The following is a 57,671-nucleotide window of genomic DNA, read 5'->3' as shown; positions in this document are numbered from 1 at the left end:
GACCGCGGCCTGTGCGAAGGCTCGCGCCACGTCCGCCTCAGAGGACGCTGGCAACGTCCCAACGATGCCGTCATCGAACGGACTACGGACCACGATGTCGCCGGCTTCGCCACTCGACGTCACGAGAGCTGCGAGATTGTTCATGGCAGAGGTTAGCGACAGGGTGCTCATGCTTCAATACTCACCCATCGGCCAACGAATTGCCGAGAACCCGCTGATGACGCGGTGTTAGCTGATGCCGGGACGCCCGCCGGCCATCGACTCGAGACGTGCAATGCGGTCCGCCATAGGCGGGTGGGACGCGAATAGTTTGGCGAGACCCGCGCCCGCAAATGGGTTCGCGATCATCATGTGGGACACATTCTCAAGTTGCGGGGTCTGCTGAAGCGGACGCGCGGCCGCACCGGACTCGAGCTTGCGCAGTGCCGAGGCCAGGGCCATCGGGTCGCCAGTGAGCTTCGCGCCGTCCTCGTCCGCGTCGTACTCGCGGGTGCGGGAGATTGCGGTGCGGATCAGCATGGCCGCGAACGGCGCCAGGATCAGCATGGACAGCAACGCAAGCGGGTTCGAGTTGCGGTCACTGCCTCCACCAAAGAACAACATCATCTGCGCGAAGGCGGTGATCATTCCGGCGAAAGCCGCCGCGACGGAGGCGATGAGAATGTCGCGGTTGTAGACGTGCATGAGTTCGTGTCCGAGCACACCGCGTAATTCGCGGTCATCGAGCAGGCTGAGAATCCCCTCGGTGCAGCACACCGCGGAGTTCGACGGATTACGACCCGTCGCGAACGCGTTCGGCGCGGCGGTAGGAGACACGTACAGGCGCGGCATCGGCTGACGAGCCTCGCGGGACAGCTCGCTGACAATGCGGTACATCGCGGGCTGCTCGACCTCGGTCACGGGGCGTGCGTGCATCGCCTTGATGGCGAGCTTGTCTGAGTTCCAGTAGCCGTAAATGGTGCCGCCAAGCGACATCAGCACAAAGACCCACAGGAACTTGCCTCCGGCCACAAACGAGCCGATGCCAAGCAGCACCACCCACATCACCACAAAGAGGCCCATGGTCTTGACCCCGTTGAAATACTTCTTGCCGCCCACTCAAACTCCTGATTCGAAACTTCGTTAACGCGAAAGCGTTCACGTACAAAACGCGCCGCCGATGCCTCCGGTTCCAGTGTCCGTCATGGCCCCGACGAATAGCTGGATTAGCACGCTGAATAGACTCTCGACAACGCCGGGGGTAGACGCAGAAGGGCCCCGACGCCACGGGGGAGTCGGGGCCCTTCTGCGTCGAACGGTTGCTAGTTGCGCTTGAGCGCGACGTCGGTCATCTCGTCACGCGGAACCACCTTGACACGCAGACGGCCATCAGCCTCGCCCAGTGCGAGCTCGTGGTTGTCCAGCACCTCCCAGTCGTGCCACTGGATCACCGGCACGCCGCGCTCCTTGAGCAGTCGCAGGATGTTGTCGGGGCTGCGCTGTTCGGCGCCAGCCTTGGACTCGGCATACAAGCGCTCCGCGTCTTCGACAATGTTGGCGATGGTCTCGGCAGCGTCCGACTTGGTGTGCCCAATGAGGCCCACGGGTCCGCGCTTGATCCAGCCAGTAGTGTAGATACCAGGAACGACGTCGCCATTGTTGACCACGCGGCCAGCCTCGTTCGCGATGACCCCCTTGGCGTCATCGAATGGCACTCCATCGATCTCAGTGCCGTAATAACCCACGGCGCGGTACGCAGCCTGCACGGGGTAGTCGATGAACTCACCGGTTCCCTTGACGGTGCCGTCGCCCTGAAGGGCGGTGCGCTCGACGCGCACGCCGGTCACCTTGCCGTCCTCGCCAAGAATCTCGTGCGGGCTCTGGAGGAAATGCAAGTGGATACGCCGCGAAGCACCCGTCGGCTCCTTGAGGGTCCAGTCGGTCAGCGTCTTGACGACCTGCTTGGCCTGACGGTTCTCCTCGAGCAACTGCATCGAGCCCTCGTCAAAGTCGTAGTCCTCGGGATAGACCAGGACGTCAACATCCGGAACATGACCTAGTTCGCGTAGCTCGAGCGGGCTGAACTTCACCTGCGCGGGGCCACGGCGACCAAATACGTGCACGTCCGTGACGGGCGAAGATTCGAGGATCTCCATGACGTTTGTGGGGATCTCCGTGGGCGCCAGATCCTTGGGGTGCTTTGCGAGGATGCGGGCCACGTCGAGGGCCACGTTTCCGACGCCAAAGACCGCCACTTCCTTGGCCTCGAGCGGCCAGGTGCGAGGCACGTCGGGGTGGCCGTCGAACCAGCTCACAAAGTCGGCGGCACCAAACGACCCTTCTAGGTCAATACCAGGAATGTTGAGGTCTGCGTCCTTGAACGACCCGGTGGCATAAATAACCGCGTCGTAGTGGTCTTCGAGGTCCTGCAACGTGAGATCCGTGCCAATATTTACGTTGGCGAGCAGGCGGATGTCGTCGCGCCCCAGAACGTTCGCCAGCGCGACGATGATCTGCTTGATCCGCGGGTGGTCAGGAGCCACTCCATATCGCACCAGACCGAACGGCGCAGGCAGGCGCTCGATGATGTCAATCGACACCGGGAGTTCGGTCTTGGAAAGAATGTCGGCAGCGTAAGTACCGGCAGGGCCGGCGCCGATGATGGCGACGCGCAGTGGGCGTTCGGGAGTCACGAGTCTCACAATCCTTGGGGGGCGTATACAACCGGGGGCGCTCCCGGCCGTGCTAGCCCCAGAGTATAGACACCTCAGTTTGGCGATTGTCCAACCAAGATGATGTATGGGTTTTGGCACATCGGCGTCGGGTGTGCCAGAATCACGGCATGGCTCACACGACAAACCCTTGCGCATCCATGATGCCTTGTGTTTGCTGCGCCATGTGTCCCTCGGCCTAACCGCCCACGGATACACCAACCTGTACCCCTGGGCGCTCGGCCTCACGAGCGCAACTCATCGCGCTCAAACGGCCAAGCTCCCACGAAATCTTTCGAGGAGTCTCCGTGACACCCACTGGAGCCACTGCAGCCGATGCTGCTGCGCCCAATTCCGCTACAAACGCGGAAGCCGAGGAGCGCCGCCGCCACCGCGAGGAGGCGCGCCTCATCCGCACCCGCGAGGCTTCTGCGCGCAAGAACAGCGCTAGCCGTGACGGTCAGTGGGCGGCCGGCGACAAGACTCCGCTGAACCCCAACGAAGAGATGAAGTCCGTCGGAGACCCACTCGAGGTACGCGAGCGCATCGAGAACCTGTACTCCAAGTGGGGCTTCTGGTCCATCCCTCCCGGAGACCTACGCGGCCGCTTCCGGTGGTGGGGGCTCTACACGCAGCGTCGCCAGGGAATTGATGGCGGCAAGACCGCAATCCTGGACGCTCACCAGCTCGACGACGAGTACTTCATGCTTCGCATCCGCTCGGATGGCGGCCAGCTGTCCGTGGCGCAGGCGCGCGAGATCGGCAAGATCTCCGAGGAATTCGGCCGTGACACCGCCGACGTCTCGGACCGCCAGAACATCCAGCTCCACTGGATCCGCATCGAGGACGTGCCGGAGATCTTCCGTCGCGTCGAGGCCGTGGGTCTGTTCTGCACCGAGGCGTGCGGCGACGTGCCGCGCGTGATCCTCGGCTCTCCCGTCGCGGGCATCGCCAAGGACGAGTTGATCGACCCCACGCCCAACATCAACGAGATCACCGACAAGTACATTGGCGACCCGCAGTTCACCAACCTTCCCCGCAAGTTCAAGACCGCGATCACCGGAACCCCGGTCCCCGACATCCTTCACGAGGTGCAGGACGTGGCGTTCTGCGCCGTCGAGCACCCCGAGTTCGGTGTGGGCTACGACCTGTGGGTGGGTGGCGGACTGTCCATCAACCCCCACCTCGGCATTCGCCTGGGCGTGTTCGTCAAGCCCGAGCAGGTGTCCGAGGTTTGGGCGGGCGTGGTGGGAATCTTCCGCGACCACGGCTACCGGCGCCTGCGCACGCGGGCACGCCTCAAGTTCCTCGTGAAGGCCTGGGGCGGAGAGAAGTTCCTCCAAGTGCTGCAGGACGACTACCTGGGCTACACCCTCCCGGAGGGCCCCGCCCCCAAGGTGGGCAAGCCCGGTGCGCGAGGCGACCACGTGGGAATCAACGAGCAGCGCGACGGCAACTACTTTGTGGGAGTCGCCCCCGTCGCCGGCCGCATCTCCGGCACCAAGCTCCAGGAGATCGCCAACATCACGGAGGCCGTGGGGTCGGACCGCATCCGGCTCACGCCGCTACAGAAGATCCTGGTGCTCGACATCCCCGAGCCCAGCGTCAACGACGTGGTGAACGGCCTGCGTGCTCTCGAGCTGGACTCCAACCCCCGCGAGTTCCACCGCAACGTGATCGCGTGCACCGGCATCGAGTACTGCAAGCTCGCGATCGTGGAGACCAAGGCCACCGCCCGCGAGGTCGTCAAGAAGCTCGACGACATCTTCCCCACACTCGACACTCCTATTACTGTGCACGTCAACGGCTGCCCCAACTCCTGCGCACGCGTCCAGACCGCGGACATCGGGTTTAAGGGTCAGCTGGTCCTAGACGAGGAATCCGGAGAACAGGTCCCCGGCTATCAGGTTCACCTGGGTGGGCGCTTGGGTCGCGGCGACGACAACGACTTTGGGCGCAAGATCCGTGCCCACAAGGTCACCCAAGACGGCATGCCTGACTACGTCGAGCGCGTCACCAAAAACTTCCTCGCCGACCGCGTTGGCGAAGAGACGTTCGCCGACTGGGCCTTCCGGGCGGAAGAGGAGCTCATCAAATGAGTACCGACACCACCGTGTGGAACGCTGAGGCGTGCGCCGAGGTCAACGAACGCCTGGCCGGAGCATCGGCGTCGGAAATTGCCGACTGGGCCATCGAGACCTTCGGCCAGAAGCTCATCGTCGCCGCCTCCATGCAGGACACGATCCTGCCGCACATGTTTGGCACGCGTCTGCCTGGAGCGCATGTGTTGTTCCTGGAGACCGGCTACCACTTCAAGGAGACCATCGAGACCCGTGACGAGGCAGCCCGGCGCTTCCCCATCACGATCGTCAACGCGCTGCCGGCAAAGACCGTAGAAGAGCAGGATGCCGAGTTCGGCAAGGACCTCTTCGCGCGCGACCCCAATTTGTGCTGCTTCATGCGCAAGGTTGATCCGCTCGCGCGCTCGCTCGCGGGTTACGACGCCTGGGTGACCGGCGCCCGCCGCGTCGATGCCGTGACCCGTGCCGAAATGCCGATCGTCACGTGGGATGAGGGGCACGGCTTGGTCAAGATCAATCCCATTGCCGCCTGGTCGGACATGGACGTCGAGGTTTACCAGGTAGCCAACCAGCTGCCGCGCAACCCCTTGGTCGCGCAGGGCTATCCCAGCATCGGCTGCGAGCCGTGCACCAACAAGGTGGCACCCGGCGAGGACCCTCGGTCCGGCCGGTGGTCGGGGCAAGAGAAGACAGAGTGCGGAATCCACGAATGAGCGAGGCAGTTGTGACCACAGATCCAGCGTCCACCCACGTACCGGCGCGCATGAGCACGCTCGATGCGCTCGAGGCCGAGGGCATCCACATCATCCGCGAGGCCGTGGGCACCGCGCGCAAGCCCGTGCTCCTGTTCAGCGGCGGCAAGGACTCCGTGGTGGTGCTGCACCTGGCCACCAAGGCGTTCTGGCCCGGCAAGGTGCCGTTCGAACTGATGCATGTCGATACCGGCCACAACTTTGACGAGGTCATCGAGTTCCGCGACCGCACGGTCGAGCGCCTCGGCCTGCGCCTGCAGGTCATGAAGGTGCAGGACTACATCGACGACGAACGCCTGCGCGAGCGTCCCGACGGCACCCGCAACCAGCTGCAGACCGTACCGCTGCTCGACGGCATCACGCAGCACAAGTACGACGTGGTGTTTGGCGGAGCACGGCGCGACGAAGAGAAGGCCCGCGCCAAGGAGCGCGTCGTGTCTCTTCGCGACGAGTTTGGCGCGTGGGACCCACGCAACCAGCGTCCCGAGCTCTGGAATTTGTACAACCCGCGCCACCTGCCGGGTCAGCACGTGCGCGTGTTCCCCATCAGCAACTGGACCGAGCTGGACGTGTGGCGCTACATCGAGCGCGATGACATTGACGTGCCTTCGCTGTATTACTCGCACGACCGCGAGGTCTTCAAGCGCGACGGCATGTGGCTCTCTCCGCACCCCGCCGTGAAGATGCGTGACGACGAGCAGACTGAGACCCGTTCCGTCCGGTATCGCACCGTGGGAGACGCGTCGTGCACGGGCGCCGTCGAGTCCCCCGCCACATCAATTTCAGACGTCATCGCCGAGGTCGCCTCGACTCGCATCACGGAACGTGGCGCCACGCGCGCCGACGACCGCGTGAGCGAAGCAGCGATGGAAGACCGCAAGAAAGAGGGCTACTTCTAATGAGCACCGATATCGCATACGAGGCCGCCGACTCGCGCGTCACCTCACTACTGCGCTTCGCCACCGCGGGATCCGTCGACGATGGCAAGTCCACCCTGGTGGGACGCCTGTTGCACGACACCAAGTCGATCCTCGCGGACGCCTACGAGGCCGTGGAGCGCGTCTCGCGTGACCGCGGGCTCGAGGCCCCCGACCTTGCGCTGCTCACCGATGGTCTGCGTGCCGAGCGCGAGCAGGGCATCACCATCGACGTCGCGTACCGCTACTTCTCCACCCCCAAGCGCACGTTCATCCTGGCCGACTGCCCGGGACACGTGCAGTACACGCGCAATGCCGTCACTGGAGCCTCCACGGCCGATGCCCTGGTGGTCCTGATCGACGCCCGCTTCGGTGTGGTCGAGCAGACCAAGCGCCACCTCGCCGTGGCGGCACTTTTGCGCGTCCCCCACGTGATCGTGGCGGTCAACAAGATTGACCTGCTCGACTACGCGCAGGGGCCGTTCCGGCACATCGAGCGTCACGTGCAGTCGCACGCCGAGTCGCTGGGCCTGACCAACGTCATCAGCATCCCGGTGAGCGCGCTGGAGGGCGACAACGTCGCCGTCGCCTCCACCCGCACCTCCTGGTATGAGGGCCCAACCGTGCTTGACGTGCTCGAAACCGTGCCGTCCATCGACGATGGCGCCGACCTCTACGGCGCCGCCCACAAGCGCGGCGTCAAGCACCCCACGGCCCAGGATGCAGCCGATGCTGAGACTGGCTGGCGCTTCCCCGTCCAGTTGGTGCTTCGTCCTCAGGATGCCGCGATCAGCCCCGAGTACCGCGAATACCGCGGCTACGGCGGCCAGGTTGCCGAAGGCACGGTGCGCGTAGGCGACCCGGTCACCGTGCTGCCCTCGGGGCGCACATCGACCATCGCGGGGATTGACACCGCGACGGGCCCGCTCGACGAGGCGTTTACCGGTCAGTCGGTTGCACTTCGCCTGACGGACGAGATCGATATCGCGCGAGGCGACCTGCTCGCCTTCGGTACCGACGCCCCCAAGGCGGAGCGCCAGTTCCACGCTCACGTCGCGTGGTTGACGGATCGTCCGCTCCGGGTGCGCGACCGCGTGCTGGTGCAGCACGGAACCGCGATGGTTCAGGCGATGGTCACCAGCATCGAGGGTATTCTCGACATCTCGCTGCCCGGCGGCACGCTGGACAACTCGATCGCTAAGGGTCACGAGCTGCTGCTCAATGACATTGGTGTGGTCTCGTTCCAACTCGCGCAGCCGCTCGCTGTCGAGGACTATGGTCGCCACCGCCGCACCGGCGCGTTCTGCCTGATCGACCCCCAGGATGGCAACACCCTCGGTGCCGGCACGGCTCGCGCGCAGGTGCCCGGTAGCGGCGAGGATTCGTACATCAGCATCTAATGAGCTCACCTGTCCTCCTCACCGACGTTGCCCAGCAGTTCGCCGGGCGCGGCCCCGCGCGCCTGGCGTTGGATGGCGTCACGTTGTCTATCGCTGCCGGCGAGTTCATCTGCGTCGTCGGGCCATCTGGCTGCGGCAAGTCCACCCTGCTCGACCTCGTGGCAGGTCACACGCGCCCCGTGCGCGGGTCGGTGGTCGTGGACGGTGCGAAAGTTACTGGACCCGGGCTCGATCGGGTCATGGTGTTTCAGGAGCATGCACTGTTTCCCTGGCTGTCGGTACGGGACAATGTGGGCTTTGGGCTGAAGAACGCCGGGATCGCCGATGCCGAGCGCGAGGCCACCGTCACCGAGTGGCTCGCCAAGGTGGGACTGAGCGATGCCGCCGACCTGCACCCCCACCAACTGTCCGGCGGGATGCGCCAGCGTGCGGCCCTGGCTCGCGCGTTCGCGATGCGGCCCCAGGTGCTGCTCATGGACGAGCCCTTCTCCGCGCTCGATGCACCGTCACGCGACCGCCTCCATGTTGAACTCCAGGATCTCTGGCAGGAGACCGGCACCACGATCATCTTCGTGACCCACAACGTGCGCGAGGCCGTTGCCCTTGGCTCGCGAGTGGTGGTGCTGTCGTCCGGACCCGGCCACATCATCGGCGAAGTAGCGGTGGGATTGCAGCGTCCACGGGTAGTCGAGTCCGACCGTGTCGTGGCACTCGCGCGCGAGGTGCGCGGACTGCTCGATGCCGCCGACCAACTCGGCATCTCCGCCCCCCGTGGCGGATCGGAGGACGGCCATGTCAGCATCTGAGGTCACCGCCGGTGCTCAGCCGGCCGACGCATCGGCCGGCGTCGTACGCGAGCGCGCCCAGCGCGGACGCAAGGCACTACCCATCCTTGTGACCGGGGTCGTGATCCTGGCCCTGTGGGCGTTGACCTCCGCCTTTGTCGACACGCTACCCAGCCCTGCCGACACCGGCGGCGAGCTGGTGCGCATGGCCAAGGACGGCCAGTTGTTCTCGATTTTTGGGCGCGTCACCGCGTTCATGGGAATCTGCTTCGCGATCGCCGCAGTGGGTGGTGTGGCGCTGGGACTGCTGATCGGCGCTCACCCGGCATTGGACCGCGGACTATCCCCGTATCTGGCTGCGCTGCAGGGCATGCCTACCTCGATGTGGATTCCCGTCGCGGCGGTGGTACTCGGTACGTCCGTCTTCTCGCTAGGGGCCGTGGTCAGCATCGGCGCGATGCCGGCGGTTATGCTCGCCACACGCAGCGCCGTGAAATCCGTTCCTCCCCTCCTTATCCGGGCAGGCCGGACGTACGGCGCGGACCGCGGCACGCTCATGCGTCACGTGGTGTTGCCCGCGGCGCTACCCGGCATCACTACCGGTCTCGAGCTGGGCTGGTCGATCGCGTTCCGCTGCCTCGTGGCCGGCGAGATCTTCTCAGGCGCGTTGTCCGGCTCCGTGTCGGGTACTGGCATCGGCTCGGTTATTGCCCGCTCGCGCGAGACCGGCGACCTCACCGAGATGATGGCCACCATCATGATCGTGCTCGCCTTCACGATGCTCGTGGACCGACTGGTGTTCGCTCGTGTGCACCACCGCCTGCGCGTCTCGCGGGGACTCGTGGACGCCGGGCTGCCTCACTAGGGAGCCACCACACCGAGTAACTCGAGTGAGGGACGATGCCGCTCGCCTGTCCCATCGGTGAGGTTTGCGTCACGCACTATTTACCTTGTGGACCCTACGTGGTTCACCCTCGTGCCGTAGGTTCGTTCGTAGCAGTACCGTTCGCGGGAGCACTGTTCCCGCCGCATGAGGCAGCGCCGCCATCTCGGATCATTCACACGGAGCGCCTGATACTACATGGTGCCTCCGAGACCTAGACGGAGTACCCATGTCTCCTCAGATGCACACTTCCCCTACTCCCGCTCATTCGCTTCATCAGCAGGAGTCCCACACCACGCCCAGCCCCATCCTGTTCCTGATGGTGGGTGCGGCGACGTTGGGCACGCTCCTTTACGCGGGCTTTCTCCTCGATCCCGCGCACCGAGGGGATCTCCTGCCGTACTCCATGGTGCTCCTCGCCGAGAGCGTGTTGGTAGCTCAGGCGTTTTTTGGAATGTGGACCATCCTTTCCGGGGGTCACAACCCCCGCGACTTTGCTTACTTTCATAGCCGCGACGCGCTCTTCGGTGTCAATGCGAAGCGCCGCGGGCTACCCCCGCCGCTGTGGCCAGTCGAGCTCAACGGGAGGCCCGCGAGCGTGGACGTCTTCATCACCACGTGCGGAGAAGCGCCGTCGGTCATTCGCCGAACTGTGCAAGCCGCGATTGAGATTCACGGCGTGCACCGGACGTGGATTCTCGACGACGGCCGGTCGGACGAGGTCCGCGCGATTGCCTCCGATGAGGGCGCCAGGTACGTGCGTCGGCTCAGTTCTGGAGGGGCCAAGGCCGGCAACATCAACCACGCGCTCACGCTCGCCAAGGGTGACTTCTTCGCTGTGTTCGACGCGGACTTTGTGCCGCGTCCGGGCTTCATCGAGGAGACGCTGCCTTTCTTTCACGACTCCAAGCTCGCCTTTGTGCAGACCCCGCAGAGCTACGGGAATCTCCACACCACCATCGCGCGCGGTGCGGCCTACATGCAGGCGGTGTTCTACCGCTTCATCCAGCCGGGGCGCAATCGGTTCAACGCAGCCTTTTGCGTGGGCACCAACGTCATGTTCCGCCGGGCCGCCATCGACGACGTGGGCGGCATCTACACCGACTCGAAGTCCGAGGATGTGTGGACATCGTTGATGCTGCACGAAGCCGGATGGAACTCGATCTTCATCCCGGACGTGCTCGCCGTGGGCGACGCACCCGAGACCATCGAGGCGTACTCCAAGCAACAACTTAGGTGGGCGACCGGCGGCTTTGAGATTCTGCTCACCCACAACCCCCTGAGCCGTCACCGCAGGCTGTCACTCGAGCAGCGCATCCAGTACCTGGTGACGTCCACGTTCTACCTGACTGGCATCTGTCCCTTGATCCTGCTGATGCTGCCACCGCTCGAGATCTTCTTTGACCTGAAGCCGATGACGGTTGACACCACCGTGCTCACGTGGTTCCTCTACTACGCGGGCTTCTACCTGCTGCAGATCATCTTTGCCTGGTACACCCTGGGGTCCTTCCGGTGGGAAACACTGACACTCGCGGCGGTCTCGTTCCCCATCTACGTCAAGGCGCTCACCAACGCGATCAAGCGCAAGGACGTCGGATGGCAGGCTACGGGCACAGCCAAGGGTTCGTCGCCGTTCAACTTCATCGTGCCGCAGGTACTGTTCTTCATCTTCCTGGCACTGACGAGCGTGGTGGGCATCTTCCGGGATATCGACAATGGATCGGTGGCATTGGCCACAGCGTGGAACGTCACCAACACCGTGATCCTCGGCGCATTCGTGCTGGCCGCGCTCCGCGAAAGCCGCGGCAGAGACGTGCCGCGTTCCGCCGCTTCCGATCACCGCCAAGAGCGGCCGATGCGCACTGTCGTGGCGCGGCCTGCTTCTACCTCTGTTGCTGCGCCGGCTCCGGCGAGCGCCGCGGTCCCTGTCGCCGCCAAGCAAGAACCAGCCGTTGAACCGGCGCGGTGGAGCACGCCGTTGCCCCGCCGGGTGAAGGGAGGTGTGTCATGACCTGGGCCACACGCTTCAAGCTTGCGTTCGGCACGCTTGCCGTCCTTGTCGTCGTCGCGGCGGCGACTTACGTCTACACCGAGCGGGAGTCCACGGCGGTGTCGCAGACCGCCACCATCAGCGCGCACCAGTTGCCCGTGGGCACTGACTACGGCGGAAAGGTAGTCCGACAGTTCGTGGAGGAGGGTGACGCCGTTGTCGAGGGCGACGTGCTCTTCACCATCGAGAGTCTGCAGCGCAAGCGAGATCTCGAGGCCGATGCGAAGTCCGCAATCGACGAGGACGACGAGGATGCGAAGGACTTTGAAGCCAGTCCGTTGTGGTCCGTCACCGCCAGCGCGGACGGAACCGTCGCAGTGCTGCACGTGGGCCCCGGTGGCTACGTGCCGTCCGGAGGAATCGTCGCGGAGGTCGTTCAAGACGGCTCGCTCGAGGTCACCGCAGAGTTAGTGCTGAACCCTCGCGACCTCGACCGCCTCGAGGGCGGTGCCAGCGTCGAGCTGCGGTTGCCTGACCGCAGCATTGTGCCGGGAACCGTGGGGGACGTTCAGGTGGCCACCGAGGGGGGAAACGCTCGGGCATACGTCACTGTCGACAGTGGCGAGATTGCAGGCAGCGAGCCCACGGGACTGACAGCTCCAGGCACTCCGGTCCAAGTCACAGTGGACTTGAGAGACGATGGGCCATTGGCTGGCATGCGAGACTCGGCGCGCGACTTCCTGCACCGCATCGGCATCTGACATGAGGCCCCCCGTCCTTTCTAGGCTTGTGGCGATGAGCGCCGTCTTGTGCGCGTTCACTCTTGGTCTGACAGGTTGTGATTTTGGACAGCCCGAGCCTCAACCCGTCCCGTCTAGCGCCGTCATGACACCCACGAACATTGAGCAGTTGGTGGCAACTGTGCCGCACGAGTCCGTGGCAAGCCCCCCGCCGATGTCCCTTGCCGATGGTGTCATTCCGCCAACCAACCGGTGGTATTCGGCCCTGGCATTCAACGACCAGGCGAATCCGGTTTTTGCTACTCCCCTGTCCTTCTCGCCAACGGGCGACGGCTTTGCGTTTGGGCTTCCCCGTGTGGCAGTCACCCCCGACGTCATCGCCGGGCCTGCGAACCTGGAGTTCGGCGTGGGGATTCACGGAGCGACGGCCCGCCCTCTCGTATCCCGCGCCGACCCCGTGAGCGTCGAGCTCGCGTACGTTGATCAGGGCGGAAAGAGTATCGCGAGGGTGACACTCGCGGCCGGGTGGCCGGTCGTGGGAGTGACGGCCGATGCTGCGACCAGCCTGATCATCCCCGGGGGCTTCGCCGAGCAGTCGCCGGCGGCTGGCGGCACCAGTGTGCCCCCGGAGCCGGCCCTCATCACGGGAGACATCAACGGCATCGAGTACGGGGCACTCGTCACGGGCGGCGTGTTTACCGGCGGCACGATCGACCTCCAACCCGGCGGCACCGCTCAGTTCTTCGCGACTCCGGACGGAAGTTCGGCCCAGAAGTTCGCGGCTGAACTCGGCGAGCCCGTGACGTCGGTCAACCTTGAGGTCGCGTCGAATGATGAGACGGCCACCACGCAGCTCACCTACAACAACCCAGGCGAGGGCACCGTGCTCGCGGTGCCGGCGTCGCGATCCGAGGACATGGAGTGCTCCTTGGGCTCGTACGCCACCATCAATGGCGTTGTCGAGGTCTGCGCGGGCCACCAGTCCACCTGGGAGGTGGCGGCGGTTGCTCCCGCAACGGAGCTCGATCTGTCGGACGTCTCGGAGGCGCAACGCGAGGCCATCACGACCGCCCTCAAGGAGGACCTCGCGGAGACCGGCACTCTTCCGGCGGATTCGTACTTTGGCGGCAAGGCGCTCTATCGGGTCGCGATGCTCGCCATGGTTGCCGACGCCCTCGACGAGCCGGATCTCCGCGCCTCGTTCCTCGACATTGTCATGCCCGCGCTCACCACGTGGACCGACCCTGAGGGCTGCGCAGAGCGCGACGTGCGCTGCTTTGTGTACGACGACGCGATGCGGGGAGTCGTGGGCAAGGAGGCATCGTTTGGCGCCGATCAGTTCAACGATCACCATTTTCACTACGGCTATTTCCTCAATGCCGCGGCGGTGGCGGTAGGCCTCCAGCCCTCGCTGGAGGAGGACATCGCGCCCGTGATGGACTTGCTCGCCGCAGACCTGGGCTCCGGGGCTGGAAGCGATTCGTTCCCTGAGTTGCGCACATTTGACCCCTTCGCGGGGCACTCCTGGGCGTCCGGTACCTCACCCTTCGCGGACGGCAACAACCAGGAGTCCAGCTCAGAGGCTGTGCTCGCCTGGAACGGGCTCGCGTCCTGGGCACGGGTGCGCGACGACGATGCCCTCGAGGCGACCGCGACGTGGATGCTATCCGCCGAGGCGGATGCCGCGGTACGCGGCTGGGTGCGTCCCGACCTCAGCGACTTTCCCGAATACTCGCATCCCGTGGTCGCACTCGAGTGGGGCGGCAAACGCGAGTACTCCACGTGGTTCAGCGCTGAGCCCTCCGCGATGCTCGGGATTCAACTGATCCCCATGGCGCCCATGGCGACCTATCTCACACCGCCGGACGACAAGGCACGTGACATCGCGCTGGCTTCACTGGACGAGGCGGCTGCCGGGGGATACTCCGTGGGTTTCGGTGACTACTTACTGATGTACCTGGCGCTCGCAGGGCCCGAGGACGCGGCGACGGCCTGGGACACCGCTGTTGCCTTGGACTCGGAGTTGATCGATGACGGTAACTCGCGGGCGTACATGCTGGCCTGGATTGCGAGCACCTGACCCTTCCTGCCTTGGCGGTACATGGATGCTGACACCGGCTTCAGAACCGCACTCATGTACCGCAAAGGTGCGATTCGCCTCGAGTCGCAGGCTCGGGATGGCGGGCGCGACCGCATTGAGGCACCAGCCTCCCGGCACTGGCACCTTGTTTTGGGGTCCGGTTGGCTAGCAGGGGTGGGAGACTGACAAGGTGAACGAACGCCTCGACAAGCCCGGACTGCTCTACGGCGCCGGCGCGTACCTCATGTGGGGTCTATTCCCACTTCTCATGGCGGCGCTCAAGCCCGCGAGCGCGCTCGAGATCACTGCGAACCGCGCGGTCTGGTCACTCGTGGTCTGCCTCATTTTTGTGGCCTTCATGCGCTCCTGGAGGCAACTGCGCGTTGCGCTGAGCAACCGTAGGGTAGTTCTCACCCTCGCCGCTGCCGGCGGGTTCGTCGCCGTCAACTGGTTGCTCTACGTTTACGCGATCGTGAGTGACCACGTGAACTCGGCATCACTCGGCTACTACATCAACCCACTGTTCACCGTGGCACTCGGCGTGATCGTGCTGGGCGAGAGGCTGCGCCGCCTGCAGATGGTCGCCATCGCGATCGGCCTGCTCGCGGTGATCGTGATCGGCGTGGGCCTGGGCGAGTTCCCCTGGATCTCACTAGCGCTCGCGACCTCGTTCGGCATCTACGGGCTGATCAAGAAGCGCGTGGGAGCGGAGGTCGACGCAGTCACCGGCCTGACAGTCGAGACGATGGTGCTGTTCCCCGTCGCCGTCATTGGCCTGTGGATCATGGCGGCCAACGATGGACTCACCTTTGGCCAGCGCGGCGCCGAGGGACTTGGCCTCAGCCACGACCTGCTGATGGTTTCCACGGGACTCTTCACCGCCGGAGCGCTCATTCTGTTCGCGGCTGGCGCACGTCGGCAGCCCCTCTACGTGACGGGGTTGCTGCAGTACATCGCGCCCACCATGATGTTCATCCTGGCCGTGTGGCACTTCAACGAGCCGATGCCGCCCAGCCGCTGGGCCGGTTTCGCCCTGATCTGGGTCGCACTGATCGTGCTGACCGTGGACGGCTTCCGCTCGCAGTCACGCAGGAAGATCCCCAAGACCGCCCCCGTGGGCGCGGTCGCCGAGCCGCTTTAGCCGCCTGCGCCAACTAGTCGGTGGATGAGCTGATGCCTGGGTCCGGCGATGAGCCAGAACCCGGCGTCGGTACCTGCGACGGGTCGGCATCGCCCACCGCGTCTCCGGGCTGGTCGGGAGCCATCGAAGGCGGCACTCCACCCCACAGCGATGCGGTCGGCTCGGGGATCGACGTCGGATCGGCCGCTCCTGGCAGGCACGTCGGCTCCGGGATGTCGTTCGGGTCGAAGGTGGACACGATCGAGAACGTCTCGCCGCCAGGGAGCCCGCTTACCCTCATCTCCACACGCGTGGCTCCGACCACTTCCTCGAGCGACGGACCCGGGTCGCCTTCGTGAAGCCGAGTGGTCTCGACCCCACCTTCAGACGTCACCATCACATCAGTGACAGCCCCTTCCGGAACCGCACCCTCCCAATAGCCTGTGCCGCCCCCGTTGATGGTGATGTCGAATGTCGATGACAGTGCGTCGACGTCGATACCGTCAGGCACTGGATCCGTCACGACAGTGGTCCAGCCGTAGCCGACTAGGTATGGATTGACTCCATCCCAGATATCACCGCCGGCAGTCCCGTCTGACTGCCAATCCATCACCATCGCGTAGTCAAATTCATTGGAGAACCGGGGGGCCTGGTTCGCCACCTCGTATTCTCGACCGTCGTAGTCGAGGATGTACGCACCATCGTCATTTGCGGGGACGTCCAGGTACTTGCCATCGGGATAGACCACGACGACCTTCTTGTCCTGGATCTCGGGGCGCAGGTCGACGTAGACCCTAAAGAGGCCGTACGGACTAGCAATCGAGTCCAGGTTCGGTGGCAGATACGGATTGATCTCGCAGGCATCGGCACCAGCCGGCGCGACGGGAGCGTTCCGTCCACCCGGGACCGCCCACACCGCGGCCCCTACAGCACCAATCGCCAGCGCCGAGCCGGCCCCGGTACCCACCGCCCGCGTGGTGCGACGGCGGCGGATGGACTTCACGGCCCCTCGCTCGAAATCCCTTCCCAGGCCACCGGATCTCGCCACGGCATCGGCGTGGCTCCGGAAGCCCTCGTTAAACATGTCCTGTATCTGCGTCATGACTTCTTCCCTCCGTGCACGGCGACCACGTCGGCCCGCTCGCGCGAGTCGTCCCAGTCCTCGGTAATGTCGAGTTCTTGCGCCAGGTGAACCCTGGCGTTGGCGAGGTAGCGCTTGACAGTGCCGTCAGCGAGTCCCAACTGCGCGGCGACCTGCGTGACCGTGAGGTCGTCGAAGTACCTGAGCACCACGCACACCTGCTCGCGCGGGGCGAGGGTCCTGAGCGCCCGACGCAGGTCCACGCCCGCGTCTAGGTCCGAGATCTCTTGCGGGCGCTCGTAGGAACGGTTCATTGCCCGGCGACGCGCGGCGGCGGACCTGGTGCGGTCGATCACGATGCTCGGCATCGCCTTGCGCACGTAGGCGTGCGCCTCGTTCAACGAGCCGATGCTGCGGCGCTTGGAGAACGTCTTGACGATGGCGTCGTGGACTAGGTCCTCGGCGTCGCCGTCGCGGCCCACTAGCATCGCGCCGTACGCGACGAGCTGCGGTCCGCGGTCGCGGATCAACTCGTCCACCAGTGGCTGCCAGTTCGCCATGTCTCCCCTTGTGTCGCACGGGTGACATTCGGCACGTGTGCCGGCAGCTCCCGCTGTGGTGTTCTTACTCTTCCAAACGGAGTCGGCCACCAAAGGGTTGTGGTGCCATTCTTAGCGGGTGGTCCAGCGCTCGATCAGGAAGGACTCCTCGCCACGAGTGAGACCCGCCTCGCGGTCGCGGTCGAAGCCGCGGACCCGCTCATCCTCGAGGCAGTCCTCTAAGGTCTCGCGCAACCGGCGACGGGTCATGCCCGCGTCGATCGCTCCCTGTCCGGAGAGGTGCGTGCGGCCGGTGGACGACTGCTTGGCTGCACCCAGGCCCTCTTCGGGCAGCCACCAGGGCAGCGATCGCGGGCCGCTGTTCGGCTGCACGCCTTGGTGAATGAGCCACTGTGAAGTCGCCGCGACCACGTCGCCTGTGTGCCCGCCCACGCTGCGAGCGAGAGCGATGAAGTCCTCAAACGAGATGTCCTCCCCGACCGCATTGATTGGTCCGGTGGTGCCAGCAACGATTGAGTCCAGAATCCAGTGGCTGAGGTCGCGCACGTCCAGCGCTCGGACGTTCACGTCTGGGGTGTCGGGGACCAGCACCGGTTCTGCGCCCGCGGTGTGGAAACGCGCGGGCCAGTAGCTGACGCGATCCGTCGGGTCGCCGGGTCCAGCGAGGATGCCCGGACGAGGGGCAAAGAGCTTGTCGCCCACGATGTCGCGGGTCACCCGCTCGCTGCTCACCTTTGCCTCGCCGTACACCTTCATGTCCGCATGCGAGCCACTGGGGAGCCGCGGCCGTAGCGGTGCCGACTCATCCGCGCCTGGCTCCATCCCAGCCGCATACACGGCGATCGATGAGACGTAGGTCCAGTGCGTTGCCCGCTCCCCGATGGCCTTCGCCGCGGCCTCCACCCAGGCAGGCTGCCAGCTCACCTCGATGACCGCGTCCCAGTCGCGATCCTGCACGTCGCGGTACGCGATCACCGAACGCCTGTCCGACCTGATGAACTCGACCCCCTCCGGGACCGTGCCAGACTCCCCTCGCGCGAGGCACGTCACCGAGTCTCCTCGGGCGAGGGCGAGTTCTGCGAGGGTGCGGCCCAGCCACTGGGTGCCGCCAAGAATGAGGATGTTTGCCATGTCCCCATTCAACACCGACTTCTCGCCGGCACGGACCCCCGCGCAACCGCGGGGCTAGGCGGCGCGAGCCACCAGTGCCTCGGCGAAGGCGGTCAGTGCGTTCTTGACGTCACCCTCGGGGAGGTTCGCGATCGACTCGATGGCTTGCGCGCTCCACCGACGTGCGAGCACCGCGGTCTGGTCGACCACGGGGTGCACGGCGAGTTCCGCGACTACCTCTTCGAGTGCTGAATCAGCGGTGAGGTCGCCGTCAATCTTCGCGAGCAGAGCGCGGTCGGCAGCTACTACCGCGGCGTCGAGCGGCACGCGTTCGCCACCGGGTTCAGCGGGGGCATCGGCCTCCGTGGCGATGCGTGCGCGAAGCAACAGTACGGGCATGGTCGGCACCTGCTCGCGCAGGTCCGTGCCCGGAGTCTTGCCGGTGGCCTCCGCACTGGAACGCACGTCGATCACGTCATCCGCGAGCTGGAAGGCGATGCCTGCGAGCTCTCCGTAGTTCGTCACCTGCTGGACGATGGAGGGCTCACAGCCCGCGAACATCGCACCAAAGCGTGCCGAGGTAGCGATCAGCGAGCCCGTCTTGTCCGCAAGCACCTGAATGTAATGGGCGGTGGGGTCTTCGCCCTCGACAGGTCCTACCGTCTCGTGAAGTTGACCGATACACAGGCGCTCGAAGGTCGCGGCCTGAATGCGCACGGCTTCCGGTCCTAGTCCGGCAACCACGCGAGAGGCCCGGGCAAACAGCAGATCACCGGTCAGGATCGCGACCGAGTTGCCCCACACCTCGTGCGCCGCGGGCGCGCCGCGACGCGTGGGCGCGGAGTCCATGACGTCATCGTGGTACAGCGTCGCCAGGTGGGTGAGCTCGCACACGACTGCGGACTCGACCACCTCGGGTCGCGTACCGTCGCCCAGCTGCGCGGTCAGCAGCGCGAGCATCGGACGTAGTCGCTTGCCGCCGGCGTTGACCAGATGACGGCTGGTGGCATCGGCCAGCGCGTCGGACTGCGTGACGGCGTCACGCAGCCGTTCCTCGACGATCTCCAGCCGGGGCTGGATGACGGCGTCGAGCGCAGTGTTACCGATCGGAAGGGCCATGCTTAACCGGCTACGCCGATCAGCAGGACAGCCGCGTTGTTAGCCGCGTCCAGGAACCAGCCCGGCACAATACCCAGCACCAACACGAGGATCATGGTGAGCACCACGACTGCGCGCGCGAGCGGCGAGTGGTCGACCTCGACGGCTTCCTCAGCGCCCTCGGGCACGTCGGTGAAGAACATCAGAATGATCAGACGCACGTAGAAGAACACCGATGCCGCCGAGGCGAGCACCGCGATCAACACGAGCACCCACGCCCCGCCATCAATGGCCGCGCTGAACGCCTGGAACTTACCGATGAAGCCAGCGGTCAACGGAATTCCGGCGAAGGACAGCAGAAACAGCGCCATCGCTCCGGCGAGGAGCGGTGAACGCTTGCCAAGTCCAGCCCACTGGCCGAGCCTGGTGGCCTCGCCGCCAATCGAGCCGTCCTCGGTGCGCTCGCGCACCTGAGTGACCACCGCGAAGGCGCCGATGGTGGCGACACCGTAGGTGACCAGGTACACCGGCAGCGCGCTAAGGGCCTGCGATGAGAATCCTCCGAACGCCACCAGGATGAACCCCGCGTGCGCGATGGACGAATAAGCGAGCATGCGCTTGATGTCCGTCTGGACCAGGGCCACGACGGTTCCGAGCACCATGGACGCGATCGCGACGGCCCAGAACAGCCACGACAGCTCCCAGCCGAGTGTGTAGAACGTCGTGTAGACGATGCGCAGTAAGGCGGCCGCGGCGGCAGCCTTAGTCGCAGCGGCCATGAATGCCGTCACCGGGGTGGGGGCACCCTGATAGGCATCCGGAGTCCACGAGTGGAACGGCACGGCGCCGAGCTTGAAGAGCAGGCCGACGATCACCATGACGGCACCGGTCAGCAGCAGCGGGTCAGTGCTAGCGGTCTGCTGAACCACGAGCGCGACACCCTCGTAGGACGACTGACCGGTCGCGCCGTAGAGCAGCGCCGCACCGAACAGGTAGAACGCCGAGGAGAACGCGCCCAGCAGGAAGTACTTCAGCGAGGCCTCGTGTGACAGCAGCCGGCGGCGACGTGACACCGCGACCATGATGTACAGCGGCAGCGAGAAGACCTCGAGCGCGACGAACAGGAAGATGAAGTCGGTCACCGAGGTAAACAGCATCATGCCGCCCACCGCGAACAACGCGAGCGGGAAGACCTCGGTCAGTTCGAAGCCCTTGCGGCGCGCGATGGTCTCGTCCTGCGACCCGGGCACCGAGGCGCCGAGGGGGGTGAAGGCGGACTCGCCCGCGGAGGTGCGGCTCGCGAAGAGCATCGCACCAAAGATCCCGAACAGCAGGATGATGATCTGCCACAACAGCGACTGCCGGTCGACCGTGATCATGCCGTTCATCACGATGGTGCCGGCGCCTTCGAGCGTCGCCCACTGCAGGACGGCAGCACCGGCAGCGACGAGCAGCGCGGCGATCGACAGGACGAACTGCACCACGCGACGGGTCGCGGGGTTGCGGATGATCGCCTCGAGCAGCACGCCCAGGGCGGCCGCGCCGAGCACGATCATCATGGGAATGAGCGGCGCCCATTCGATGGTGGGGGTCACGAAGGTCATGAACCAGCCTCCTCAACACTCACGATGGACACAATGTCTTGGGCGGGCTCCCGCAGGTAGTTGATGGCGATCGCCGGGAAGAATCCAAGGAGCAGCATCAGACCAATGAGGGGCCAGGCCACCAGGCGTTCGCGCAGCGTGAGCTCGCGAGTCTTCTTGAGGCCCTTGGCCGTGGGGCCGGTGAACACGCGCTGGTACATCCACAGGATGTAGACGGCGGCGAGCACCACGCCAACGGTTGCGAACGCGACGGCGACCGGAACGGCCCCCCACGCTCCGACGAGCACCATGATCTCCGAGATGAACGGCGACAGGCCCGGCAGGGCGAGCGCGCTCATACCGATGATGAGGAACGTGCCCGCGAGAACGGGCACTACCTTCTGCAATCCGCCGAAGTCGCTGATGTTTGCGGAGCCTCGACGCGCGATCAGGAAACCGACCACGAAGAACAGCGCTCCGGTGGAGAGCCCGTGGTTGAACATGTACAGCGCGGCGCCCTCGATGGACGTCTGCTGGAACGCGAAGATGCCGAGCACCATGATGCCGAAGTGGCTGATCGAGGTGAAGGACACAAGGCGGAGCATGTTCTCCTGGCCGATGGCGAGCAGGGCGCCGTACAGCACCGAGATCACCGCGAACACGATGATCACGGGCGCGGCCCAGCGGGCCGCATCGGGGAACAGCACCAGGCACAGCGTGAGCATGCCGAACGTACCGATCTTGTCCAGGACCGCGACCAGCAGCGCCGTGGTGCCGACGCGAGCGGTCTCCGCAACATCGGGCAGCCACGTGTGGACCGGGAACATCGGCGCCTTGATGGCGAAGGCCAGGAAGAACGCGAGGAAGATCAGCCGCTCGGTGGTGGTCGAGAAGTCGATTCCGGTGAGGTTGTCCGTCAGGAAGCCTTGCGGGCCTCCTGGTCCCTGGAAGTACAGGGCGATGACGCCCACGAGCATGATGAGCCCGCCGACCAGCGAGAAGATCAGGAACTTCACGGCGGCATAGCGGCGCTGAAGTCCGCCGAACATGCCGATCAGGAAGTACAGCGGGATCAGCATCGCCTCGAACATGACGTAGAACAGGAAGACGTCACGTGCAACGAAGATACCCACCATGAATGCCTGGCTGAGCAGAATCAGTGCAAGGTAGTTAGTGCGCTTCTTGACGTCGCGGTCCTCGCGCCAGCCGGCCAGGATGGCCAGCGGCGTAAGGATCACGGCGAGGATCACCATGGACAGGCCGATGCCGTTGACGCCCAGCGCCCACGACGTGCCGATTTGCGGGATCCAGCTGTGCGTCTCAGCGAACTGGAACGTGCCGGCCGCGTCGCGGTCGAATTGCAGGAACATCACCGCGGCGAGGATCAACTCGACGGCCGTGAAACCGATCGCGATTTCGCGCACACGGCCACGGGCCGATGCTGGCAAAGCCCAGAGCACCGCCGCACCAACGGCGGGCAGGGCGATAAGTACGGTCAGGAACGGAAACATGGTTTAGAGACCTCCCTGGACCACAATGATGACAAGTATGACGAGGCCGACCAGCATGGTCGCGGCGTAGCCGCGAACCTGGCCTGTCTGCATCTTGCGCGTGACCTCACCGGTCTTAGCAATGCCTGCGGCGGTGCCGTTGGCGGCGCCGTCGACCACTGCGGCATCGGCGTAGACGAGCGTGCGAGTGAGGTGCTGCCCCGGACGCTGGAACACAGCGCGGTTGACCGAGTCCTGGAACATGTCGTTGCGCGCAGCAATGGTGATGAGCGACGCAGGAGGCGGCTCGATCGGGACATCCGCGGCACCGTACTTGCGCCACGCCACGAAGACGCCAATGGCGACGAGGAACAGCGTGGAACCAATCAATCCGGTCACCGGTAGCACAGGCTCGCCGTGCTCGGCATGGCCGGTGACGGGCTCGAGCCAGTCCACGAAGCGGTCGCCCGACGCCAGAATGACACCCAGGAACGCTGAGCCGACGGCGAGGATGATCATCGGCACGGTCATCATGAGCTTGGACTCATGCGGGTGCTGGTCGTCCTCCCAGCGGGCCTTGCCGTGGAACGTCATGAAGAACAGGCGCGACATGTAGAACGCGGTCAGGCCAGCGCCGATGAGTGCCGAGAATCCGAACACCCAGGGCTGCCATCCCTCGCCCACGAATGCGGCCTCGATGATCTTGTCCTTGGAGAAGTATCCGGAGAATGGCGGGATGCCCAGGATGGCGAGCCAGCCAAAGCCGAACGTCACCCAGGTCACGACCATGGCGGCGCGCAGCGCACCAAAACGGCGCATGTTGACGCGGTCGTTCATGCCATGCATGACCGAGCCCGCACCGAGGAACATGCCGGCCTTGAAGAAGCCGTGCGTGACCAGGTGGAAGATAGCGAAGGCGTAGCCGATGGGACCGAGGCCCGCGGCGAGCATCATGTAACCGATCTGCGACATGGTGGACGCGGCAAGTGCCTTCTTGATGTCGTCCTTGGCCATGCCGATCACGGCACCCAGGATGAGCGTGAAGGCACCGACACAGGCGACCACCACTCGGGCATCGGGCGCGCCGTTGAAGATAGCCGCGGAACGAACGATCAGATAGACACCCGCAGTCACCATCGTCGCGGCGTGGATAAGCGCGGATACCGGCGTGGGGCCGGCCATCGCGTCGCCCAGCCAGGACTGCAGTGGGAACTGCGCAGACTTACCGCAGGCAGCGAGGAGCAGCATCAGGCCGATGCCGGTCAGGGTGGCCTCGGAGGCACCACTCACGCCACCAAAGACGGTATCGAAGTCGAGGTTGCCAAACGCGGCGAACATCAGGCCCATCGCGATGATCAGGCCGATGTCACCGATGCGGTTGACCACAAAGGCCTTCTTGGCGGCGGTCGCGTATTCGGGCTTGAAATTCCAGAATCCGATGAGCAGGTACGACGCCAAACCGACGCCCTCCCAACCCACGAAGAGCAGCAGGAAGGAGTCCGCGAGCACGAGTAGCAGCATCGCCGCGACGAACAGGTTGAGATACGCGAAGAAGATGCGGCGATTCGCATCGTCCTCCATGTAGGCCACGGAGTAGATGTGAATCAGCGTGCCGACAAACGTGATCAGCAGCACGAAGGTCAGCGACAGCGGGTCGACGAGCAACCCCGCGTCGAGGTGCATCTCACCGCCCGGGATCCACTCGAACAGATGCACGTTGATGGCGCGGTCGTCCGCAGGGCGGCCGATCATCTGGAGGAAGGCGATGAGGCCCACGAGGAACGCCGATGCCGATGCAGCGACGCCCATCCAGTGGCCCCAAGAGTTGGCTCGCTTGCCGGCCAGCAGCAACACGAATGCGCTCGCTAGCGGCACGGCAATCAAGAGCCAGGACAAGTCCAGCATGCTTAACCCCTCAGTTCTGCGGGCTCGTCGAGCGAGATGCTCTGGCGGGTACGGAAGACGGCAATGATGATCGCTAGACCAACCACGACCTCGGCGGCGGCAACCACCATGACGAAGAACGCCATGACCTGGCCATCGACCTCGCCGTGGATGCGGGAGAAGGACACGAGCGCGAGGTTCGCGGCGTTCAGCATGAGCTCCACGCCCATGAACGCCACGATCGCGTTGCGGCGGGTCAGCACGGCAGCGGAACCGATCGCGAACAGAATGGCCGCGAGGTACACGAAGTTAATGGGATCCATTACTCGCCCTTCCCTTCGGAACTATCTGGCTTACTCGTATCGACGACGGAGTCAGGCGCGGACGCAGGTGGGGTGGGGAGCGAGGACCCGGCAGCGTCCTCGAGCTGAGCACGGAACTCGGCACCATCCTGGGTCTGGTCACGCACCTCAAGCACGCGCGACACGGAGTCGGGAATCGGGTTGCCCTGAGGGTCGAGCGCCGGAATGTCCAGCGCGTTGTGACGGGCGTAGTAGCCGGGCATGGGGCGGTTGACTGGGTCGGCTCCGACCTTGACTCGCGAGGCGGAGATTTCCTTCTGCGTGTGACGCGGGCGCAGTTGCGGCATGTGCGTCATCACCAGCGCGCCGATGGCGGCGGTGATGAGCAGCGCGCCCAGCACTTCCATCACGAGCACGTACTTGGAGAACAGCACCCCGGCAATCACGTCGGGGTCGCCACTCACGGGGGAGGACGACACCGGTAGCGTCACACGGGCAATGATTGAGATGAGGAAGATGCCGAGGCCGCCGGCGGCAAACAGCGCGATCCAGCGCTGCCCCTTGATGCTTTCCTTCAGGTCCTCGCGCTGGTCGACGCCGACCAACATCAGGACGAACACGAACAGCATCATCACGGCGCCGGTGTAGACAACGATCTGGACCACGCCGAGGAAGGGGGCGTCAAGACCCACATACGCGGTGGCGAGTCCGACCATCACGAGCACGATCGACATCGCGATGTGCACGGCCTTCTTGGCGAACAGCAGCGACAGTGCGGGCGGTACCGTCAGCAGCGCGACTACCCAAAAGAGGAACGGATTAATCACGGCCGCCCTCCGATGCAGCAGCAGCCTTGACGTTCTCCGGCAGCGTCGGGTCTTCGGGACGGTGCTCGCGCACCCAGTCGACCTGCTCCTCGACGGGCTCGGTGACTTCTTGGCGGTAGTAGTTGTCGTCCGTGGTGCCCGGCACCATGGGGTGCGGCGCGGCGAGCATGTTCTTGCCCATCGGCGCGAGCAGGTCCTGCTTCTCGTAGATGAGACCTTCACGCGTGGGACCGGCGAGCTCGTACTCGTTGGTCATGGTCAGCGCGCGGGTGGGGCACGCCTCAATGCACAGCCCGCAGAAGATGCAGCGCAAGTAGTTGATCTGGTAGACGCGGCCGTAACGCTCGCCGGGGCTGACCTGGTTGTCGGGGGTGTTCGAGTCACCTTCGACGTAGATCGCGTCCGCGGGGCAGGCCCACGCGCACAGCTCGCAGCCGATGCACTTTTCGAGACCGTCGGGGTGCCGGTTCAGCTGGTGGCGCCCGTGGTAGCGCGGCATGGGCGGCGTCTTCACGCGCGGGTACTGCTCCGTGACCGTGGGTCGGAAGAAGTTGCGCAGGGTGACGCCGAATCCCGCTACGGGAGCGAACGTCTGACCGATCGCGCCCTTCTTGGGTAGGTTCGACTCGAAAGGCTTGGTCTGCCCGTCGCGTTCGCGGTTCACTTCCCAGACGTCGTCTGATTTAGGCATCGGCGTCCTCCTCTTGCGTGGCGGTGTGCGCGTCGACCGTACGGCCGGAACGCGGTGAAGGCGGTAGTGACTGGTGCGGGAGCGGCGGGACCGGGTAGCCGCCGGCGAACGCGTCAAGCGTTTCCGGCTCGGTCTCGCGTCCGGCCAGTTCCTCGTTCTCCTGGTTCTTGCGTGCGTCGCTCACAAAGCTCCACACCGCAATGACGATCAGGATGCCGATGAAACCGGCCAACGCATCGAACACGTTGAGGTCGCGGCCCAGTGAGCTGAACGCCTGGCGGCCCACGGCGAAGAAGACGAGCCAGCCAAGGCCCACGGGAATGAGGACCTTCCAGCCGATCTTCATGAACTGGTCGTAACGGAAACGCAGGACGGAGCCACGGATCCAGACGAAGACGAACATGAGCAGCCAGATCTTGAGGATCAGCCAGATGGGCGGGAAGATGCCCGAATTGAGCATCTCCGCTCCTGGCCACGATGACGCCCATGGTGCGCGCCATCCGCCCATGAACAGCACCGAGGCGACGGCGGAGACGTTGATCATGTTCATGTACTCGGCGAGGAAGAACCACGCGAACTTGATGGACGAGTACTCGGTCATGAAGCCGGCCACCAGCTCACCCTCGGCCTCGGGGAGGTCGAACGGTAGACGGTTGGTCTCGCCGACCATGGAGATCACATACAGGATGAACGCGGGAAGCAGCGGCCAGATCCACCAGCGATCTGCCTGCGAATCCACGATGTCCGCGGTGGACATAGAGCCGGCGAGCATGAATACCGTGACAAGCGACAGGCCCATGGCCAGTTCGTACGAGATGATCTGTGCGGTCGAGCGGATCGAGCCCATCAGCGGGTAGGTCGAGCCAGAAGCCCAGCCTCCCAGCACGATGCCGTAGACGCCGATGGCCGCGCACGCCAGGATGAAGAGCACACCCACGGAGATGTCCGTGAGTTGTAGCGGGGTGACTTCCTCGGTGCCGATGATGCGTGTGGCGGGCCCGAAGGGGATGACCGAGAAGATCAGCAGCGCGGAGAACACGGAGATCATGGGCGCCGCGATGTACAGCACCTTGTCTGCGGCGCGCACGGTGATGTCTTCCTTAAACATCAGCTTCATGGCGTCGGCGACCGACTGCAACAGTCCAAAGGGACCGTGCACGTTGGGGCCGGGGCGTTCCTGGAGGCGACCGATCACACGGCGCTCAAACCACACCGCGAACAGCACGGAAACCAGCAGGAACACCAGAATCAGCACGGCCTTGATGATGACGATCCACATCGAGTCGGCGGCCAGGGAGTCCTGGTCCAGCGTCGAGTCGACCGCTGCGGGAAGTAGATTCATGCCGGACATCACACGCCACCCTTTACCGTGATGGAGTCACCTGGTTCGAGGCCGAGGTCGCGCGCGACCCAGGACCCTGGAGACTTGGACGGGACCCAGACCACGCCGTCGACCATGTCGGTCACGTGCACGGGAAGTTCGAGCGAACGACGCGAGCGACCCATCAGGGTGACCATGCCGTCGGTGACGCCCAGAGCATCGGCCGTGGCCTGCGAGACCCGCGCAACTGCGGTACGGCCGGTGCCGGCGAGGTAGGGCTCGCCGTCTTGCAGCGACCCCTCGTCGACCAGCTGGTGCCACGAGGCGAGGACGAGGTCCTTCTTCTTGGCTGCCTTCTGGGCAGCTGGCTTGACCGCGGGAGCCTTGGGACGGGCCGATGCGTCGGTTGCGCCGAGCGCCGCGATCTCGTTCGCGATCGCCGCCAGCGAGTTGGTGCCGAGGTCGACGCCCATTTCACGAGCGATGAGCGACAGCACGCGGTGGTCCGGAATCGCGTCGGTGGGGATCGCCGTGGCGAACCCACGCAGGCGTCCTTCCCAGTTCACGTAGGTGCCGGACTTCTCGGTGGGAGGAGCGACGGGCAGGACCACGTCGGCATACTCGGACACCTCGGAGCGGCGGACCTCGAGGCTCACCACAAATGGGGTGTTCTCCAGCGCCTTGAGCGCGTCGCCCGTAAGGTCAGACGGCGTCACGCCACCCACGATGAGGGCGTCGAGCCGCTTGGCTCCTGCGGCCACCAGGATCGCAGCAGCGTCGCGACCACGTGCGCCCGGGAGGTCGTCGACTCCCCAGACCTCGGCGACCTCGGCGCGTGCCTTGGCGGAGCCGGCGTCGCGGCCGCCAGGAAGCAGGCCGGGCAGCGCGCCCGCGTCCACAGCTCCGCGCTCGCCCGCACGGCGCGGGATCCACGCAATGCTGGCGCCAGTCTTCTCGGACAGCTTAAGAGCCTCGGTGAGTGCGCCGGCGGAGCCCGCCGCGCGCTCGCCGACGATAATGACGGCGCCATCTTCGCTGAGTGCCTTTACGGTGTCCTTGTCGAGCCCGGCAAGTGCCGCACCCTCCGCACCGGGTACGGCGGGAACTAGGGTCGCGCCCAGCTTCGCGGATCCAGGGGAGACCAACGGCGCCACGGTGAAGACCTGCTGCTTGCCCACGGACTTGAACATGCGCAGGAACACCACGCCGCCCTCGTCCTCTGCCTCGAAGCCCACCAGCAGCACGCTGGGGGCATTCTCGAGGTCAGCAAACGTGACGCCCATGCCGGTACCTGCCACGTGCGCACCCAGGAAGGACTGCTCCTCGTCGCTCGCAATGCGGCTGCGGGTGTCGACGTCGTTCGTGCCGAGCACCGTGCGGGCAAACTTTCCGTACGCGTAGGCGTCCTCAAGCGTGACGCGGCCGCCGGGAAGGACAGCGGCGCCCTTCGAATCCTCCTCGCGGGTCGCGTGAGCGAGCCCGGCAGCGACGGCCTCAAGAGCATCGGGCCAGGGCACCTCGACAAGTTCACCCTCATCGTTGCGCAGCAGCGGCTTGGTGAGGCGGTCGTCAAGGTTCTGCCACTTAAACGCGAAGCGGTCCTTGTCCGTGATCCAGTCCTCGTTGACGACTGGGTCCAAGTCGGCCAGGCGACGCATCACTGTGCCGTGGCGGTGGTCCACGCGGATCGCACTACCCGAGCTATCGTGCTCGGAGATGCTGGCGCTCGAGACCAGGTCGAACGGCCGAGAGCGGAAGCGGTACGCAGCGGAGGTCAGGGCCCCCACGGGGCAGATCTGCACGGTGTTGCCGGAGAAGTAGGAACTAAACGCCTTGCCGGACTCGTCCTCGGCTGCGACGCCCACGGGGCCATAACCATCGAAGCCCAGCACGTCCTCGTCGAACGTACCGATCTGCTGCATCGCGCCGCGGTTCTGCAGGTCGATGAAGGCGTCGCCCGCGATTTCCTTCGAGAAGCGGGTGCAGCGCTGGCACAGGATGCAACGCTCACGGTCGAGCAGAATCTCGCTCGACAGCGGCAGCGGCTTCTCGAAGACGCGCTTGGTGTCGACAAAGCGGGACTCTGGTCGACCGGCACTGAGCGCCTGATTCTGCAGGGGGCACTCGCCACCCTTGTCGCAGGTGGGGCAGTCCAGCGGGTGGTTGATGAGCAGGAGCTCCATCACACCCTTCTGGGCTCGCTCGGCCTCTTCGGAGGTGTGCTGCGTATTGACGATCATCCCGTCCATGGCGGTCATGGTGCACGACGCCTGCGGCTTGGGGAAGGGCCGTACGTTGCCTTCGCGGTCGGGAGCGGCGACATCGACCAGGCACTGGCGGCACGCACCGGCCGGCTTGAGCGCCGGGTGGTCGCAGAAGCGCGGAATCTCGATGCCCGCTTGCTCGGCGGCACGAATGATCAGCGTGTTCTTGGGAACGGTGACCTCGGTGCCGTCAATGGTGAGTGTGACGGTCTCGACGGGGGTGGCGGTGGCCTTGTCCGCGGTGGCGGTCATGCGTGTGCCTCCTCGATAGCGGGCGCATCGGACGCATCGGCGTACTCGAATAGCGCGGATGCGGAGTGGTCGAATGGGCAGCCACCCTGGGTGACGTGGGCCTCGTACTCTTCCTTGAACAGCTTGACTGACGACGTGATGCAGGACGTGGCGCCGTCGCCTAAGGCGCAGAACGCGCGGCCCAGGATCGAGTCGCAGGTGTCGAGCAACTGCTGGATGTCGGCCTCAGTGCCGGTACCGGCCTCGAGGCGCTTCAGAATCAACGCGAGCCAGTACGTGCCCTCGCGGCACGGGGTGCACTTACCGCAGGACTCATGCTTGTAGAACTCGGTCCAGCGGGTGACGGCGCGCACCACGCACGTGGTCTCGTCGAAAATCTGTAGGGCGCGCGTACCGAGCATGGAGCCTGCCGCACCCACGGATTCGTAATCCAGCGGAGTGTCGAGGTGCTCGTCGGTGAAGATGGGAGTCGAGGATCCGCCGGGGGTCCAGAACTTGAGTTCGTGACCCTCGCGCATGCCGCCGGCCATCTCGAGAAGCTCGCGCAGCGTGATGCCAAGCGGCGCCTCATATTGACCGGGGTTCTTGACGTGGCCGGACAGCGAGAAGAAGCCCATGCCCTTGGAACGCTCGGTGCCCATGGACGTGAACCAGTCCACGCCACGGTCGATGATGGCCGGGACCGAGGCGATGGACTCCACGTTGTTGACCACAGTGGGTCGCGCGTAGAGACCGGCGACGGCGGGGAACGGCGGCTTAAGGCGCGGCTGGCCGCGGCGGCCCTCGAGCGAGTCGAGCAGTGCGGTCTCCTCGCCACAGATGTACGCTCCGGCGCCGGCGTGAACCGTGACGTCCAGGTCGAAGCCCGTGCCGTGAATGTTCTTGCCGAGATGTCCGGCCGCGTAGGCTTCCTCGACCGCCTTCATGAGACGGCGGTAGACGTGAACGACCTCGCCGCGCACGTAGATAAAGGCGTGGTTGCAGCCGATGGCGAAGGACGTGATGGCCACGCCCTCGATCAGGGTGTGCGGTGCGCTCAGCATCGTGGGAATGTCCTTGCACGTGCCCGGCTCAGACTCATCCGCGTTGACCACGAGGTAGCGCGGAAGGCCGTCGTCCGGGGGCAGGAAGCCCCACTTCATTCCCGTGGGGAAGCCTGCGCCTCCGCGTCCGCGCAAGCCCGAGTCCTTCACCGCCGCGACGATGTCTGTGGGCTCCATGGCGAGAGCCTTCTTCAGACCTGCATAGCCACCGTGATTGGTGTACGTGTCGAGGGTCCAGGAGTTCTCGGCGCCCCACGTGGCGCTCAGGACGGGAGTCAGATCGGTCACTTGCCCGCCTCCTTCCAACCCTGGTCCTTGGCGACCTTGAGGCCCGCGAGCGTCGGCTCGCCAATGCCCTGGTCCTCGTCCGCGCGACCATCCTGGAAGCCGGCGAGGACACGCGAGGTTTCCTTGAAGCTGGCGACGGTGTTGGCGCCGCGGGTGGGAACCACGGCCTTACCAGCAAGAATGTCGTCGATAACCTTGAGGGCGCTCTCCGGCGTCTGGTCGTCAAAGAACTCCCAGTTGATCATCATCACGGGCGCGTAGTCACAAGCGGCGTTGCACTCGAGTCGCTCCAGCGTGACCTTGCCGTCAGCCGTGGTCTCGTCGTGGCCAACGCCGAGGCGCTCGGATACCTGACGGTAGATCTCGTCGCCGCCCATGATGGCGCACAGGGTGTTGGTGCACACGCCCACCGCGTACTCGCCGTTGGGGCGGCGCTTGTACTGCGTGTAGAACGTGGCGACCGCGCTGACCTCGGCGGAGGTCAACTCCACCTGCTCGGCGCAGAACGCGATGCCGTCGGGGCTGACGTAGCCATCGATCGACTGCACCAAGTGCAGTAGTGGCAGGAGCGCGGAGCGCTTGACGGGGTAACGGCCGATGATCTCGGCCGCATCCTTGGTCAGGCCCTCAAGGGTCTGCTCGTCGTAACTCATCGGTCTACGCCTCCCAGCACGAAGTCCATAGTCGCGATGGCGACCACCACATCGGCCACCTGTCCACCCTGGCAGAGAATCGACAGCGCCTGCAGGTGGTTGAAGCCCGGGTCGCGGAAGTGGGCACGCCACGGCTTAGTTCCGCCGTCGCTCACGAGGTGCACACCGAGCACGCCCTTAGGGCTCTCGATCTGCTGATAGACCTGACCGGCCGGCACGGGGAAGCCCTCAGTGACCAGCTTGAAGTGGTGAATCAGCGCTTCCATGGACTGACCCATGATGTGCTGGATGTGGTCGAGCGAGTTGCCCTGGCCGTCGGGACCCAGCGCAAGCTGAGCGGGCCATGCGATCTTCTTGTCGGCGACCATGACGGGCTGACCCTCCATGGCGTCCAGACGGTCGCAGCACTGCTCAATGATCTTGAGCGACTCGTAGCACTCCTCCATGCGGAGCACGACGCGCGAGTACGCGTCCTCGTCCGTGGACGTGGGGACCTGGAAGTCGTAGGTCTCATAGCCGCAGTACGGGTTGGTCTTGCGCATGTCGTACGGCAGACCGGCCGACCGCAGCATTGGGCCCGTGACGCCAAGCGCCATCGCGGAGGACAGGTTCAGATTTGCGATGCCCTTGAGGCGGAGCTTGAAGATGGGGTTTTCGAGCTGCAGATCCGCGAGTTCGTCGAGGCGCTGCTTGACGTCGGGCATCAGCTCGCGGATGTAGTCAACCGCGCCCTCGGGTGTGTCCTGCGAAACACCGCCGGGACGGATGTAGGCGTTGTTGGTGCGCAGGCCGGTGATCATCTCGATCACGCGGAACGTCTGCTCACGCGCGATGAACGCGGTAGTCATCACCGTGGTGGCGCCCATCTCGTTGCCGCCTGTACCGATGGCGACCAGGTGGGAGCCGATTCGAGTGAGCTCCATCATGAGCACGCGCAGCACGTTGGCGCGCTCGGGGATGTCGTCAGTAATGCCGAGCAGCTTCTCGATCCCGAGGCAGTAGACGACCTCCTGGAACATCGACTGGACGTAGTCCATACGAGTACAGAACGTCACGCCCTGGGTCCAGGTGCGGAATTCCATGTTCTTCTCGATGCCCGTGTGCAGGAAGCCGATGCCGGCACGGGCCTCGGTGACCGTCTCGCCTTCGATTTCGAGCATCACGCGCAGAACGCCGTGGGTGGACGGGTGCTGCGGGCCCATATTGACGACGATGCGCTGCTGGCCGAGACGCTTGGCCTCTTCCGCGATGTCCGACCAGTCCTGGCCGTACGCGGTGTACTCGGGTGCGTCCTCGTCGGCCGAGAAGGCGCCCGTCGCGTGGGTGCTGAAAGTCTGCGGGCTCATCGGTACTGCCTCCGCGTGTCGGGTGATGGGATCGTCGCGCCCTTGTACTCGACGGGGATTCCGCCCAGCGGGTAGTCCTTACGCTGGGGGTGACCCACCCAGTCGTCGGGCATTTCGATGCGGGCGAGCGACGGGTGGCCGTCAAAGATGATGCCGAAGAAGTCCCAGGTCTCGCGCTCATGCCAGTTGTTGGCCGGGTAGACGCTGGTGATGGACGGCATGTGCGGGTCGTCGATGGCGACGGCCACCTCGATGCGGACGTGGCGGTTGTGCGTGATGGAGTGCATCGGGTACACCGCGTGGAGTTCGCGGCCCGTGTCGTCCGGATAGTGCACGCCGGAGACTCCCAGACAGAACTCAAATCGCAGGTCCTGGTCGTCCCGCAGGTGCGTCATGACGGTCAGCAGGTGATCGCGGTTTACGTAGATCGTCAACTCGCCGCGGTCGACCACGACGTATTCGAAAGCCTCGTCAGCATCGTCCCCCAGCAGTTCCTCGAGGATGTCCACGACGCCGTCGAACCACTCGCCATAGGGGCGCTCAGAACTGCCAGGCATCTGCACGGCCTGGGTAAGGCCGCCGAAGCCAGAGGTGTCACCTGCGCCGGAGAACATGCCCTCGCGGACGTTGATCAGCGTGATGGGAGCGCGACCCTCGGGGTCCGGAATTGCGGAGGAGATGTCGACATTGCTCTCCTCGATGTCCGTCTTCTTGGGGGCCGTCTCGACAGGAGACTTCTTGGGCGCGTCCTTCTTTGAGACCTTGTCGCTCAACGGAGCAGTCCCTTCATGTCGGACGTGGGCGTCGCCTCAAGGGCGGCGCGCTCCGCGGCGGCGGCCATCTCCTTGCGGTTCGCGCCCAGGGGCGTGTTGCGAATCTGGTTCTGAAGCTCGACCAGTGCATTGAGCAGCATCTCTGGGCGAGGCGGGCAGCCCGGCAGGTAGATGTCGACGGGCACCACGTGGTCCACGCCCTGCACGATCGCGTAGTTATTGAACATGCCACCCGAGGATGAGCAGACACCCATCGCGATGACCCACTTGGGCTCGGCCATCTGGTCATAGACCTGGCGAAGAATCGGTGCCATCTTGTTGGAGACACGGCCGGCGACCAGCATCATGTCGGCCTGGCGCGGAGACCCACGGAAGACCTCGGAGCCGAGCCGCGCGATGTCGAAGCGGGGCGTGCCCGTGGCCATCATCTCGATGGCACAGCAGGCGAGGCCGAACGTCGCTGGCCACAGCGAACCCGCTCGCATGTAACCAAGGAAATCCTCGACTCCACCGAGCATGAACGGAGGTGCGTTTTCTTCAAGTCCCATTTTTTACTCCCACTCAAATCCGCCGCGGCGCCACTCATACACAAACGGAATCGTGATGAGGAACAGGAAAGTCATGATTGCGATCAGACCAAACCAGCCGAGTGCTTGGTGCGCCACTGCCCACGGGTAGAGGAACACCACTTCGATGTCGAAAATAATGAAGGTCATTGCGACCAGGTAGTACTTGATCGGGATGCGACCACCGCCGGCCGCGCCCGGGGTGGGCTGCAGGCCGGACTCGTAGCGGTCAAGCTTCGCCGAGTTGTAGCGCTTGGGCCCCAGCATCGAACTGATGATGACGCCACCTAGGGCCATGAGACCAGCGATGGTAATCATCGCGACGATCGGCACGTAGGGATTCACTTCGCGCTTCCTTTCATACGTCCACCTTGGTCAAAACTGTTCTCGGACACGCGTCTAAGCCGCCGGGGCAACTTTAGTCAGGGCTGACAGCAATTTGTCGGCCCAATTGCCCCCGCGCGGCTCATAGACATCTGCTAGCAGTCTAGAAGTAAATTCCATCACTAGCGGACTCGCGAGCCCGTACCGGGTGCAGATGCGCATCACCGACGGGTGTTCCACAAGATTCGCGAACACCCGACCGAGCGAGTAGTACCCACCCAAGTCATCCTTCATCATTTGAGCGTACGAGGCCAACGCGGCCTCGGCAGCATCGTCCGTAGTCGCGGCGCGCGAGGCGACGGCCGCCTCGGTGGCGCGGCGTGCGGCCTGCATCGCGTAGGCAATCCCCTCGCCGTTGAACGGGTTGACCATGCCACCGGAGTCACCCACGAGCATCATGCCGGGGACGTAATGCGGTTGGCGGTTGAAGGCCATCGGGATCGCCGCGCCCTTGATGTCGCCGATCTGGTTGCCGAACTCCCAGTCCGCGGCGGAGTGGTCGAGCCAGTCGGCCATGAGCGCGCGGTGGTCGAGCTTGGAGGGCTTGCCCTTGGCGCTCAGGGTGCCCAGGCCCACGTTGGCAGTGCCGTCGCCTAGCGGGAAAATCCAGCCGTAGCCTGGCAGGAGCTTGGAGTTGCCGCGCTCACCGTCCCAGATTTCGAGGTGGCCCTCCATCCACTCCTCTGCGTGGCGCGGGGTCTCGTAATAGGTACGGACGGCCACACCGATGGGGCGGTTCTGCTTGCGCTCGATTCCCAATCCCAAGGCGATGCGGGCACTCACACCGTCGGCGGCGATGACCAGTGGGGCGGTGTAGGTGACCTCGTCACCCACCTTGCGGCCCTTCTCGTCAGTCTGCTTGGCCGTCACTCCGGTGACGCGTCCCGAGCGCTCGTCGCGAGTGGAGCCAGTCACGAACCAGCCCTCGCGCACGTCCGCACCGCCGGCACGCGCGTGCTCGGCAAGCTTGTGGTCGAAGGCCGCACGAGGCAGGCTCAGGCCGTAGTCGGGGAAGGACTCGAGGTCGTGCCACGGAAACTCAAGACGGTGGCCACCGCCCACCATGCGCAGGCCCTTGCTGGGGATCCAGCCGTCCTCGCGGGGGGTCTCGAGACCGATCATCTGCAGCTCACGAACGGCGCGTGGCGTGAGTCCGTCGCCGCAAACCTTCTCGCGGGGGAAGCGTGACTTCTCGAGGGCGATCACGTCAAAACCCTCTTGTGCCAGGTAATACGCTGCGGCAGAGCCACCAGGGCCCGCGCCTATCACGATGACATCGGCTTCAGTTCTCACGCGTCTAGGGTACGCGCCGTGAACGGGTGCCCGCGCACATCCTCCTGGTCATTACCAGCGCAAATAACGCAACGAAATTCGCGCGTAAATATATAGGAGGGAATTTGCATGTTTTGAGGGTGCCCGTGGCTGCCGTGTCGCCGTAGTGTGAGATTCAACGCACTGCGGGAACTCTCGTGGAGCGACCCAGTGCGCGGACAGCGCGCCTACGAGGAGGCATGAGTGAGCGACGTCGGCGGCACCTGGGCGGGAACCCATCAGTTCGCGGCGACGGGGGTCGTCTCAGCCACGACCGTCGCGGAGGTGCAGGGTGTCGTGCGCCGGGCGGCATCCTCCGGCGGCCGCGTGCGCGCCCTCGGCACCCGGCACTCGTTCACGGACCTCGCGGACTCCTCGGGAACGCTCGTGACCGTCACGGGGATCGCACCCGACGCGGTCATCGACGAGGCGACCATGACCGTCACGGTTGGAGCGGGAGCCGCGTACGGCCACCTCGCGACCTGGCTTGAGAGTCAGGGCTTCGCGCTGCACAACATGGGCTCGCTCCCCCACATCTCCGTGGCCGGCGCTGTTGCCACCGGCACTCATGGCTCCGGCGTCACCAACGGCTCCCTCGCGACCGCCGTCGCGGGCTTCGAGTACGTCAATGCGAGCGGTGAGGTCGCCACGGTCGCCCGCGGCAACCAGGACTTCGAGGCGCTCGTGGTCGGCCTGGGCGCCTATGGAATACTCACGCGAATCACGCTGGACATTCAGCCCAGCTTCGCGATGCGCCAGGACGTCTACACGGGATTACCGTGGGACACGCTGCTGGCAGACGTCGATGCGGTCGTAGGCGCGGGCTACTCCGTGAGCCTGTTCACCACATGGGCGGAGTACTCGCTCGAGCAGGTGTGGGTGAAGTCTCGGCTCGACGCGACCACGCTGCTCGTCCCCGCAGACTGGCTTGGCGCGACACGGCTGACCGGACCCACCAACCTGGTGGGAGGGGACCCCGCAGCGCTCACCGAGCAGCTCGGCGTTGAGGGTCGGTGGCTAGACCGCTTGCCGCACTTCCGCCTCGACAACACCCCCAGCAACGGTGATGAGATTCAGACGGAGTACTTTGTGCCGCTGGCCAGTGCGGCCGATGCGCTGGTTGCGGTCCAGACCCACGCCTCGGCCATCGCCCCGCACCTGTTGGTGACGGAACTGCGGACCGTCGCCTCAGACGAGTTGTGGCTCAGCGGGGCGTTCGAGCGCGAGAGCCTCGCGATCCACTTCACGTGGCGCAACAGTCCGGCGCAGGTGCAGCTGGTGCTGCCACTGATTGAGGACGCGCTGGAGCCCTTCGCCGCTCGCCCACATTGGGGCAAGCTGCACCTGTTTGACGCCGCCGACATCGAGCGCGTCACCCCGATGTTGGGGGCGACCCGCGAGCTCTTCGAACGCCTCGACCCCACCGGGATGTTCTCCAACGATCACCTCGAGCGCCTCGGCCTGCGGATACCGCGCGTTCTCTCCCCCATCGCGGACACGACCCCCTAGCCCAGCGGCTTAGGGTAGAGACGTGAGCGTGAATTCGGGAGCATCTGGGCCATTGCGCGCCCGGACAGTCCCCATACCCGACCCTGGCAACCTGCTCGACCTGTTGCCGCCGGATGGCATGTCCTGGATCCGCCGCGGCGAGGGACTGATCGCCTGGGGTATCGCCGAGCGCTTCGACGGCGCCGGCCCCTCGCGCTACACCGATGCGAACGCGTGGTGGCGTCGGGTGACACGCCACGCCGAGGTCCACGACGACCTGCGCCTACCCGGAACCGGGTTGCTCACCTTCGGTTCCTTCGCCTTCTCTGACGCGTCGTCGCTGGGCGGGACGCTGATGGTGCCCCGGTTCGTCGTTGGCAAGCGTGGCGACCAAGCCTGGCTCACCGAGATCTCTACATCCTCCGAGATGCCCATGCCCACCCTCGCGGATGCGCTCGGCGATCCCGTCTCCGTCGCACCTCTGGGCGACGTCCGGATTCAAGAAGGCGACAGGGAGACCTGGAGCCGTGCGGTGAGCACTGCCGTCACCCGCATCGTCCACGGCGAGGTGGACAAGGTGGTGCTGGCGCGAGCAGTCGCAGCCCAGGCATCGGCCCCCATCGACGTCAGGGCCGTGTTGCGTCCGCTCGCCGACGACTACCCCAGCTGCTGGACGTTCCACGTGGACGGGCTAGTCGGCGCGACGCCCGAGTTGCTCGCCCGCGTCGACCATGGTCTGGTCACCTCCCGCGTGCTAGCGGGCACCATCCGCCCCACGGGCGACGAGCTGGTGGACCTGGCCCACGCGGCAGCGCTCGCACGCTCGTCCAAGGACCGCGAGGAGCACGAATACGCGGTGCGCTCTGTCAGCGAGGTGCTGGTCGACCACTGCGCGTCCATCAACGTGCCTGAGGCGCCGTCCGTGCTGCACCTTCCCAACGTGATGCACCTGGCGACGGACGTCACCGGGGTACTGAACCACTCGGCGACGTCGCTCGAGTTAGTCAGCGAACTGCACCCCTCGGCGGCGGTATGTGGCACGCCCACCTTGGCCGCGGCGCGCGTCATCGACGAACTCGAAGACCTGGACCGCGGTCGCTACGCCGGACCCGTGGGATGGACGAATGCCGCGGGCGACGGCGAATGGTGCATCGGACTGCGTTCGGCGGAGATCAGCCGCGAGGATCCCCGCCACGCCCGGCTCTTCGCCGGCTGCGGCATCGTGGCGATGTCCGAGGTGGATTCCGAATGGGCCGAGTCGGAGGCCAAATTGGAGCCCATGCGCAAGGCCCTAGGCGCGCTCTAGCCTCACCTGCACCGCCCCTGCGCCTTCGCCCGCTATTGGTCCGATTCCGCACGCTCTGAGCAACCGCTGCTTCCTGGTGGTCCTTACCGTCCCAGTTTCTTAGGTCAGCAGTGCCTCGACGACCTCAAACCCCACCGGGGGCTCTGCGAGGGCCGCAGCCAAAGCATCGGCCGAACGCACTCCGGTGTGGGCGACGCCGTAGCCTGCGCAGATCGACGCGATGTCCGCGCCGTGGGGCGTGGTGAACACCCGCTCCACGTACTCCTTGGGTGCACTCGAGTGCTCGAGGCCCCCAAAGATGGTGCCGCCACCGTCATTGACGACGACGATGCGCAGTTTGGGTCGACTCTCGTGTGGCCCCACCAACAGCCCACCTGCGTCGTGCAGGAACGTGACGTCACCCATGAGCGCGTGCACAGGTCGCCGCGCTGCGAGCGCGACGCCCACCGCGGTCGATACCGTGCCGTCGATGCCCGCGAGTCCCCGGTTAGCGATGAATGTGGGGAGGTCCTCGGTGACCCATCCCGGCGCGATGCGGTCGACGGCGCGAATGGAGCCCGACGAACCGAGCACGGCAATGTCGCCACTGCCGAGGGCCTTCACGAACTCCGCTGCGACGGCGCGGCGGCCCCAGGCGGGCGTCTGAACGTGAGCCGCAGCTGCCGCCGCCTTCCACTCGTTCAGCCAGGAGCGGTCGCCAAGGTCGAGCTCGTCGCCTGGCGGTTCCGTCCACGACTTGGGCACGTCGCGCACCACGCGTTCAGCGTGCCGCGGCGCCTCCCGCCAGCGCGCGCCGTGCCTCGCCACCATCAGGGAGGGCGCATGAGCGATCAGCGCAGAGATCCCGCGTGACAGCGTGGGCCTGCCGACTACCACCACGAGGTGAACGCGTTCGGCCAACTTCTTGCCGGCATCGGCCGCAAGCAGGTCAAAATACGCGGGCACGCACGAGTCGCCGCAGCGGGCGCCCGAGGTGGGCTCCGCCAGCAGGGGCCAGCCATGGGCCTCGGCGACCAGCCGGGCGGCCTCGCCCGCACCGTCCCCTGCGATCACGACGCCATTGGTGACGGCCGGGAGAGGTGCGGGATCGGCATCGGCCGGCGTGACGATCGGCACCCCGATGGACGGCGAGTACTCGACGTAGGGAACGTCCGGCCAGACGCCGCCGTCGCCCACGAGCGGCTCGCGGAACTCGAGGTCGAGGTGGACTGGCCCCGGAGAGCCGGTCATGTCATCGCGCTGCGAATCACCCACCGCGGCGTTGACGGCACGGGCAGCGATCTGCGTGGCGCGGCCGGAAGCCTCGCCCGAACTGGGCGCCGGCACCTCAGTCGACCACCGCACGAACGTGCCGAAGATTCCGACCTGATCCGTCGTCTGATTCGCGCCAACGCCCCTGAGTTCGTTGGGGCGATCCGCAGTCAGCAACATCAATGGAAATCCGGAATGATGCGCCTCCATCACTGCGGGCAGCAGGTTGCCGACGGCCGTCCCAGAGGTGGTGACGACCGCGACGGGGCGCAGGTCGCCCTCCAGTGCGCGGGCACGGGCGATCCCCAGCGCGAGAAATGCGGCCGTGCGCTCGTCGATGCGGACATGCAGGTTGACGCGGGGGGCACCTAGAGGCGGGTTCGAGGAGCCTGCCTCCGCGAGCGCGTGGGCCAGCGGACCCGAGCGAGACCCGGGACACAGCACGTAATCCTCGACGCCATGAGAGGCGAGCGCGGCTATCAGTTCCCGCGCGAACTCCGCGGATGGGTTTGCGCTCACGCGATGACGTCCAGGTTCACGGGACCTAGCATTCCATTCTTGGGGACGATCGTCTCGCGCACGGTGTCGGTAGCGAGGAGTGCGCCGGTACCGAGCCCGCAGGCGTACTCGAGTTCGGGCAGCGCGCGAGCCAGGGCAATACCGGCCGCGAGACCCACCGAGCTCTCCATCGCCGATGCGACGACCACCGGGATTCCCGCCTGCTCCGCAAGGTCCAGGCATGCCTGAACGCCGCCCAGCGGGGCGACCTTGAGCACAATGATGTCCGCCGCGTGCTTGCGCACCACCGCCATGGGGTCGGTGGGGATACGGATCGACTCGTCGGCCGCAATTTTGGTGTCCACACGGCGTCTAAGTTTGGCGAGTTCATCGATCGTGGCGCACGGCTGCTCGACGTATTCGAGGCCGTCGAGTCCACCCCGGCGAGCGGCGAGTTCAAGTTCCGTCAGGGCACGTACTGCGTCATCCACGTCCCAATGCCCGTTGGCATCGACGCGAACCTTGCCGCCCGGACCCAACGCCCCGGCGACGGCCTCCACTCGGGCCGCATCCTGCATCGTCGAGCAGTACCCCGCCACCTTGACCTTGGCCGTGCGGCACCCTCCCGCGACGGCAAGGCGTGCGGCCTGCGCCGGAGGCACCTCAGGGACGATGGAATTGACCTCAACCGCGTCGCGGATGGGGGCTGGAAACTCACCGCGGGCGGCTTCCATCGCCGCCCTCCACCATCGGCTCGCGCGCTCGGGGCTGTAGTCATCGAAAGGCGAATACTCACCCCACGCATCGGCGCCATCCGGGCCCGTGCCGCGAATAAGAACGCCAGAGCGGCTCGTGACCCCTCTGAAGGAAGTCGCGAGCTCGACGCGGAACGGTCGGAACTCCATATACCTAGAGTACGAGTGAGCGGGGCCGCGTGTTGCCCCGGCTTGGACGATTAGGCTCTGTTCATGAGTGAAATTCCCGTCAGCGTTTCCAGCACCTTCGACGCATCGCAGTGGCGTTCCATCGACGGCTTCGCCGACGAGGACATCACGTACCACCGCTGGGTGCTGCGAGAGGGGTCCGGGGACACCGCTTCCGAGCGTGACCTGCCCGCGGTACGCATCGCGTTCAACCGCCCCGAGGTGCGCAATGCCTTCCGTCCGCAGACCGTGGACCAGCTGTACCGCGCGCTCGATCATGCGCGTATGACCAGCGATGTCGCGGCTGTGATCCTGACGGGAAACGGCCCCAGTCCGGCCGATGGCGTCCACGCCTTCTGCTCGGGCGGAGACCAGCGCATCCGGGGTCGGGACGGCTACCTGTACGAGGGCTCGGCGGCCGATGCGCCGGCTCACGGCGGACGCCTCCACATCCTTGAAGTGCAGCGGCTCATGCGGACGATGCCCAAGGTCACCATCGCCGCCGTCAACGGCTGGGCTGCCGGCGGGGGCCATTCACTGAATGTGGTCGCGGACCTTTCTATTGCGTCGCTTGAGCACGCGCGGTTCAAGCAGACCGACGCGAATGTGGGGTCGTTCGATGCCGGTTACGGGTCGGCCCTGTTGGCCCGGCAGGTGGGCGACAAGCGGGCACGGGAGATTTTCTTCCTCGCGCGTGAGTACTCGGCGGCCGATGCTGAGAAATGGGGCGTGGTGAACGCGGCCGTTCCTCACGCGGACTTGGAAAACACGGCGCTCGAGTATGCGAGGACGATCGCGTCCAAGTCGCCGCAGGCCATCCGGATGCTGAAATACGCGTTCAACCTGGCCGACGACGGGCTTGCCGGCCAGCAGGTCTTCGCAGGCGAAGCGACTCGCATGGCGTACATGACGGACGAGGCTCAGGAGGGGCGCGATGCGTTCCTCGAGCGCCGCGAGCCGGACTGGACCAGGTTTCCTTACGCGTTCTGACGTCACGACTCTTCCCAGGTAGGTCGGTCACTTTTAAACCTTTTGACCTAGTTTGACCTCATTTGTCAGACCCCAGTGATTGACTTCAATCATGACGATTTTGACGAGTTCGCTGGCACGGGAAGTGGGGCTGTTGCGCGCTTTTGAGGGGCGCACAGAGGCGGAGTTGTCCAAGACCGAACTCGACGAGCTGCGCGAGGCAGTCGGCGGTGCGCGGCGCGCCCTCGACGTGATCGCGGCAACCATGGCCGGCGAGGTTGAGCGTCGAAGTGCACCCGACCTGGGCGTGGGCGGGTTGGCGCGCAAGGAAGGCTTCAGCAACTCCCAGCAGTTCCTCGCCACAACACTGGGGACGTCCGCCGGCGACGCCGGTCGGCTGATTGCGATGGGACAGGCGCTTCGCGCGGAGGTGGCGGACGATGTCCTTGGGGCCCGAGATGGAGGGGTGGACGGGGAATCCGGCGTTTCGGGCACAGTCGAACCGGTGCGAGCAGCGGCTCAGCCTCGCTACCCGCACCTTGCCGCGGCCATCACCGCCGGCCGACTCGGGTCCGAGCAGTCGGCGCTCATCAAGCGCACGCTAGACGCCTGCCGCACGGCGATGACCGACGACGCGCAACGGGACGACCAGCGCGAGGTCGCGCGCGCAGCGGCGATGAAGCGGCTCGAAGAGCTCGAGCAGCGACTCGTGGCGAAGGCGCCCACCCTGCGGTTGGCCGACCTGCGTCGCGTGTGTGACCGCGAGCGCGCCTGGTGCTCGCCCCTGGCCCTCGCCGCGAAGGAACGCCGCCACGTCGAGAATCGATCGCTCTTCTTTGGCGAGGATCCGGACGGAATGACGACTATGACAGCGCGCATGGACGCCGCGAGTGCGGCACCCATCAAGGCGTGGATTGATGCACAAACCAAGTGGGCGTTTCAGCAGCGCCGCGAGATGGCCGACGGAGGTGCTGGGCTGACAGACCCGCGCATGCCGGGACAGATACGACTCGACGCCCTTGCAAGCCTCGCACGGCATGGGATGGACTGCGATCAGCCCACTTCTGGAGTCAAGACGACCGTGGTGGTGCGCATCGACGAGAGGGACCTGCGCGAACGCGTGCGCGGTGCAGGCAGTGGGAGTGTTGGTGGCACTCTCGGTACCGGTGGCGGCAGCGGCGGCAGCGGGAGCGGCGCCAACGCCAACGCCAGCGGCAGCGGCAGCGGCAGCGGCGGCAGCGCCAGCGGCGACAACATTGACAGTAGTGACCGCAGCGACCGCAGCGTGGCAGTAGATTCCTCTGATCCAGCCAGCCCGGTGCTCGGCGAATGCGATCAATTAAACGGCCCAGTCACCGTCGGAACCCTGAGATCCCTGGCAGTGGACGCGGCGATCATTCCCGTCATGCTCGGGGGCGAGTCGCTTCCGCTCGACATTGGGCGCAGACACCGCACATTCACATCCGCGCAGCGCATCGGACTGGTGGAGCGAGATGGGGGTTGTAGTTGGTGCCACGCCCCGCCTTCATTTTGCGAGGCACACCACATTCGATGGTGGGCGCGAGACAACGGCCCCACGGATCTCAGCAATGGCGTGATGCTGTGCACGGGATGCCACCATCGCATCCACCGTGACAACTGGACGATAGAGGTCAAACGAGGCGAGGTCTGGTTCACTCCACCGCCAGGAGTCAGTTCCGAGACGGGGCCTCGGCTCGGCGGCAAGGCTCACCTAGCCCTAGGCGGTAGTTCCGACCTGGCGGCCTGACGTCACCACACGGGCGACGCAGGGCAGCCAGGAGCAGGAGGTCGTACCTAGGAGACCGCAACCGAGGTGTCGTTGGAGACACCCTTGTTTGGGATCAGCTCAACCCAGGTCTTGCCCTGGAGCAACTCGACGGGGTCACCGTCCTCCGTGGTGAAGACCCACGGGTCATATTGCCCGGCCTTGGACCACTTGATCGGAAGCTGAGCATTGCCCGAGGCAATGATTCCGGTGCCATTCTGGCCGGCCACGATCGTCTCGGGAACCGAGCTCTTGCTGCTTCCGGAGGTGTACTTCACGGTCACGTCCAATACGACGACGTTGTCAGCGCCAATCTGAGTGCCGGCCGTCGTGACGTGAGGGTTGCCGTCCTCGGAGCGCATCCAGAGGTTCTTGGAGTCGTCCCAGTTCCAACTCGGGTTGGAGTACTGCGACATGTGAATCTTGATGGCCGAGGCCGCGGTGCCGGTCGCGGCCGTGGGCTCCTCGTCTTCCTTGGCATAGTCCCACTGCTGCGGCGGCGCCGGCATGTCGCCGGCCTGCTCGTAGAAGTCGGCCGTGTAGCCGTGCAAGTTGTGCGGCGAGGCCTTGTCGCTCGTGCGGTAAAAGCCGGAGGCTCCGAGGTCCGAGGTGATGACCTTCTGTCCGCTTGCGACGGTCGCCTCAGTGAAGCGCACCTGTGCGCCCGAATAAATGAGGGGTCCCTTGAATGAGCCCATGATGTTCTTGTCCATGGGGCGCATCGAGCGAATCGGTCCCACGCTCTCAGGGACATCGGAGTGATACACGGCCACGAGGCGCGAGATTCCCGACTCCACATACTCCTCGAAGACGACGTCGGCGGCGTCCAAGTTCTCCTGCGGACGCGCCGCAGCGGAGTTCTCGATCTTGATCGACAGCGCCGGACGGGCGAGGTCATCGGCCGATGCCTCGGTTGCGTCGAGGCCGGTGAGGGGCCACACGATCGCTGGTTCGGGCTCCGGAGGAGGAGAGGGCACCGCCGCCCTCGATGCACTCGGGGCAGGAGTTGCCGTCTTCGTCACGTTCGGAACCGGGTCCGCTGAACACGCCGCAAGGGTCAGCGCGGCAAGGACGATTCCGGACAGTCCGGCAAGCTTTAGGTTGATCCTCATAGGCGAAAGTGTACGTGCGTCATACCCTGGTCACATGACGTACGCGCCCCTGGCGAATAATCCCAGCGAAGCGATCGCTGCCGTGGTCAGCGGCGACGCTTCGGGCCTGTCGGTGGCGACCTCAGGGTCCACCGGAGCGCCCCGTGACGTGCTGCTGAGCATCCGGGCGATTCGTGCATCGACCTTCGCGACAATTGGACGCCTCGGCGGCCCCGGATCCTGGCTACTCGCCCTGCCGACGGACCGCATCGGTGGTGCTCTCGTAGCCATTCGTGCCGGCCTCACCGGGCAAAAGCTCACCACCATGCCCCCTGGTCGCTTCACCGCAGAGGCCTTCGCGACTGCCGCCGCGGAGGTTCCGGCCGGGCGACGCTACGTCTCGCTGGTACCGACGCAGGTGGTGCGCCTCATGGCCTCTGACCTTGGCCGAGATGCGCTCGCCTTGTTCGACGCCGTGCTCGTGGGTGGCGCCGCATTCGGCGACGGCGAGCGGCCCGCAAACGTCATCGAGACCTACGGCATGACCGAGACCACCGGAGGCTGCGTCTATGACGGTGACCCGCTGAATGGCGTTGAGGTCGCCATCGCAGACGACGACCGCATCCTGATCTCCGGCGCGACCCTTGCGGATGGCTACGCCGATGGAGACACGTCGGCCTGGGTCTCCTACGACGGCGTGCCTTGGCTACGGACCGGCGACTTGGGCCGCTGGCACAGTGGCCGGCTAGAAGTGCTGGGCAGGGCCGACGACGTGATCATCTCTGGGGCCCACAAGGTCCATCCCGTGATGGTGGAGCGCGCGATTGCGGCTCTCGACCACTCGCCTCAAGCCATCATCGTGGGCGTCGACGACCCGGAATGGGGCAAGCGCGTGGTCGCGGTCATGGAGGCACCAGCCGCCGACCACCCCCTGCCAGACGCGCCAGGACTGCGTGAGGCCCTACGTGACGCCCTGCCGCCCTACGCCCTGCCCCGTGACACCGTGCTGACGCGGTCATTGCCCCGCACGGCAGGTGGCAAAATCGATAGGAGCGCGGCGGCAATCTTGGCGTCGCAGTCGCTGGCGCGAGGCGAATAGTCCCGCACCTAGGCGACTGCGTATCCAAGTAGACGCGGCAACGAGAGATCCATTGTGCGAGGAGACTCGCGCACACCCGACGGGAGACACATGCCGACCATCAACGACTGGGTCGCGGGCTCTCGTCCCCGCACTCTCTGGACTGCCATCGCGCCCGTCGCTGTCGGAACCGCCGCCGCGAGCGCCCAGCCGCCGGGCCAAGCGGCCGCAGTGCCAGCGCTCCTCGCACTTGGTGTCGCGCTCGCCATGCAGATCGCCGTGAACTTTGCGAATGACTACTCAGATGGTGTCAAGGGGACCGACCTCGACCGCATCGGTCCTGACAGGCTGGTCGCCACCGGCAAGGCCACGCCCACCCAGGTCAAGCGCGCCGCCTACGTGTCATTCGGCGTGGCCGCCCTGCTCGGCGTCGCACTCATTCTCGTCTCTGGACTGTGGTGGCTTGCCCCCATCGGCATCGTCGCCATCATCGCCGCCTGGACCTACACCGGCAGCACCAAGCCCTACGGGTACTCGGGCTGGGGTGAGATCAGCGTGTTCGTGTTCTTCGGCCCCGTCGCAGTCCTCGGCACCGAGGTGACCCAGGCGGGCGCAGTCAGCTGGATTGGCGTGCTCGGTTCCATCGGCGTGGGTCTCTACGCGGTCGCCCTGCTGATGGTGAACAACATCCGCGACCTTGAGACCGATGCCCTCGCCGGCAAACACACGCTCGCGGTCAAGATTGGCGACCTGCGCGCCCGCCAACTGTTCGCGATCACGGTGCTGTTGCCCATCGTCATCGTGGTGATCATCGCGTTCTCGCACCCGTGGGCGCTCATCGCGACGGTCGTGGCCCTACCCTCGCTGCTGCTCGCCATCGCCATGCGCGTCAGCGCCGTCACGACTCGCATGCCGCTGATCTTCGGGGGCATCAGTGCCGTCGGACTCACCTACGGCCTGCTGCTCGCCATCGGTATCGCGCTCTAGAGAGTCACCTTGGGCACCGCCCTCGATCTCCGCATCCTCGACCGAGTCCTCGGAATGTTGGCGGGCATGGGAGCGGCTCACCCACGCGTCCATCTGCACCTTGGCGCTCTCGCGCATCGCGGGTAACACCAGGTACGAGATGAGCCACGCCACAATGAAGGCGGCAATCACGGACAGAATGTCGCGCCAGCCGACGCTCCACAGAACAATCAACACCACGACAAAGATGCCGGTGCGGGCGGCCCAATAGGCGAGAACCTTCATACGGATAACGGTACCCGGCGCTAGAGTGTGCTCATGCTCCGCCTACTACCGTTCGTGCTCTACGTCCTTCTGGTCGCGTATTGCCTCTCCGATGCCCTCCAACGCCCCGAGGACTCGCCCTACAGCCTGCCCAAGTGGGCATGGGTGCTCATCATTTTGCTGTTCCCCTACGTGGGAGCCGGCGCGTGGCTGTTCCTGAAGTTCAGCAACCGCGGAACCGGCGGTCAGCCCAAGCTTGAGCCGCGCGGCAAGGGCCCCGACGACGACCCCGACTACCTCAGTTGGCTTCGCGAGCAGGAACGCCGCCGCAAGCAGCAGGGCAACGGCAGCTAGGTAAGCCACGTTGCCCGCTGCCAGATGGCACGGCGACCAACGTGGCCCGGCCGGCAACGAGTCCCGGCCACCTGAGTGAGGCGCAGTGCCTCCTACGGGGTTCCTGAGCCCTCCAGGTGTGGCTCAGTTCCCCCGGTACAGCTCCAGCATGGCGGCGCCCGTCACATTGATGTCATAGGCCTGCAGTAGTTCGGCCTGCTCGGCGTGAATCACATCGCGCAGCTTCGAGTCGCCCAGCACCTCATCGAGCACAGCCGCGAAGGCCCCCGCGTCGCGCGCATCGATGGTCACCTGAGGCCGCTCCCCCAGCACCGAGCGATACCCCGGGTTGTCGCCGCCCATCACCACGCCCGACCCAGAGGCCATCGCTTCGATCAGCACAATCCCAAAGCTCTCGCCACCCGTGGCCGGGAACACGGCGAGGTCTGCGTCCGCATAGAACTGCGGCTTGTCCTCCTCGCTGATAAATCCCTCAAGCCTGACTACGTCGCCCAGATCGTGGGCCTCGATGGCCGCCTCTAGGTCGCCCAGCAGCGGCCCTTTTCCGCCGATGCGCACGTCCAGCCTTCGTACGGTCTCGGGTTGAAGGGCGCCGAGCGCCTGCACCAGTTCCAGCGCGCCCTTGCGTTCCACCAGTCGGCCCAGGAACGCGACCACCAGGCGGTCGTCGGTCCCTCGCACCGGTCGCTGCTGACGCACCGCGCCGGCAAAGGCGGCCACGTCCACCGCGTTCGGAATCACCGTGCACTCGATACCAAACGCCTCTCGCGCAAAGGTCGCCGCCGGCTCCGACACCGCCGCGAACGCATCGAACTTGCGAAGGTTGCGACGCAATACCCTGCCCAAGGCGTGCGTGCCCATCGAACTGACACGACCATCGGGCAGGATGTGAAACGTCCCCACGATGCGCACGGTGCGGGCCTGCACGCGCCTGGCTTCGTCAACGACGCGCGCCGCGAACAGCGGCGAATGAGGCGTCTGCACGTGAATGACGTCGTAGCGCTCGCGCTCCAGGAACTCACGCAGCGCCTTGCGGGACGTGGGCAACGGTACTCTCAAGCCGTTGCCGTTGAACTTCACGGCCATGTTGCGTGCCAGGGAATGCACCGTCACGTCGTCGCGAGATGCCTCAGAGCACACGTAGTGCACAGTGTGACCGGCCTGTTCCAGGTAGCCACCCAAGGTCAGCGCGTGCTGCTGCACGCCGTCCGGGCGGTCGATGCTGTCGTCCAGGACCAGCGCGATCTTCAGGGAGTCAGTCACGAATTCACTTTCGGCGCCGCGCGGGCGATTAGGCCTTGGCGTACGAGTGCAGTCCCTGGAACACCAGGTTGACCACGGTGAAGTTCATAATGATCGCGGCAAACCCCACAATAGACACCCAAGCGCTGCGGCGACCCGCCCAGCCCTGAGTGGTGCGAGCGTGCAGGTACGCGGCGTAGATGACCCAAATCACGAAGGACCAAATCTCTTTGGGGTCCCAGCCCCAGTAGCGTCCCCAGGCGTGCTCTGCCCAGATCGCGCCGGCCATCACGGTGAAGGTCCACAGCACGAATCCCACAGCGTTCAAGCGGAAGGCGAGCGCCTCGAGCTTCTTGGGTGTCGGCACCGCCTCAAGGAAGCGGAAGGTCTTACCCTTGATGACGCGCACCCCCGGGTCATGGAACACCTTAAGGAAGCGGTTGGAGACCACCTTGGGTTCGCTATCGCGATAGTCGCGCATCAACTGCAACGCCGTGGCAATGAAGCCCACGCCAAAGATCCCGGTCGCGATGGTGGCAATGGACACGTGGATCACCAGCCAGAAACTCTGCAGCGCGGGCTGAAGGCCGGTCGCATCCTGGTACAGCACGGTGAGTCCCAGACCCAGGGCGATGGTCGCGAGACCGGTGACTCCGGCCCCCATGTAGGTGATGTCGCGCTTGCGTTGCACGAGGAGGAAGACAACGACGGCGACGAGCGAGCCCGAGATCGTGTACTCGTACATGGTCGACCACGGCACGTGCTCCGCCTCGATACCCCGGGCGGTCACGCCCACGGTGTGCAGCACGGCGCCGACGAGGGTCGCGGCACGCGCGATTCCCAGTGCCTTGGTGGCCTTCTGATCCCCAATAGCGGCCGATGCCGTGGTCGCCTTTGGCTTCGAGGCACCCGCCTTCCCACCGGTGGGTTGGGCATCAGCAACGGCCGATGCGGCGCCCTCCTTGGTATGAGACGTGCCAACGCTGACCGTGGCCTGAGACTCCGCGCCCTTGCTTGCGGCAGCGGCGGCCCCCTTGAGTTCGGCGACACGAGAGAGGCGGATCGCGTAGGCGACCATAGCGATGGCGTAGAGCACACACGCACCCCACAGGGCCATTGCACTGAGCTGTTGCAGGTCGTTCACTCGTCCTCCTCATCGGCGTCGGGCACGCGCCCACTCGTGGCGGCGAGGGCCCGGTCGAGGGCCGCCTCGACTCCACCATCATGCGACGGCGCAAGCGCAGCCGCCTCAACCACTGTAGTTGGCGTATCCATCGGCGCCACCAGCCAGATTCTGCGGCGGGTGGCGAACAGGCTGATCGCGAGTCCCACCAGCATCGAGATCGACGCGGCGAGCAGCCACGGCAGGCTGGGGTCGGCGCGCAGGTCCATGGCAGCAAACCGCGGGAGGGCATCAAAGCTGATGGTCCCCAGACCGTCGGGCAGGGTGACGGTGTCACCTAGCGTGATGCCAAACACGAACGGCTGGCCGTCGTCGCCACGGACGGGGCTCAGCTGGCTCTCGTCGAGCTGGTACGCGTTCTGAGGGACACCGTCGTCGAGCCCCAGGTCGCCGGTATAGGCCGTGAAGTAGATCACCGGGTTACCCGGATCCGGGTGGATCGAAACCGAGCCGCCCGGCTTGGTAACCTCGGTGGGCAGCAGTGTCCCCTTGAGGCCGATCTGCTCGCCCGAGGTCACGTCGGGCACCTTGACAACGCCGGTCGACGTGTAGACCTGGTCCTGCGGCAAGAACACCACCGGGCCCTGGAAGGCGACGTTGCCGTCGCCGTCCGTGTACGTGAACACGGGTGCGTAGCCGTTTCCCTGGAGATACATCTTGGCGCCGTCCACCTGCAACGGTCGGTTCACCTGCACGTCCTTCTGGGTCGCATCCTTGCCGGGCTCCTGCAGCGTCACGTGAGCCGTGAACTCCTTGGGCCGGCCATTGTCCTCAAACACCGCATCGAGGCCGTCGAGCTTCACCGTGAACGGCTGTAGGTCGGCAGGATCAAAGCCGCTGCCATGGGAGAACGTGTCGTAGGCCACGGCCGCGTTGGTAAACGTGCGTCCCTCGACGATGATGGCCTGGCCGCGGTACGTCAGCAGGGTGCCGGCGCCAACGGCGATCAGCACGAAGACCAGCGAGATGTGGAAAATCAAGTTTCCCAACTCGCGGATGTGCCCCATATCCGCGGTCATGGCGAGCTCGCGGCGTTCCTTGCCATCGCTCGTCGTGGCGGCGCCATCCCGAACCACGCGCTCGTCGACGCGGATGCGGTAACCCGTCAGGGCGCCAAGCCAGCCGGCACGGGGGCGTAACTCCTTGCGCGCACGTTCGATGGCCGTCGCGGCGTCGACGTCCGTCTCCTCGCGACCGGACGGCTCGTAGCGCGCGAACGAGCTAGGGACGGCGGGGACGGGAGCGCGCATCGCCTTGTAGTGCGCGATGGCTCGCGGAACAATGCAGCCGATCAGCGAGGCGAACAGCAGCACGTAGATGGCGGTGAACCAGGCCGAGCCAAACACGTCCAGGAAGCCGAGCTTGTCCAGCACCGGCCCAATCACGGCGTTGTTGTCGATGAAGGCCTTGGTCTCCCCCGGTTGCTGCGGCCACTGCGGTAGCACTGACCCAGGAATGGCCGCGAGCGCCAGCAGCAGTAACAGAATCAGCGCGATGCGCATCGAGGTGACTTGACGCCAGATCCACCGTAGCCAGCCGCGCACACCCAGCCGCGGGGCATCGGCGACGGCGTAGTTATCGATCTTCACGCGGGCCATCAGATTGCCACCCAGAATGAGTCGATCCAGCCCTGCAGCCAGTTGGTGACCTGTCCCCACAGTCCGGTCACGAGCATGACGCCCAGGATGATGAGCATCGCCCCACCAAAGCGCATGAGTGCCAGGCGGTGGCGGCGTAGCCACGCAAGCGCCGGCTTGGATCGTTGCATGAACAGCGCGAACAACAGGAACGGCAGACCCAGCCCAAAGCAGTACGCGATGGCCAGCAGCACCCCCCTCCCCTGAGAGCCCTCCGTCAAGCCGAGCGTGAGGACGGCGGTGAGCGTGGGGCCAATGCAGGGTGTCCAGCCCAGCCCAAACGCCACACCGAGCAAAGGCGCACCGGCAAGTCCAGCCTTGGGGCTGACGTGGAACCGCTTCTCGCTCTGCAGGAACGGCATCGCCCCCATAAACGCGATTCCCATCAGGATGACGACGACGCCCAGCACCCGGGTGATGATGTCCAGCTGTCCCTGCAACTGAGCACCGAGCGAGGTGGCGAGGAAGGCGAGGGTGACGAACACTGCGGAGAAACCAGCGATGAAGAGCAGCACTCCCAGTACAAGTCGCGGGCGGGAGGCGCCCTTTCCAGTCCCCGCATCCGCTCCGGCCATGCCAGACACGTAGCCCAGGTAACCGGGCACCAACGGGACCACACAAGGCGACGCGAAGCTCACCAGTCCAGCCAGGATGGCGATGGGTAACGCGGCGAGCAACGATCCGGTGAGAGCAGTATCCGCGAAACTGCTGCCGATGCCGGCGGCGAGGCCCGTCAAGAGCCCGCCTCAGCATCGGCCGATGGGGCAGTGCCCCCCGCGCTGTCGGGAATGCCCAGCGCGCCATCAAGCAAGGACGTGAGCGTCGATGGCTCCACACGACCGATCACGCGCGCGTAGATGCGGCCCTCGGTGTCGAGGATCACGGACGAAGGCACGGCGTTGACGGCGATGAGCCCTTGGAGTGCGGCCACCGCCTCGCCGTTCTTGTCGTCGATGCTGGGGTAATGCGCGCCAAAGGTGCGGTCGAAGGCCTCCGCCGTCGCGGCATCGTCCCGTCCGTTGATGCCCACCACCTGGACGTCGTCGCGCGCATCGGCCGCTACCAGGTCGGGGGCCTCGGCACGGCACGGCGGGCAGGAGGCGTACCACGTGTTGACGATGACGGCCTGGCCGCGGTAGTCCGCGACGTCGATGGGTTCGCCCGCGAAGGAGGTGCCGGTGAGCACCAGTGGATCGGGCTGGTCGGACTCGCTGAAGATCGTGACCGTGCCGTCACCGCTGACGTAGCCCGGCGACTCGACGGCCTCGCCCGGGGCGCAGCTCGCGAGCGTGAACACAATGGCGGCGATCACGGCGACGAGCAAGACCAGGCGCGCGCCGCGCTTCACTGAGGTACCTCGATGTGGGCCGCCGGCTCCGAGTAAGTCATCGCGACGGGTTTGCCGCCCTTGAACTCGAACGACGTCAGCGACGCTACCGCGCACTCACGCGAGCGGGGGTCGTGGAAAAACTTGCGGCCCTCGAAGTGCATGCGCGCGACCCAGATGGGCAACTGGTGGCTCACCATCACGGCTTCCGAGTCGGGGTTCGCGAGCGCCGCGTCGGTGATCGCGGCCCACATGCGGTCGCGCTGCTCAACATAGGGCTCGCCCCACGACGGCGTCCACGGGTTGCGCAGGCGCCACCAGTGGCGTGGGTGCATGAAGTCCTTGGGTCCCGACTGCACGGGTTCGCCCTGGTAAACGTTGGCGGCCTCGATGAGCCGGTCATCGGTGACGATGTCCAGGGAGAAGGCTTTCGCCACGGGCGCCGCGGTCTGCTGCGCCCGGAGAAGTGGCGAGGCCACCACTCGGCCGATGCTGTTGCCACCCTCAACGAGGGAGTCCGCCACGGCCTGCGCCATCGCCTCGCCAGTCTCCGACAAGCGGAAGTCGGGCAGGCGGCCGTACAGGATCTTGTCCGGGTTGTGGACGTGACCGTGACGCAGGAGGTGAACCAGGGGCATAGTTCTATTGTCACCCGCCTACGCGAGTGCCCTGCGCAAGATCCCCGCATCGATGCGCCAGAAGCCCACCACGGCATCGTCCGCAAGAACCACGGGGACCTCGTCGCCATATTTTTCCCGGAGTTTTGGGTCAGTATCGATGTCCACCTCGACCCACTCCACGCCAGTTTCAGCACAAACTTCCTGGACTGTGGCGCGTGCAGCCTCACAAAGGTGGCATCCCTCGCGAGTGTAGAAGGTCACACGGTGGCTCATGCCTCAAGAATACGTGCCGATGAGTGCCCCGCCGCTCTGTAGGGTTAGCCGAGTGAAGAAGCCAAAGAAAGTCGACGTGCCGGGTTCCGGCATTGCTGCGTTCTTTGACGTCGACAACACCATCATTCGCGGAGCGAGCGCGTTTCATATTGCGCGCGGCCTCAAGCAACGCGGGTTCTTCAGCAGTCGCGACATGATCAAGTTCGGCTGGGAGCAGGGCAAGTATGTCCTGCTCGGTGAGACCAAGGAGCAGATGGACAATCTGCGCACCGACGGCGTCTCGCTCGTCAAGGGTTGGTCTGTCGCCGAGATGGCAGCGATTGGCGAGGAGGTCTACGACGAGGTCCTCGCGCTGCGCATCTTCCCTGGTACCAAGGCTCTGCTCGATGGCCACCTCGCTCAGGGCCACGAAGTGTGGCTCGTGACCGCTTCCCCCGTCGAGGTGGGACGCATCGTCGCCCGACGCATGGGGGCCACGGGAGCGCTCGGCACCACACCCGAGCACGAGGGCGGCTACTACACCGGCCGGCTCGCAGGCCCCATGCTGCACGGCGAGGGCAAGGCCGACGCCATCAAGGTCCTGGCCGACGAGCGGGGACTGGATCTCTCGTCCTCGTTCGCGTACGGCGACTCGATCAACGACCAATTCATGCTGAACGCCGTGGGTCACCCGTGCGCCATCAATCCCGACACCAAGCTGCGCAAGTTCGCGATGGCGCAGGGGTGGGCGATCAAGGAATTTCGGGACCGCCGCAAGAGTGGGCGCCGTGGCATCGTCAAGGCGTCGATTACTGGATTTGTGTGGGTCACCATGGCCGTGGTGCGCGGGCTGACAGCCGGCGTGTGCGGACCCGTCAAAAAGCTGTTCCGGTCGCGCAAGTCGCCACATGGGCCAGCTGGCCAGGACTAGACCGAGCCGCCGTACCGAAACGGACCAATAGGAGTCGCGGAGCGCCGAAAGCGTGCGCTCAAGGACCAATAGGAGCCGATGCTGGGTTGGGTCTGGGTTGGGGCGGCTGGGTTGGGGCGGCCGCTCCACTGCGCACATGACAAAGCCCGCGCCACCAGACGGTGACACGGGCTTGCCTGATTGCAGGGGTATAGACCCTGCTACTACTTCTTATTGCGACGCTGGTGGCGAGTCTTGCGAAGCAGCTTGCGGTGCTTCTTCTTCGACATACGCTTGCGGCGCTTCTTGATAACGGAACCCACGGAACCTACCTTGATTGTTGGAAAAGCTTGCGTGCATGTGACCACACACGAGCGTCCAGAACGCGCTGGACGCGACAGACGGTTACCTAGCCTACCGCGCCGGAGGACCGATCGTCATCTTCGGCCACAAATCCGCCTTGGAGGGCGGCCTGCTCCATGAAGGTTTCGACCGCCTGCTGGGGCACTCGGAAGGACCGACCGAAGCGCACAGCGGGGATTTCTCCCGCGTGTACCCAGCGGTAAACGGTCATGCGCGAGACGCGCAGCATGTCCGCCACCTCGGCGACGGTCAAAAAGGTTGTGCGCGATGAGCCGTTGTCAGCCATGTCTAAGTTTCTCCCTCTCAGCAATCAGCCGGTCTATCGGCCGGTTGCTCCTTCTACTGTAGGGGCAGAAGTGACAGTTGTGAAGATGAGAGAACGTGCCGATGAGTCATAAGGGGACACCAAGTGGTGGCAACCTAAGTAGGTAGGCGGTCTATCACGGGCCGCAAAGGAGGCGCATGAGCACGCTGAGCAACGCGCGCGCATCGGTCGGAGAATGGATCGACCGCGTCGCCCTTGCCGCACCCGCACGCCTCACGCTCATCACCTTTGGCGCCGTCATTCTGATCTTCACCGGGCTGCTGTCGCTACCCGCCGCCACCACCTCTGGTCATCGCGCGCCCTTCATCGACGCGCTGTTCACCGCCACCTCCGCCGTCTGCGTGACCGGCCTGACCACGGTCAACACCGGCAGCTACTGGTCGGGGTGGGGTCTGGCGATCATCGCGGCGGGCATCAAGATCGGTGGCCTGGGAATCATGACCCTGGCGTCGCTGGTCGGTCTCGCCGTCTCGCGGCGGATCGGCCTCACCCAGCGCCTTCTCGCGGCCGGCGAGGCCCGCGCCAGCGGCCTCGGTGACCTGCGCTCGCTACTGCGCACCGTGGTGATCATCTCGTTCTCGATCGAATTCACCATCGCGCTGGTGCTGTTTCCGCGCTTCCTCACGCTCGACTACGGGCTGGGACGCTCCGCCGGGTATTCGATCTTCTACGGCATCTCGGCGTTCAACAATGCCGGCTTCTCCCCGGACCCCGAGGGGCTCTACCCCTTCGTGAACGACTTCTGGGTGCTGATCCCGCTTGGACTTGGAGTCTTGGTTGGCGCGCTCGGCTACCCCGTCTACCTCAACCTGATTCGCGGATGGCGGCGACCCAAGTCCTGGTCCCTTCACACCAAGCTGACGCTCATCATGGTGGCGGTCCTGGCCCTGGTTTCCGCCGGCATGCTCGCCATCCTCGAATGGTCCAACCCCGCCACCCTTGGCGATGCCGCCACACACGAGACGGTGGCGAGAATCTTCTTCCAGTCCATCAACCAGAGATCTGGCGGCTTCGCGTCGTTCGACATCTCACAGGCGCGAGAACAGACCTGGCTACTCGAGGACGTCCTGATGTTCATCGGTGGCGGCTCGGGCTCCACCGCCGGCGGCATCCGGGTGACGACCCTGGCCGTGCTGCTGCTCGCGATCTGGGCCGAGGCGCGAGGCCGTCGCGACATGGAGGCCTTCGGCAAGCGCATCGGCACCGAGGTGCTGCGTGCGGCGGTCGCGATCACGATCGTCGGTCTCTCGGTCGTGATCGTCGGCACGGGAGTCTTCATGGCACAGACGGACATCCCGCTCGATAGATCGCTGTACGAGGTCGTCTCCGCCTATGCCACGTGCGGGCTCAGCACCGGCATCACCGGCTCGCTGCCCGACGACGCCAAGACGACCCTGGTGATCATGATGTACATCGGTCGTGTGGGCTCGCTCACCATCGCGGCTGCGCTAGCGTTGAATAAGCAGCGCCGCGTCATTCGGTACCCCTCAGAAAGGCCCCTCATTGGCTAACAAGGCCTCCTCCGCCTCCGGCGTCCTGGTCATCGGACTGGGCCGCTTTGGTTCTGCGCTCG

At 65.4% G+C, this 57,671-nt stretch carries 54 protein-coding genes and 1 pseudogene (2 of these 55 only partly in view); 20 read left to right on the top strand and 35 right to left on the bottom strand.

Annotated features, from left to right (window positions below; all coding sequences use genetic code 11):
• The 3 genes from AOP73_RS04910 to AOP73_RS04900 form a co-directional block, all read right to left on the bottom strand.
• Positions 1-171: the 5' end (the start) of a succinic semialdehyde dehydrogenase gene (locus tag AOP73_RS04910; protein WP_084626576.1), read on the bottom strand. Its footprint begins 1,368 nt before the window's first position; 171 of the gene's 1,539 nt are visible here — the first part of the coding sequence; the start codon lies at positions 169-171; its stop codon lies off the left edge, out of view.
• A 57-nt stretch (positions 172-228) separates the two neighbouring features.
• Positions 229-1,098, bottom strand: a complete 870-nt coding sequence (gene htpX, locus AOP73_RS04905) for a zinc metalloprotease HtpX (RefSeq protein WP_084626575.1) — start codon at positions 1,096-1,098, stop codon at positions 229-231.
• Positions 1,099-1,301: 203 nt separating this feature from the next.
• Positions 1,302-2,672 (bottom strand): FAD-dependent oxidoreductase, encoded by a 1,371-nt coding sequence (locus AOP73_RS04900; RefSeq protein ID WP_061963474.1) that lies wholly within the window; start codon positions 2,670-2,672, stop codon positions 1,302-1,304.
• A gap of 326 nt (positions 2,673-2,998) precedes the next feature.
• Here AOP73_RS04900 and AOP73_RS04895 point away from each other — a divergent pair, with 326 nt between their 5' ends.
• From AOP73_RS04895 to rarD, 10 genes are all read left to right on the top strand, one after another.
• The gene (locus tag AOP73_RS04895; RefSeq protein ID WP_061963473.1) at positions 2,999-4,789 is read left to right on the top strand and encodes a nitrite/sulfite reductase; all 1,791 of its coding nucleotides are present in this window, start codon (positions 2,999-3,001) and stop codon (positions 4,787-4,789) included.
• On the top strand, positions 4,786-5,484 hold the full coding sequence (locus AOP73_RS04890; protein WP_061963471.1) for a phosphoadenylyl-sulfate reductase: 699 nt from the start codon (positions 4,786-4,788) through the stop codon (positions 5,482-5,484). Before AOP73_RS04895 ends, AOP73_RS04890 begins: the two co-directional genes overlap by 4 nt.
• Positions 5,481-6,422: a sulfate adenylyltransferase subunit CysD gene (cysD, locus tag AOP73_RS04885; protein WP_061963470.1), complete on the top strand. Its 942-nt coding sequence runs from the start codon at positions 5,481-5,483 to the stop codon at positions 6,420-6,422. Before AOP73_RS04890 ends, cysD begins: the two co-directional genes overlap by 4 nt.
• Positions 6,422-7,840: a sulfate adenylyltransferase subunit 1 gene (locus tag AOP73_RS04880; protein WP_061963468.1), complete on the top strand. Its 1,419-nt coding sequence runs from the start codon at positions 6,422-6,424 to the stop codon at positions 7,838-7,840. The genes cysD and AOP73_RS04880 overlap by 1 nt, the downstream gene beginning before the upstream one ends.
• Complete coding sequence (locus AOP73_RS04875; protein WP_084626573.1) at positions 7,840-8,646, top strand: ABC transporter ATP-binding protein; 807 nt, start codon at positions 7,840-7,842, stop codon at positions 8,644-8,646. Before AOP73_RS04880 ends, AOP73_RS04875 begins: the two co-directional genes overlap by 1 nt.
• A complete protein-coding gene (locus AOP73_RS04870) occupies positions 8,633-9,490 on the top strand; it encodes an ABC transporter permease (protein ID WP_061963467.1) in 858 nt (285 codons plus the stop codon). The genes AOP73_RS04875 and AOP73_RS04870 overlap by 14 nt, the downstream gene beginning before the upstream one ends.
• A gap of 259 nt (positions 9,491-9,749) precedes the next feature.
• Positions 9,750-11,519, top strand: coding sequence for a glycosyltransferase family 2 protein (locus AOP73_RS04865; protein ID WP_236683505.1), 1,770 nt, complete (start codon positions 9,750-9,752; stop codon positions 11,517-11,519).
• A complete protein-coding gene (locus tag AOP73_RS04860) occupies positions 11,516-12,259 on the top strand; it encodes an efflux RND transporter periplasmic adaptor subunit (protein WP_061963462.1) in 744 nt (247 codons plus the stop codon). The genes AOP73_RS04865 and AOP73_RS04860 overlap by 4 nt, the downstream gene beginning before the upstream one ends.
• A 124-nt stretch (positions 12,260-12,383) precedes the next feature.
• Positions 12,384-14,318: a glycosyl hydrolase gene (locus AOP73_RS04855; RefSeq protein WP_160295434.1), complete on the top strand. Its 1,935-nt coding sequence runs from the start codon at positions 12,384-12,386 to the stop codon at positions 14,316-14,318.
• Between the two features lie 190 nt (positions 14,319-14,508).
• The gene (gene rarD / locus AOP73_RS04850) at positions 14,509-15,459 is read left to right on the top strand and encodes an EamA family transporter RarD (RefSeq protein ID WP_061963458.1); all 951 of its coding nucleotides are present in this window, start codon (positions 14,509-14,511) and stop codon (positions 15,457-15,459) included.
• Positions 15,460-15,472: 13 nt separating this feature from the next.
• Here rarD and AOP73_RS04845 read toward each other — a convergent pair whose 3' ends face one another.
• From AOP73_RS04845 to AOP73_RS04755, 19 genes are all read right to left on the bottom strand, one after another.
• Entirely contained in the window at positions 15,473-16,540 is a 1,068-nt protein-coding gene (locus AOP73_RS04845; protein ID WP_061963456.1) for a hypothetical protein, read from the bottom strand.
• Complete coding sequence (locus AOP73_RS04840; protein WP_061963454.1) at positions 16,537-17,079, bottom strand: sigma-70 family RNA polymerase sigma factor; 543 nt, start codon at positions 17,077-17,079, stop codon at positions 16,537-16,539. The genes AOP73_RS04845 and AOP73_RS04840 overlap by 4 nt, the downstream gene beginning before the upstream one ends.
• Before the next feature lie 111 nt (positions 17,080-17,190).
• A complete protein-coding gene (locus tag AOP73_RS04835; protein WP_061963452.1) occupies positions 17,191-18,210 on the bottom strand; it encodes an NAD-dependent epimerase/dehydratase family protein in 1,020 nt (339 codons plus the stop codon).
• A 54-nt stretch (positions 18,211-18,264) separates the two neighbouring features.
• Complete coding sequence (locus AOP73_RS04830; RefSeq protein ID WP_061963449.1) at positions 18,265-19,308, bottom strand: polyprenyl synthetase family protein; 1,044 nt, start codon at positions 19,306-19,308, stop codon at positions 18,265-18,267.
• 2 nt (positions 19,309-19,310) lie between these two features.
• Positions 19,311-20,891: an NADH-quinone oxidoreductase subunit NuoN gene (gene nuoN / locus AOP73_RS04825; protein WP_061963447.1), complete on the bottom strand. Its 1,581-nt coding sequence runs from the start codon at positions 20,889-20,891 to the stop codon at positions 19,311-19,313.
• Positions 20,888-22,381, bottom strand: a complete 1,494-nt coding sequence (locus AOP73_RS04820; protein ID WP_061963445.1) for an NADH-quinone oxidoreductase subunit M — start codon at positions 22,379-22,381, stop codon at positions 20,888-20,890. Before AOP73_RS04820 ends, nuoN begins: the two co-directional genes overlap by 4 nt.
• 3 nt (positions 22,382-22,384) lie before the next feature.
• Positions 22,385-24,265, bottom strand: coding sequence for an NADH-quinone oxidoreductase subunit L (gene nuoL / locus AOP73_RS04815; RefSeq protein WP_061963443.1), 1,881 nt, complete (start codon positions 24,263-24,265; stop codon positions 22,385-22,387).
• Positions 24,266-24,267: 2 nt separating this feature from the next.
• The gene (gene nuoK, locus AOP73_RS04810) at positions 24,268-24,567 is read right to left on the bottom strand and encodes an NADH-quinone oxidoreductase subunit NuoK (protein ID WP_061963441.1); all 300 of its coding nucleotides are present in this window, start codon (positions 24,565-24,567) and stop codon (positions 24,268-24,270) included.
• A complete protein-coding gene (locus tag AOP73_RS04805; RefSeq protein WP_061963440.1) occupies positions 24,567-25,373 on the bottom strand; it encodes an NADH-quinone oxidoreductase subunit J in 807 nt (268 codons plus the stop codon). The genes nuoK and AOP73_RS04805 overlap by 1 nt, the downstream gene beginning before the upstream one ends.
• Positions 25,366-26,064 (bottom strand): NADH-quinone oxidoreductase subunit NuoI, encoded by a 699-nt coding sequence (gene nuoI / locus AOP73_RS04800; RefSeq protein ID WP_061963439.1) that lies wholly within the window; start codon positions 26,062-26,064, stop codon positions 25,366-25,368. Before nuoI ends, AOP73_RS04805 begins: the two co-directional genes overlap by 8 nt.
• The gene (gene nuoH, locus AOP73_RS04795; RefSeq protein WP_084626720.1) at positions 26,057-27,406 is read right to left on the bottom strand and encodes an NADH-quinone oxidoreductase subunit NuoH; all 1,350 of its coding nucleotides are present in this window, start codon (positions 27,404-27,406) and stop codon (positions 26,057-26,059) included. Before nuoH ends, nuoI begins: the two co-directional genes overlap by 8 nt.
• Before the next feature lie 8 nt (positions 27,407-27,414).
• Entirely contained in the window at positions 27,415-29,901 is a 2,487-nt protein-coding gene (locus tag AOP73_RS04790; RefSeq protein WP_061963437.1) for an NADH-quinone oxidoreductase subunit G, read from the bottom strand.
• A complete protein-coding gene (nuoF, locus tag AOP73_RS04785; protein WP_061963436.1) occupies positions 29,898-31,232 on the bottom strand; it encodes an NADH-quinone oxidoreductase subunit NuoF in 1,335 nt (444 codons plus the stop codon). The genes AOP73_RS04790 and nuoF overlap by 4 nt, the downstream gene beginning before the upstream one ends.
• Positions 31,229-31,885 (bottom strand): NADH-quinone oxidoreductase subunit NuoE, encoded by a 657-nt coding sequence (gene nuoE, locus AOP73_RS04780; RefSeq protein WP_061963435.1) that lies wholly within the window; start codon positions 31,883-31,885, stop codon positions 31,229-31,231. The genes nuoF and nuoE overlap by 4 nt, the downstream gene beginning before the upstream one ends.
• A complete protein-coding gene (locus AOP73_RS04775; RefSeq protein WP_061963434.1) occupies positions 31,882-33,231 on the bottom strand; it encodes an NADH-quinone oxidoreductase subunit D in 1,350 nt (449 codons plus the stop codon). The genes nuoE and AOP73_RS04775 overlap by 4 nt, the downstream gene beginning before the upstream one ends.
• Positions 33,228-34,004 carry an NADH-quinone oxidoreductase subunit C gene (locus AOP73_RS04770; RefSeq protein WP_084626569.1) on the bottom strand — a complete coding sequence of 259 codons (777 nt, stop codon included), beginning with the start codon at positions 34,002-34,004 and terminating at the stop codon, positions 33,228-33,230. The genes AOP73_RS04775 and AOP73_RS04770 overlap by 4 nt, the downstream gene beginning before the upstream one ends.
• Positions 34,001-34,552, bottom strand: coding sequence for an NADH-quinone oxidoreductase subunit B (locus AOP73_RS04765; protein WP_061963432.1), 552 nt, complete (start codon positions 34,550-34,552; stop codon positions 34,001-34,003). Before AOP73_RS04765 ends, AOP73_RS04770 begins: the two co-directional genes overlap by 4 nt.
• Positions 34,553-34,555: 3 nt before the next feature.
• Positions 34,556-34,915 carry an NADH-quinone oxidoreductase subunit A gene (locus AOP73_RS04760; RefSeq protein ID WP_084626568.1) on the bottom strand — a complete coding sequence of 120 codons (360 nt, stop codon included), beginning with the start codon at positions 34,913-34,915 and terminating at the stop codon, positions 34,556-34,558.
• A gap of 54 nt (positions 34,916-34,969) precedes the next feature.
• Entirely contained in the window at positions 34,970-36,247 is a 1,278-nt protein-coding gene (locus AOP73_RS04755) for a geranylgeranyl reductase family protein (protein WP_061963431.1), read from the bottom strand.
• Positions 36,248-36,469: 222 nt separating this feature from the next.
• Between AOP73_RS04755 and AOP73_RS04750 the strand changes: the two genes are divergently transcribed.
• Complete coding sequence (locus AOP73_RS04750) at positions 36,470-37,774, top strand: FAD-binding protein (protein WP_061963430.1); 1,305 nt, start codon at positions 36,470-36,472, stop codon at positions 37,772-37,774.
• Between the two features lie 22 nt (positions 37,775-37,796).
• Complete coding sequence (locus AOP73_RS04745) at positions 37,797-39,059, top strand: isochorismate synthase (protein WP_061963429.1); 1,263 nt, start codon at positions 37,797-37,799, stop codon at positions 39,057-39,059.
• Positions 39,060-39,158: 99 nt separating this feature from the next.
• Here AOP73_RS04745 and menD read toward each other — a convergent pair whose 3' ends face one another.
• Together menD and AOP73_RS11845 are read right to left on the bottom strand one after the other, a co-directional pair.
• A complete protein-coding gene (menD, locus tag AOP73_RS04740; protein WP_061963428.1) occupies positions 39,159-40,829 on the bottom strand; it encodes a 2-succinyl-5-enolpyruvyl-6-hydroxy-3-cyclohexene-1-carboxylic-acid synthase in 1,671 nt (556 codons plus the stop codon).
• On the bottom strand, positions 40,826-41,713 hold the full coding sequence (locus tag AOP73_RS11845; protein WP_152650532.1) for an o-succinylbenzoate synthase: 888 nt from the start codon (positions 41,711-41,713) through the stop codon (positions 40,826-40,828). The genes menD and AOP73_RS11845 overlap by 4 nt, the downstream gene beginning before the upstream one ends.
• Before the next feature lie 63 nt (positions 41,714-41,776).
• Between AOP73_RS11845 and AOP73_RS04730 the strand changes: the two genes are divergently transcribed.
• Complete coding sequence (locus tag AOP73_RS04730; protein ID WP_061963425.1) at positions 41,777-42,721, top strand: 1,4-dihydroxy-2-naphthoyl-CoA synthase; 945 nt, start codon at positions 41,777-41,779, stop codon at positions 42,719-42,721.
• Between the two features lie 91 nt (positions 42,722-42,812).
• Positions 42,813-44,468, top strand: coding sequence for an HNH endonuclease signature motif containing protein (locus AOP73_RS04725; protein ID WP_061963424.1), 1,656 nt, complete (start codon positions 42,813-42,815; stop codon positions 44,466-44,468).
• 47 nt (positions 44,469-44,515) lie between these two features.
• Here AOP73_RS04725 and AOP73_RS04720 read toward each other — a convergent pair whose 3' ends face one another.
• Positions 44,516-45,598, bottom strand: a complete 1,083-nt coding sequence (locus AOP73_RS04720) for a DUF3048 domain-containing protein (protein WP_084626565.1) — start codon at positions 45,596-45,598, stop codon at positions 44,516-44,518.
• 34 nt (positions 45,599-45,632) lie between these two features.
• Between AOP73_RS04720 and AOP73_RS04715 the strand changes: the two genes are divergently transcribed.
• Together AOP73_RS04715 and AOP73_RS04710 are read left to right on the top strand one after the other, a co-directional pair.
• Positions 45,633-46,676, top strand: coding sequence for an AMP-binding protein (locus AOP73_RS04715; protein WP_084626564.1), 1,044 nt, complete (start codon positions 45,633-45,635; stop codon positions 46,674-46,676).
• A gap of 90 nt (positions 46,677-46,766) precedes the next feature.
• A complete protein-coding gene (locus AOP73_RS04710; RefSeq protein WP_061963422.1) occupies positions 46,767-47,642 on the top strand; it encodes a 1,4-dihydroxy-2-naphthoate polyprenyltransferase in 876 nt (291 codons plus the stop codon).
• Positions 47,643-47,726: 84 nt separating this feature from the next.
• Here AOP73_RS04710 and AOP73_RS12170 read toward each other — a convergent pair.
• Positions 47,727-47,906, bottom strand: a pseudogene (locus tag AOP73_RS12170) (DUF4229 domain-containing protein); the annotation flags it as partial.
• 33 nt (positions 47,907-47,939) lie between these two features.
• Here AOP73_RS12170 and AOP73_RS04705 point away from each other — a divergent pair.
• Positions 47,940-48,239, top strand: coding sequence for a PLD nuclease N-terminal domain-containing protein (locus tag AOP73_RS04705; protein ID WP_152650531.1), 300 nt, complete (start codon positions 47,940-47,942; stop codon positions 48,237-48,239).
• Between the two features lie 123 nt (positions 48,240-48,362).
• Here AOP73_RS04705 and AOP73_RS04700 read toward each other — a convergent pair whose 3' ends face one another.
• From AOP73_RS04700 to AOP73_RS04670, 7 genes are read right to left on the bottom strand one after another with little or no spacing between them, the layout of a single operon-like run.
• On the bottom strand, positions 48,363-49,502 hold the full coding sequence (locus tag AOP73_RS04700) for a glycosyltransferase family 4 protein (RefSeq protein ID WP_061963420.1): 1,140 nt from the start codon (positions 49,500-49,502) through the stop codon (positions 48,363-48,365).
• A gap of 28 nt (positions 49,503-49,530) precedes the next feature.
• The gene (ccsB, locus tag AOP73_RS04695; RefSeq protein ID WP_061963419.1) at positions 49,531-50,625 is read right to left on the bottom strand and encodes a c-type cytochrome biogenesis protein CcsB; all 1,095 of its coding nucleotides are present in this window, start codon (positions 50,623-50,625) and stop codon (positions 49,531-49,533) included.
• On the bottom strand, positions 50,622-52,262 hold the full coding sequence (gene resB / locus AOP73_RS04690) for a cytochrome c biogenesis protein ResB (RefSeq protein ID WP_061963418.1): 1,641 nt from the start codon (positions 52,260-52,262) through the stop codon (positions 50,622-50,624). Before resB ends, ccsB begins: the two co-directional genes overlap by 4 nt.
• Complete coding sequence (locus AOP73_RS04685) at positions 52,262-53,038, bottom strand: cytochrome c biogenesis CcdA family protein (protein WP_236683504.1); 777 nt, start codon at positions 53,036-53,038, stop codon at positions 52,262-52,264. The genes resB and AOP73_RS04685 overlap by 1 nt, the downstream gene beginning before the upstream one ends.
• Positions 53,035-53,649: a TlpA family protein disulfide reductase gene (locus tag AOP73_RS04680; protein ID WP_084626562.1), complete on the bottom strand. Its 615-nt coding sequence runs from the start codon at positions 53,647-53,649 to the stop codon at positions 53,035-53,037. The genes AOP73_RS04685 and AOP73_RS04680 overlap by 4 nt, the downstream gene beginning before the upstream one ends.
• Positions 53,646-54,266, bottom strand: a complete 621-nt coding sequence (locus AOP73_RS04675; RefSeq protein WP_061963417.1) for a histidine phosphatase family protein — start codon at positions 54,264-54,266, stop codon at positions 53,646-53,648. The genes AOP73_RS04680 and AOP73_RS04675 overlap by 4 nt, the downstream gene beginning before the upstream one ends.
• A gap of 18 nt (positions 54,267-54,284) precedes the next feature.
• A complete protein-coding gene (locus AOP73_RS04670; RefSeq protein ID WP_061963416.1) occupies positions 54,285-54,521 on the bottom strand; it encodes a glutaredoxin family protein in 237 nt (78 codons plus the stop codon).
• A 52-nt stretch (positions 54,522-54,573) separates the two neighbouring features.
• On the opposite strand from AOP73_RS04670, the gene AOP73_RS04665 reads away from it, so the two are divergent.
• Positions 54,574-55,431, top strand: coding sequence for an HAD family hydrolase (locus tag AOP73_RS04665; protein ID WP_236683503.1), 858 nt, complete (start codon positions 54,574-54,576; stop codon positions 55,429-55,431).
• A gap of 203 nt (positions 55,432-55,634) precedes the next feature.
• On the opposite strand, the gene AOP73_RS11725 is transcribed toward AOP73_RS04665, so the two are convergent.
• Together AOP73_RS11725 and AOP73_RS04660 are read right to left on the bottom strand one after the other, a co-directional pair.
• Positions 55,635-55,733, bottom strand: a complete 99-nt coding sequence (locus tag AOP73_RS11725; protein WP_005504750.1) for a 30S ribosomal protein bS22 — start codon at positions 55,731-55,733, stop codon at positions 55,635-55,637.
• Positions 55,734-55,819: 86 nt separating this feature from the next.
• Positions 55,820-56,059 (bottom strand): helix-turn-helix domain-containing protein, encoded by a 240-nt coding sequence (locus AOP73_RS04660; RefSeq protein WP_061963415.1) that lies wholly within the window; start codon positions 56,057-56,059, stop codon positions 55,820-55,822.
• 176 nt (positions 56,060-56,235) lie between these two features.
• Here AOP73_RS04660 and AOP73_RS04655 point away from each other — a divergent pair, with 176 nt between their 5' ends.
• Positions 56,236-57,609, top strand: a complete 1,374-nt coding sequence (locus AOP73_RS04655; RefSeq protein WP_061963414.1) for a TrkH family potassium uptake protein — start codon at positions 56,236-56,238, stop codon at positions 57,607-57,609.
• Positions 57,602-57,671: the 5' portion of a potassium channel family protein gene (locus AOP73_RS04650; protein ID WP_061963413.1), read on the top strand. Its footprint extends 596 nt past the window's final position; the window shows 70 of its 666 coding nt (coding positions 1-70); it begins with the start codon at positions 57,602-57,604; its stop codon lies off the right edge, out of view. The genes AOP73_RS04655 and AOP73_RS04650 overlap by 8 nt, the downstream gene beginning before the upstream one ends.

The organism is Demequina aurantiaca (assembly GCF_000975135.1).
GTDB lineage: Bacteria > Actinomycetota > Actinomycetes > Actinomycetales > Demequinaceae > Demequina > Demequina aurantiaca.
The sequence above is the reverse complement of the archived record's forward strand: the minus strand, read 5'-3'. Positions and strand labels throughout refer to the sequence as shown.

Coding starts and splice junctions, on each gene's coding strand:
- AOP73_RS04890 (WP_061963471.1), top strand. CDS start 4,786: ATGAGTACCGACACCACCGTGTGGAACGCTGAGGCGTGCGCCGAGGTC.
- cysD (WP_061963470.1), top strand. CDS start 5,481: ATGAGCGAGGCAGTTGTGACCACAGATCCAGCGTCCACCCACGTACCG.
- AOP73_RS04880 (WP_061963468.1), top strand. CDS start 6,422: ATGAGCACCGATATCGCATACGAGGCCGCCGACTCGCGCGTCACCTCA.
- AOP73_RS04875 (WP_084626573.1), top strand. CDS start 7,840: ATGAGCTCACCTGTCCTCCTCACCGACGTTGCCCAGCAGTTCGCCGGG.
- AOP73_RS04870 (WP_061963467.1), top strand. CDS start 8,633: ATGTCAGCATCTGAGGTCACCGCCGGTGCTCAGCCGGCCGACGCATCG.
- AOP73_RS04865 (WP_236683505.1), top strand. CDS start 9,750: ATGCACACTTCCCCTACTCCCGCTCATTCGCTTCATCAGCAGGAGTCC.
- AOP73_RS04860 (WP_061963462.1), top strand. CDS start 11,516: ATGACCTGGGCCACACGCTTCAAGCTTGCGTTCGGCACGCTTGCCGTC.
- AOP73_RS04855 (WP_160295434.1), top strand. CDS start 12,384: ATGACACCCACGAACATTGAGCAGTTGGTGGCAACTGTGCCGCACGAG.
- AOP73_RS04845 (WP_061963456.1), bottom strand. CDS start 16,540: ATGACGCAGATACAGGACATGTTTAACGAGGGCTTCCGGAGCCACGCC.
- AOP73_RS04840 (WP_061963454.1), bottom strand. CDS start 17,079: ATGGCGAACTGGCAGCCACTGGTGGACGAGTTGATCCGCGACCGCGGA.
- AOP73_RS04835 (WP_061963452.1), bottom strand. CDS start 18,210: ATGGCAAACATCCTCATTCTTGGCGGCACCCAGTGGCTGGGCCGCACC.
- AOP73_RS04830 (WP_061963449.1), bottom strand. CDS start 19,308: ATGGCCCTTCCGATCGGTAACACTGCGCTCGACGCCGTCATCCAGCCC.
- nuoN (WP_061963447.1), bottom strand. CDS start 20,891: ATGACCTTCGTGACCCCCACCATCGAATGGGCGCCGCTCATTCCCATG.
- AOP73_RS04820 (WP_061963445.1), bottom strand. CDS start 22,381: ATGTTTCCGTTCCTGACCGTACTTATCGCCCTGCCCGCCGTTGGTGCG.
- nuoL (WP_061963443.1), bottom strand. CDS start 24,265: ATGCTGGACTTGTCCTGGCTCTTGATTGCCGTGCCGCTAGCGAGCGCA.
- nuoK (WP_061963441.1), bottom strand. CDS start 24,567: ATGGATCCCATTAACTTCGTGTACCTCGCGGCCATTCTGTTCGCGATC.
- nuoI (WP_061963439.1), bottom strand. CDS start 26,064: ATGCCTAAATCAGACGACGTCTGGGAAGTGAACCGCGAACGCGACGGG.
- nuoH (WP_084626720.1), bottom strand. CDS start 27,406: ATGAATCTACTTCCCGCAGCGGTCGACTCGACGCTGGACCAGGACTCC.
- AOP73_RS04790 (WP_061963437.1), bottom strand. CDS start 29,901: ATGACCGCCACCGCGGACAAGGCCACCGCCACCCCCGTCGAGACCGTC.
- nuoE (WP_061963435.1), bottom strand. CDS start 31,885: ATGAGTTACGACGAGCAGACCCTTGAGGGCCTGACCAAGGATGCGGCC.
- AOP73_RS04775 (WP_061963434.1), bottom strand. CDS start 33,231: ATGAGCCCGCAGACTTTCAGCACCCACGCGACGGGCGCCTTCTCGGCC.
- AOP73_RS04765 (WP_061963432.1), bottom strand. CDS start 34,552: ATGGGACTTGAAGAAAACGCACCTCCGTTCATGCTCGGTGGAGTCGAG.
- AOP73_RS11845 (WP_152650532.1), bottom strand. CDS start 41,713: ATGGAGTTCCGACCGTTCCGCGTCGAGCTCGCGACTTCCTTCAGAGGG.
- AOP73_RS04730 (WP_061963425.1), top strand. CDS start 41,777: ATGAGTGAAATTCCCGTCAGCGTTTCCAGCACCTTCGACGCATCGCAG.
- AOP73_RS04725 (WP_061963424.1), top strand. CDS start 42,813: ATGACGATTTTGACGAGTTCGCTGGCACGGGAAGTGGGGCTGTTGCGC.
- AOP73_RS04720 (WP_084626565.1), bottom strand. CDS start 45,598: ATGAGGATCAACCTAAAGCTTGCCGGACTGTCCGGAATCGTCCTTGCC.
- AOP73_RS04715 (WP_084626564.1), top strand. CDS start 45,633: ATGACGTACGCGCCCCTGGCGAATAATCCCAGCGAAGCGATCGCTGCC.
- AOP73_RS04710 (WP_061963422.1), top strand. CDS start 46,767: ATGCCGACCATCAACGACTGGGTCGCGGGCTCTCGTCCCCGCACTCTC.
- AOP73_RS04705 (WP_152650531.1), top strand. CDS start 47,940: ATGCTCCGCCTACTACCGTTCGTGCTCTACGTCCTTCTGGTCGCGTAT.
- resB (WP_061963418.1), bottom strand. CDS start 52,262: ATGGCCCGCGTGAAGATCGATAACTACGCCGTCGCCGATGCCCCGCGG.
- AOP73_RS04675 (WP_061963417.1), bottom strand. CDS start 54,266: ATGCCCCTGGTTCACCTCCTGCGTCACGGTCACGTCCACAACCCGGAC.
- AOP73_RS04670 (WP_061963416.1), bottom strand. CDS start 54,521: ATGAGCCACCGTGTGACCTTCTACACTCGCGAGGGATGCCACCTTTGT.
- AOP73_RS04660 (WP_061963415.1), bottom strand. CDS start 56,059: ATGGCTGACAACGGCTCATCGCGCACAACCTTTTTGACCGTCGCCGAG.
- AOP73_RS04655 (WP_061963414.1), top strand. CDS start 56,236: ATGAGCACGCTGAGCAACGCGCGCGCATCGGTCGGAGAATGGATCGAC.